We start from the raw sequence: 57,193 nt of genomic DNA, 5'->3' as shown, positions 1-57,193 counted from the left end.
GATCGGCGGCACCGTCGGCGACATCGAGGGCCTGCCGTTCTTCGAGGCGATCCGTCAGCTCGGCAATGAGCTGCCGCGCCATCACGCGATCTACATCCACCTCACCTTGCTGCCGTACATCCCGAGCGCGGGGGAGTTGAAGACCAAGCCGACGCAGCATTCGGTCAAGGAGCTGCGCTCGATCGGCATCCAGCCGGACATCCTGCTGTGCCGCACCGACCGCCCGATCCCGAAAGAGGAACGGCGCAAGCTCGGCCTGTTCTGCAACGTGCGCGAAAGCGCCGTCATCGAGGCGCGCGACGTCGACAACATCTATGCCGTGCCCGAGGCGTATCACGCCGCCGGTCTGGACGACGAGGTGCTGGCCGCGTTCGGCATCGAGCCGCGGGTGCCGCCGGCGCTGTCGAGCTGGCACACGATCAACGAGCGCGTCCGCAACCCGGAAGGCGACGTGACGATCGCGATCGTCGGCAAGTACACGGGCATGAAGGATGCCTACAAGTCGCTGATCGAGGCGCTGTCGCATGGCGGCATCGCCAACAAGGTCCGCGTCAAGCTCGACTGGATCGAGAGCGAGGTGTTCGAGAACGAGGACCCGGCGCCGTTCCTCGAGCACGTCAACGGCATCCTGGTGCCCGGCGGCTTCGGCCAGCGCGGCGCCGAGGGCAAGATCCGGGCGGCGCAGTTCGCGCGGGAGCGCGACGTGCCGTATTTCGGCATCTGCTTCGGCATGCAGATGGCGGTCATCGAGGCCGCGCGCAATCTGGTCGGGATCACCGAGGCCAACTCGACCGAGTTCGGTCCGACGAACGAGCCGCTGGTCGGTCTGATGACCGAGTGGCTGCGCGGCAACGAGCTGGAGAAGCGCTCCAAGAGCGGCGATCTCGGCGGCACGATGCGGCTCGGCGCCTATCCCGCGGCGCTCAAGCGCGGCAGCCGCGTGTCCGAGGTCTATGGCGGCGCGACCGAGATCTCCGAGCGCCATCGCCACCGCTACGAGGTCAACACCGCCTACAAGGACCGGCTCGAGCAGCACGGCCTGAAATTCTCTGGTCTCTCGCCCGACGGCGTGCTGCCAGAGATCGTGGAGTACGAGGACCACCCCTGGTTCATCGGCGTCCAGTTCCATCCCGAGCTGAAGTCGCGCCCGTTCGAGCCGCATCCGCTGTTTGCCTCGTTCATCCAGGCCGCGGTGGTGCAGTCGCGACTGGTGTGAGCGGGAGCTGCTCTCCCCGCGCAAGCCGTCGTTGCGAGCGGAGCGAAGCAATCCAGGGTCCTTGCGCGGCCCTGGATTGCCTCGTCGCTGACGCTCCTCCCAATGACGGTCGGGGCGAGAGCCGCGGCCTTTGACGACTGCGCCGATTGTTGCGACAAGGCTCCCTGATCGTTCGAAGCAACAGAGATCAGGGAGGATCACATGATCTACGAGAGCCGCATCTATCGCTGCATTCCGGGCCGGCTGCCGGCGCTGTTGAAGCGCTTCGAGACGACAACCTTGAAACTGTGGGAGAAGCACGGCATCCGCCCGGTCGGCTTCTTCACCACCCTGATCGGCGAGTCCAACCAGGACCTGACCTATTTCCTCGCCTGGGAGTCGCTCGCCGAGCGCGAGACCAAATGGACCGCGTTCATGACCAATCCGGACTGGATCGCGGCGCGCGCCAAGAGCGAGGAGGACGGCCAGATCGTCGCCAACATCACCAGCCAGTTCCTGGTGCCGACCGCGTTCTCGGCGCTGAAGTAGAGGCCGGAGAGGGGCGGGGATGACCGATCCCCGCAACCCTGCTATTCGCGGGGCCGCACCGGGTTGATCCGGCGGCCTGCGCCGGGTCATGGTCGCGCGCACGAAGAGGATGAAGTTGTGAACGCTCCGATCTCCGCCGCGCCGGTCGTCAGCCTCGGCTCCGTCAAGTTTGGCAATCAGCTGCCGCTCGCGGTCATCGCGGGACCGTGCCAGCTCGAGAGCCGCGCCCACGCGCTCGAGGTCGCCTCGGCGCTGAAGGAGATCGCGACGCGGCTGAACATCGGCCTCGTCTACAAGACCTCGTTCGACAAGGCCAACCGCACCTCTGGCTCCGCCGCGCGCGGGCTTGGCCTGGCGCAATCGCTGCCGATCTTCGCCGAGATCCGCGCCTCGCTCGGCCTTCCCGTGCTGACCGATGTCCACGACGCGAGCCAGTGCGCCGAGGTGGCGCAGGCTGTCGACATCCTGCAGATCCCCGCCTTCCTGTGCCGGCAGACCGATCTGCTGCTCGCGGCCGCCGCGACCGGCAAGGTGATCAACGTCAAGAAAGGCCAATTCCTCGCGCCGTGGGACATGGCCAACGTCGTTGCCAAGATCACTGGTGCTGGTAATCCCAATGTGCTCGCCACCGAGCGCGGCGTCTCGTTCGGCTACAACACGCTGGTCTCGGACATGCGCGCGCTGCCGATCATGGCGCGCACCACCGGAGCCCCGGTGATCTTCGATGCGACGCACTCGGTGCAGCAGCCGGGCGGGCAGGGCACCTCGTCTGGCGGCCAGCGCGAGTTCGTGCCGGTGCTCGCACGCGCGGCGGTCGCGGTCGGCGTCGCCGGCGTATTCATCGAGACCCATCCCGATCCGGATCATGCGCCCTCCGATGGACCGAACATGGTGCCGCTGGCCGAGTTCGAGGGACTGCTGCGCAGGCTGATGGCGTTCGATGCGCTCGCCAAGGCACAGACGGCAGACGCCGCGCGCTGATGCACCAGACCGCTGCCAAGCCCGCGAAGCAGAAGTTTCCACCGGCCGTGAACATCATCGCGCTGGCGGGCTTCTCGGCGGCGCTGTCGACGCGCGCGCTCGATCCGGTGCTGCCGCATGTCGCCGAGGATTTCGCGATCAGCATCACCACCGCGGCCGGCATCGCCGCAGGCTATGCGCTGATCTACGCGCTGATCCAGCCGGCGATCGGCGCTGCCGCTGACCTGTTCGGCAAGGCGCGGCTGATGACGCTGTGCCTCGCCTTGCTCGGCGTCGCGAGCCTGCTCGGCGCGCTCGCCACCTCGTTCCCGCTGCTGTTCGCGACGCGCATTCTCGCCGGCATCGCCTCCGGCGGCGTGTTTCCGGTGGCGCTCGGGCTGACCAGCGATCTCGTTGCACCCGACAAGCGGCAGGTCGCGATCGGCCGCACGCTCGCGGGCTCGATGGCGGGCAACCTGCTCGGCGCGACGGCATCCGGCATCATCGGCGATCTCATCGGCTGGCGTGGCGTGCTCGCGATCCTCGGCGCGCTCGGGCTGATCGCCTCGCTCGCGGTGGCGGCCGGTTTTCGCGGTGCCAAGGTCACGCACGTGCCGACCACGGATCTCGCCGCGCTGAGGAAGGGCTACCGCACCATCTTCACCAACCCCAATTCGCGCTTCTGCTTCTCGGCGGTGTTCGTCGAAGGCTGCTGTGTGTTCGGCCTGTTTCCGTTCATCGCCTCGTTCCTGTTCGATCTCGGCGAGACATCGCTGTCGATCGCCGGCATCGTCATCGCGGGCTTCGCGGTCGGCGGCCTGTTCTATACGTTCACGGTGTCGAACTTTCTGCCGCGGCTCCGCGTCAAGGGCATGATGATCGTGGGCGCCAGCTTGGTTGGTCTGCAGCTCGCCGCGCTGGCCTTCGGTCCCGGCTGGAAGCTGCAGTTTGCCTGCATGCTGATGATGGGCTGGGGCTTCTACATGATCCACGGTTGCCTGCAGGTGTTCGCCAGCGAGCTGTCGATCGGGGCCCGCGCCACCGCGATGTCGCTGCACTCGTTCTTCTTCTTCATGGGCCAGACGGTCGGCCCGATCGCCTATGGCTTCGGCCTGGTCCATGGCGGCAAGCAGCCGACGCTGCTCATCGCCGCCGCGCTCATGGTCGTGCTCGGCTTCGCCTGCGCCGCGCTGCTGCGGCAGCGGCCGCCGGCGGATGCGGCGGCGAGCTGACCGCCCTGTCGGGCACAGGTGCATGCTCATTGCATCTGAAGACACCGAGCCATAGCCGCAGGAACGCCTGCTCATTTGTAGCTCCGTCATGGCCGGGCTTGTCCCGGCCATCCACGTCGTCCGGCACGCCGAGAAGGACGTGGATGCCCAGGCCTTCGCCGCGCCGAAGCGGCTTCGGCCGCGCAGGCGGGACAAGCCCGGGCATGACGACGTGGAGACAGGCGAGCGCATAAAGGCCATCGTTTGCTGCTTTAGCCCTGGGCGCACACCGCCGCCATCTCGCGGCGCATCTGCGTCCGAGCTTTGCCTTTGGACATGCCCTCCTTGTGAGAAGAGGGCACGGGGAATGCCGGGAGCTGGCCGCCCCCATGGCCCGCCTGCGGAAAAAAATGCAGGCGGCGAGAACCACAGGTTCAGCCGAGACATCCCGGCATTCCCCGCGCGATGGTTGGGCGGCTTATACGTACTCTCCCCGGGGACCGGGCTGTCTTGCCCCCGTGACCGGCGGATCATCACCACCAGCGTAGCCTCAGCGTCGGGAGGCCAGGACCATACGACTTCGCCGGTGTATCAGGCCCGTTCGTCCGCATGACTGATCACGCTGCGAACCCGACACACCCACCGCATCCCGCCTCAACGTCCGTGACGACCGCGAAGCGCCCCTCTGATCGAGACGGGACGGGGGCAGTCAATCATTAATTCCGATAAAGCGAAAGTGAAATATTCTTAGCGGGAGGTCTGAGAGCGGTGATCGGCTTGAAAGCGTGGCACAAATTGGCTTTCGAGGGCAACGGTTTGATGGTTGCGTCGACTGAGAAGGTCGATCGGGAGCGTGCCCGTCGGGCGACTCAGTGGCCATAGGCTCGCGGGCGGGAGAAGATTCATTCAGTGGTGCGGTACAGGGCTGAGGCCCAGGAGGGCCTGCTCAACTGAAAAGTACCAAGCTAAATAGATAAGTATCAGCGAGGCCACACAGGCGCAGGCTGCCTGAACATTCCCCGAAACACGTTCTGAACTTGTTCGGAATGCCCACAACGAGCGGGTATAAGTATGCCGGTTTGTATGGTGTTTGAGGACTCACGGATGGTTTCTTTCGACGAAGCGAGAGAGTTGGCCGCCAGTCATATCGCGGGACTGGAGCAAGTGGCTGGATGCGAGTTGGTGGTTCTTGAAGAGGCCACGGAAAATGTGGAGAAAGGATGGGTCTTCTTTTATGACTCGAAGTTGCATCAAGAGACGGACGAGTTTCAGTATACGGTTGCCGGAAACGCTCCCATCTTCATAGATCGGAACGGCAAGCTCCGAAATTTGCCGACCTACCTCTCGTGGCAGGAAGGGCTGAAGCTGGTGCTTGCAGAAAATTGAGACGATGTTTGATCGTCGCTCTAGAAAATAACTGCCGGAAATACGTCTTTGCTCCCGCCAAATCTTCTTGCAGGATGGCGGCATGACAACCGAAGATCGTTCCTCCACGGATATCTCGCCCATCAATGTAGACGCTGCCGCACGCGTTCGTGCAATCCTGGCGGCCGTCCGCCCCCTGGCAGCCGAGTACTATGCCCTTACAGGTAAACCCCTCGGCGTCACCGGTGAGATCGCCGAGTTCGTCGCCGCGGAATGCCTCGATCTTGAGCTCACGGTGGCGCGTACCGCTGGGTATGACGCCGTTCGCCAAAGTCCGGACGGTCCGGTCCGTATCCAGATCAAGGGCCGCGCCTGCACCGGGAATGCAAACCGAGGCCAGCGGATCGGGCGCATCAAGCTCGACTCCGCCTGCGACGTGGTTCTTCTGGTGCTGCTAAACGCCGCGATCCTTGAACCAGTTGAAATGTGGGAAGCGCCCTTCAGCTCGGTCTCCCGGCGCCTTGCCGAACCGGGCTCTCGGGCCCGCAACGAACGCGGCGCCCTCAGCATCAGCGATTTTAGGCGACTGAGTGGCGCCCGCCAAGTCTGGCCGCGCGAAATGTCATCAGTAGAAAAGAGGTGCCATGGCTGAGGACAGCAAGGAGAAAGGGTCGGAGTCGCCGGGCAAGCCTGAGCGCCCGATCGATCATGCAAGCCAGGATGTCCTTGGGCGGTTGAATTTCGTCCGGCGACTGGCGGATTCATTGATTGATAAGCTGACGCAAAAGTCTCGCGGCATTGCCGTTGGCATTACGGGACCTTGGGGAAGCGGTAAGTCTTCAATCCTAAATCTGTTAAGCGAGCATTTAAAGACAACGTATCCCAAATCGGTCGTGGTCCGTTTCGATCCGTGGCTCATCTCTGGTCGCACGGATTTGATCGGTGAATTCATTCGCGAACTCATCCGTACGATCAATGCAGGGTCGAGGGCGAGCGCGCAGCTACGGAAAATTGGGCAAACCCTCGCGACCTATGGCGGCTATATCGCCCCAATCGCTAGTATGGCGAACCCGCTGCTTGGCCTCATCATGAAAGGCGGAGCGGACGCCTACAAAGAGGCGGCCAAAAGCAGCGAGAGTCTCAGCGCCCTGAAATCCCGCCTCATGAGGGAACTCGCTGCGGTCGATGTGCCGATCGTCGTTTTAATCGACGAGCTCGACCGGGTTGAAGATGAAGAAATACGCACCATCGCGCAATTGGTCCGTTCCGTCGCCGATTTCCCCGGAATCTCCTACGTCTTGGCCTACGACGAGAAGCGCGTCGTTCAGGCCCTGGGACTGGGGCATAGCGACGCGACCGCTGAAAAGCGCGGCCGCGCCTATCTTGAAAAGATCGTCCAACTCCAAATTCCCCTTCCAACAATCTTTGCGAATGAGGTCGCCGAGCTTTTGACGAACGAGCTCCAGATGCTCAAAGACCAGCTCGCTTTGCCGGACGGCTTCGACACGCTGGACCGCTATCAAAAGCTGGTCAAGCTTCTCTCCGAACAAGTTCTAGATACGCCTCGCGATGTGTCACGACTGACGGGCACGTTCCACGCGATCGCCGGAATGTTGCGCGACGAAGTGGACTGGATCGATCTGCTCGGCTTCAGCGTCCTCCTTACAAAGGCACCCCAGGCAGTGGAATTGCTGCGGTCACAGCCCGACGAGTTTACGAGCGAGATCTTCTCGGAGGCAGGTATGGTTCGCCGCCTTCAGGATCGGCTCGACCACCAGGAGGAAAAAAAGGGAGAACGGCTCAAAAAGCTGCTGCCAGACTCCGAGTATCCCGAGGGTATCCGATCATTGCTCGGGTTTATGTTCCCGGTGGTCTCCTCGGCGTTGCAAAGTGAGAGCCGAGACGACGATAGCCCGGATGCGATCCACCATCGCCGTCCATTCATAACAACCTTGAGATTGGGCTTGCCACCTGGCGAATACTCGCGGACCAGCATTCTGGCGTTTTTGAAAGCTCCGCCTGAAGAGGCTCCAGAGATACTTCGTACAGCATTCAGCAAAGGCTCCCTGCGCGCATTCATCGATCGATTTGACGACATCTACACCCAGGTGCCCAGCATCGACCATGTTAATCTATGGCGCGGCATCGCGCTCTTTGCCAGAAAGCCTGACTGCGAATGGCTTCATAGCTACAGTCCGATGCACGAAATCGTTCAAAATCTCGCTGAGATCCTAGAGAATTGCGTTCGGCGCAATCCAGATTTCCAAGAGACAGCCACCAAGATCTTCGTCAACCTCAAGAACCAAGAAGAAGACGAACTCGTACCTTTGTGGCTTCGTCGGCAAGTCTTTCGTCATGGTCTCTATGGACATTTGAAGCATCCCGAAAATGCGGCTATTCTAACCGCAGAGCAAACGGACGCAGTCGCCAATGACCTGTCTCATCGCTGGCGAACGGAGCACTTGAGCGGGAAGCTGATCCCATGCCGTTGGGACCTGACGCCGATTTACACCATGCTCGATACGGGGATCTGGGACGATCCATGCCGGAGAGCGCTGGATGCTGAGCTGAACGATCAGCGTGTGGTTGATGGTCTCACGCTCATGCTCTACGGCGGAATTTACTTCACCGATCAGGAGACGATCTCAAAGATCTGCACCTACGATCAATATCGCGCCAAAGTGGATATGCGACTAAAGAGCGACAATATCGAAGCCTCCCTGCGGGTCGCTTTGGTAAAGGCCAGAGACGGGCGGTGGTGAAGCGCCTGACGCTCTCCCAATGCGCACGCCACGGATGGGCGTTATGGACTGCGATGATCGTACGTTACAACGGCCTTCATTCCGAGACCTGAGCCTGCGGCCTTGCCTCGCAATGACGATGGTGGCCAAGCATTCGCCCGTCACCCCCGCCCGCGATACGGCGCGACGCCCTGGTCGGGCACCCACAGGCCCTTCGGCAGCTTGCCGGTCTGCCAGAACACGTCGATCGGGATGCCGCCGCGGGGGTACCAGTAGCCGCCGATGCGCAGCCATTTCGGCTTGAGCTCGTTGGCCAGGCGCTTGCCGATGGCGACCGTGCAGTCCTCGTGGAAGGCGCCATGGTTGCGGAAGCTCGCGAGATAGAGCTTGAGCGACTTGGATTCGACCAGCCACGGGCCGGGCGCATAGTCGATCACGAGATGGGCGAAGTCCGGCTGGCCCGTCACCGGACACAGCGACGTGAACTCCGGCACCGTGAAGCGGGCCAGATAATCCGTATCCTTCTGCGGATTGGGCACGCGGTCGAGCCGGGCCGCCTCGGGGCTCTCGGGCCACGCCACCTCGCGGCCCAGTTGCAGGCCTGCTGATGTCTCGGATTTGCCGGGTCTTTTCGCCATGTCTCGCGTCACGGGTGGGAGGAGGCGCCCTCTTACCCAATCGGGGCGCCGGCGTCATCCGCTTCCTGATCCCTCGGCGACCTCACGTCAGCGCGACCTGATGTCAGCAAGACTCGATTTCAGCAACACTTGGCCTTTTCGCCCTCCTGCCCTTGCGGTAGAAGCGGCGCAGCAAAACTCGTCCACCAGAAAAGCCCGTAAGAGGACCTCATGACCGCCATCGTCGACATCATCGGCCGCGAAATCCTGGACAGCCGCGGTAATCCCACGGTCGAGGTCGACGTCGTGCTGGAGGACGGCTCGGTCGGCCGCGCCGCGGTTCCGTCGGGCGCCTCCACCGGCGCCCATGAGGCGGTCGAACTGCGCGACGGCGACAAGCATCGCTATCTCGGCAAGGGCGTCCAGAAGGCGGTCGAGGCCATCAACGACGAGATCTACGAGGCACTCAGCGACATGTCGGCGCAGGATCAGGTCCAGATCGACCAGATCCTGATCGAGCTCGATGGCACCGAGAACAAGAGCCGGCTCGGCGCCAACGCCATCCTCGGCGTCTCGCTCGCCTGCGCCAAGGCGGCGGCGATCTCCTACGACATGCCGCTGTATCGCTATGTCGGCGGCACCTCGGCGCGCACTTTGCCGGTGCCGATGATGAACATCGTCAATGGCGGCGTCCACGCCGACAATCCGATCGACTTCCAGGAATTCATGATCATGCCGGTGGGCGCGCCGACCTTTGCGGAGGCGCTGCGCTGCGGCTCGGAGATCTTCCATACGCTGAAGGCCGAGCTGAAGAAGGCCGGTCACAACACCAATGTCGGCGACGAGGGTGGCTTCGCGCCGAACCTGCCGTCGGCGGATGCCGCGCTCGACTTCGTCATGGCCGCGATCGGCAAGGCCGGCTACACCGCGGGCGAGGACGTCATGCTGGCGCTCGACTGCGCCGCGACCGAGTTCTTCAAGGACGGCAAGTACGTCTACGAGGGCGAGAACAAGTCGCGCTCGCGCTCGGAGCAGGCCAAATATCTCGCCGACCTCGTCGCGCGCTATCCGATCGCCTCGATCGAGGACGGCATGTCGGAGGACGACATGGACGGCTGGAAGGAGCTGACCGACCTGATCGGCCACAAGTGCCAGCTCGTCGGCGACGACCTGTTCGTGACCAACGTGAACCGTCTGGAGGACGGCATCCGTAACGGCCGCGCCAACTCGATCCTGATCAAGGTCAACCAGATCGGCACGCTGACCGAGACGCTCGCCGCGGTCGAGATGGCCTACAAGGCCGGCTACACCGCCGTGATGTCGCACCGCTCCGGCGAGACTGAGGATTCCACCATCGCCGATCTCGCGGTCGCCACCAATTGCGGGCAGATCAAGACCGGCTCGCTGGCGCGCGCCGACCGCACCGCCAAGTACAACCAGCTGCTGCGGATCGAGCAGGAGCTCGACGCGCAGGCCAAATATGCGGGCAGGGCGGCGCTGAAGGCGCTGGCCTGATCCGGAACGCAACACGGAAGAGGGAGGCGCGCATGGGTGTCGAGGCAGGCCTGCAACTGCGGACGCTGATCAAGCGCAGCGGTGAGCTCGAGCTCTCGCTGGTCGACGTGCCGACCCCCGAGCCGGGCCCGGACGAGGTCGTGGTGCGGATCGAGGCGGCGCCGATCAACCCGTCCGATCTCGGCCTGCTCGTTGGCGCTGCCGACCTCACGACCATGCAGGCGTCCGGCACCAAGGACCGCCCGGTCATCATCGCGAAGGTGCCGGAAACCGGGATGCGGGCGATGGCCGCCCGGGTCGACGAGTCCATGCCTGTTGGCAACGAGGGGGCTGGCGTCGTGGTCAAGACCGGATCCTCCGACGCCGCCAAGGCGCTGATGGGCCGCACGGTCGCGGCGATCGGCGGGGCGATGTACAGCCAGTATCGCTGCCTGAAGCTCTCCGAATGCCTGCCGCTGCCGGCGGGCACCACGCCCGCCGAGGGTGCGTCCTGCTTCGTCAATCCGCTGACCTCGCTCGGCATGACCGAGACGATGCGGCGCGAGGGCCATACCGCGCTGGTGCATACAGCGGCCGCGTCCAATCTCGGGCAGATGCTGAACAAGATCTGCCTCAAGGACGGCATCGCGCTCGTCAACATCGTGCGCAGTGCGGCGCAGGCCGAGATCCTGCGCGGCCTCGGCGCCAAGCACGTCGTGGATTCGACCTCGCCCACCTTCATGGACGAACTGATCGCGGCACTGGTCGAGACCGGCGCGACCATCGCCTTCGATGCGATCGGCGGCGGCAAGCTCGCCGGCCAGATCCTCAACGCGATGGAAGCCGCGATCAACAAGTCCGGCAAGCACCCGTACAGCCGATACGGCTCGAACGTACACAAGCAGATCTACATCTACGGCAGCCTCGACGTCAGGCCGACCGAGATCACGCGCGGCTTCGGCATGACCTGGAGCGTGGGCGGCTGGCTGCTGTTTCCATTCCTGATGAAGATCGGCAAGGCGGATACCGAGCGGCTGCGCCAGCGCGTCGTCGACGAGCTGAAGACGACCTTTGCGAGCCACTACACCAAGGTCGTTTCCTTGTCCGAGGCGCTCGATCCGGCCAACCTCGCCGTGTACGCCAAACGGGCCACCGGCGAAAAATTCCTCATCGACCCCAACAAAGATAAGTGACCTAACGTCGCTCCTCGGACGTTGCTGACGGGCTTGCGTTTGGCCCGCATGCGGAGACAATCCGCCCCGTTTGTCTGGGGGGCGGCGTCAGCCGCATGAAGCACTGAGGAGAGATTTGTCATGACCCGATTGGATCGCCGTCGATTTCTGGCCGGTGCGGCCCTCGCCGGAGCTGCAACCGCCTTGCCGCCGCTGGCCGGACAGGCACGCGCGGCGGTTGCGCCCGCCGGCGCGCAGGCCCCCGGCTTCTATCGCTACAAGGTCGGCGACTACGAATGCACCTCCGTCAATGACGGCGCGCGCACCTTCCCGATGCCCGACACGTTCGTCGTCAACACCTCCAAGGACGAAGCGCTGGCGGCAGCGGATGCGGCCTACATGCCCAAGGGCATGATCACGATCCCCTTCAATCCGCAGCTGATCAACACCGGCTCCAAGCTGGTCCTGATCGACACCGGCAATGGGGCCGGGGCCTTCGAGGCCAGCAAGGGCGCGGTCGGCCGCACGCTGCAGAACCTCGCTGCCGCCGGCGTCGATCCGAAGAGCATCGACGTCGTCGTGCTTTCCCACATGCATGGCGACCACATCAACGGCCTCAAGCTCGCGGACGGCTCGCTGGCATTTCCGAACGCCGAGCTGAAGGTGCCGGCCAAGGAGTGGGCGTTCTGGAATAGCGACGAGAACGCCGCCAAGGCGCAGACCGACTTGATGAAGGGCAACTTCGCCAACTTCAAGAAGGTGTTCGGCGGGCTTGAAAGCAAGGTCACGCAGTACGAGTGGGACAAGGAGGTCGCACCCGGCATCACCGCGCTCGGCACGCCCGGTCACACGCCGGGACACACCTCGTTCGCGGTCGCTTCCGGCAATGCCAGGGTCCTGATCCAGGCCGACGTCACCAACGTCCCCGAACTGTTCCTGCGCAATCCGGATTGGCACGTGATGTTCGACACCGATGCCGCGATGGCGCAGGAGACGCGGCACAAGTTCTACGACATGGCCGCCGCCGAGAAGGCCAAGGTGATCGGCTTCCACTTCTCGTTCCCCTCCGTGGGCTATGTCGAGAAGGACGGCGCCAAGTACCGGCTGATTCCGGCGCCGTGGAATCCGGTGATCTGATCTCCTCCTCGTCATTGCGAGCGAAGCGAAGCAATCCAGGAGCTCGGTCGGGACTCTGGATTGCTTCGTCGCTTCGCTCTTCGCAATGACGGGGATGGAGTGTGCCAGGCCGTCTTTCGATGCGGCCTGCTTGTTTTGCATATGCGAAATGCCGGGCTTCCCGCCGCTCCGGCGAACGCCTATGTCAGGCGTTCCCGGGACTCCGCAGGGCCTTGCATGTCGATCGACCTCTCTCCCACCACCGCCGATCTCTCCAACTGGCGCAACGCGCCGTTCAGCCGCTGGGCCTTTCACAACATCCGCGCGATCCTGCCGGTCGCCGACGTCGAGAGCGCGCCCGGCAGCGCCTGGCCGCTGCCGGCGAGCCCGGTTGCGTTCGAGGATTTCAGCGTGCGGCTGCCCAAGGGCGGCACGCTCGATCTCGACGGTTTCCTGAAGGCGACGGCGACCGACGGGCTCCTGATCCTGCAGGACGGCCGCATCGTCTTCGAGCACTATGACGGCGGCACCGACCGCGACACGCCGCACATCCTGATGTCGGCGACCAAGTCGATCACCGGCCTCATGGTCGGCATCCTGTCCGGTCGCGGCGAGATCGACATCGACGCCGAGGTCACGCGCTATGTGCCGGAAGTGGCCGCCACGGCCTATCGCGGCGCCACGATCCGGCAGCTTCTCGACATGCGCGCCGGCGTCGTGTTCGATGGCGCCGGCTTGCAGGCCTATGCCGATGCCAGCGGCTGGGAGCCGGTCGCGCCGGGCACCACGCCGAACCTGCACGATTTCTTCGCGACGATGCGCGCCCAGTCGGCGCCGCATGGCGGCACCTTCAGCTACGTCTCCTCCAACACCGATCTGCTGGGCTGGGCGATCGAGCGCGCCACCGGCCGCAGTTTCGCAAGCCTCGTCGGCAGCCTGCTGTGGAAGCCGATGGGGGCCAGCGGCGAGGCCTTCATCACCCTCGATCGCAAGGGCGCGCCGCGCTGCACCGGCGGCTTCTGCGCCACCTTGCGCGATTTCGCGCGCCTTGGGCAGCTCGTGCTGTCAGGCGGGCGGCGCGGCTCGCACGCGATCATCCCCGAGGCCTGGCTCGACGACATCAGGCACAATGGCGACATCAAGGCCTGGCGCGACGGTCAGTGGCGCGACAGTTTTGCCGCGATCAGCCGCAACATGCACTATCGCAGCGGCTGGTACGTCATCAACGATCAGCCGCAGCTGATGTTCGCGATGGGCATTCACGGCCAGAACCTGTTCGTCGATGCCGCCAACGGCATCGTGATCGCCAAGCTGTCGAGCTGGGCTCAGCCGGTCGACGGGCAGGCGATCTGGCTGACGCATCAGGCGGTGGCTGAATTTGCCCGCAGCCTCAAAGCCACGGCTTGAGCTCGCCGCGGCGAAGGTCTGGAACATGGGAGCCCCTGTCGCGATGAAACGCTGAGTTTCGCGACACGCTGTTTTCATGCACTAGCATGGTCTTGCCCATGTGTCTTAAGTGCACCTCTCACGTTCCCCTGCAAAGGATGCCCTATGCCTGCTCCGTACGCCATCGTCGCCCTCGTCGGCAGTCTCCGCAAGGAGAGCTTCACCCTGAAGATCGCCAATGCGCTCGCCAAGCTGGCGCCGGCCAGCCTGAAGATCGACGTCACCTCGCTCAACGGCCTGTCGTTCTTCAACCAGGATCTCGAAACCAATCCGCCGGCCGACTGGCTCGTCCTGCGCGACAAGCTGAAGGCCTCGAACGGCGTGCTGATCCTCACGCCCGAATACAACCGCTCGATTCCCGGTGTGCTGAAGAACGCGATCGACATCGCCTCGCGCCCCTATGGGCAGAGCTCGTTCCTGGGCAAGCCGGTCGGCCTCATCTCCAATTCGCCGGGCCCGCTCGGCGGCGTGGCGGCGGCCAAGCACCTGCAGAACATCATGCCGGGCATCTCGGGCCCGATCATGGGCCAGCCGGAAATCTACCTGAATGGCGTCGGCGACGCGTTCGATGCCCAGGGTGAGCTGGTCAAGGATTCGCTCAAGACGGTGTTGCAGCAATATCTGGATGCCTTCGCCGCCTTCGTTGCCAAGCAGAACGGCTGACCTTGGTCGTCGCCGTGCGGCGGTCGCCAACTGCATGACGGCTATGATGCGGGCAGGGCGTTGACGCGCCTTGCCCGATCCGTTTCAAGGCCATGCCGGACCAGCGCAAGGATGCGCATTGCCAAGGAAGCATGATGGCCCATTCGTTCACACCCGCGTCGTCGTCGAGGCCCGGCCCGAACCAGCCGGATCTCGACTCGGAGGCCGTCTGGCAGGCGCGGATCGACCTCGCGGCGTGCTTCCGGATGGCGGCGCGGCACGGGCTCGAAGAGGGCATCTGCAACCACTTCTCGGCGCTGGTGCCTGGCTATGACGACCTCTTCATCGTCAATCCCTACGGCTATGCCTTTCGTGAGCTGACGGCCTCGAAGCTGCTGGTGTGCGATTTCGACGGCAACGTCATTGCCGGCGATGGCCGCCCGGAAGCGACTGCCTTCTACATCCATGCCCGCATCCACAAGGCGTTGCCGCGGGCCAAGGTCGCGTTCCACACCCACATGCCCTACGCCACCGCGCTGTCGATGACCGAAGGCGACCCGCTGATCTTCGCCGGGCAGACGGCGCTGAAATTCTACGGACGAACCGCGGTCGACGCGAACTACAATGGGCTGGCGCTCGACGCGCGGGAGGGCGACCGCATCGCCGGGGCTGTCGGCAACGCCGACATCGTCTTCATGAAGCATCACGGCGTCATGGTGCTGGCGCCGACCATCGCTGAAGCCTGGGACGATCTCTATTATCTCGAGCGCGCCTGCCAGGTGCAGTGCCTGGCGCTGTCGACCGGCCGCAAGGTCACCGCCGTCGCGCCGGCAATCGCGGAAGCCGCCTCTCGCCAGATGCGCGAAGGAGATGCGGAATCGGCTCGGTTGCACCTCGAGGCCGTCAAACGCATGCTCGACCTCGAGGAGCCGGTCTACCGGAGCTGAGGACTGATCGTCTGGAGGCTGGTGCGATGTCCAGATTGGAGCTTTCTGCCGAGCAGCGCGCAGCGCTGGATCGTCCCGTCTGGTCAGCCCTGACCACCGGGCACCGGGCGCTTGCCGAGGGCGCCGCGCATGCCCGTCGCTATCCTGCGGCGATTGCACCATTTGCCGCCATGTCGGACGACAGCGATGCCGCATGGTCGGAGCTCGCCGACTTCGCCAAGAAGGACGTGGTTGCGATCGTGACTCCCGCTCCTCCGGGCGACCTGCACGGCCTTGCCGCCTGGTTCAGCGCCTGCGTCCGCCAGATGGTTGCGGTCGAGGCCGAGGCCCCTGTTGGGGATGCCGTGATCGAAACGCTCGACCAGCGTGACATTCAGGCGATGCTGGAGCTGACGGCGCTGACCAAGCCGGGCCCGTTCCTGGCCAGGACCCACGAGCTGGGCCGCTATATCGGCATTCGCGACGGGGAGCGCCTGGCCGCGATGGCCGGGGAGCGCATGCGCCTCGACGGGTTCACGGAAATCAGCGCGGTCTGTGTCCATCCGGACTATCGCGGCCGTGGCTATGCCCAGAGGCTCGTAACAGCCCTGATGACGGCCATCAGGGGCAGGGGCGAGACGCCGTTTCTCCACGTCATAGAGGACAATCATGCCGCGATCGCGCTGTATGAGCGTCTCGGCTTCGTGTCGCGAGCCACCTTGTGTTTCACGGTGCTTCGGCAATCCGTCAGCCCGTGACCGGTGATGCGACCTTCGTAAAGAAGCCTCGCGGGGCGGATTAGCAGATCCTTAACCAAGGCGCCCCATCTTCCGGCCATGGTCTCCCGCGCGCGGCTCAAATCGTTCCTGACCGGGCTCGCCCTCTACACGATGGCGGCCGCCATCATCGGCTATTTCGGCATCAACGCCTATACCGGCCGCTACGGCCTGACCGCGCGCCAGGAGCTCGACCAGGAGATCATTGCGCTGACCTCCGAGCTCGCCCGGCTGAAGCAGGAGCGGGCGGAGGGTGAGAAGCGCGTGTCGCTGCTGCGCTCCGACCGGGTCGATCCCGACATGCTCGATGAGCGCGCCCGCTTCCAGCTCGGCTACGCCAATCCGCGTGATCTGATCCGGATCAACCGGCCAAACTGAGCGAGCCGGTCTCCGCGAGGCATCCGTTGGGAGACTGGCCTCGCGTCTGCGTAACGAACGCGTGCACGACAAGCCCATGACGAGGAAGACCCGCGCTGCGCGCGGGCCTTCGACGATCGCTGATGCGCTGCTCTTTATGCGGCCCGCACGGTGGCGAGGAACCTGTGGACCTCGGCCTTCAGGCGGTTGCTGTCCTGGGACAGTGACTGCACAGCGTTGAGCACCTGGGACGAAGCCGTTCCTGTCTCGGTTGCTTCGCGCTGGACGTCGGCAACATTCGCGGAAACCTCTTTCGTGCCGCTGGCGGCTTGCTGGATGTTGCGCGAGATTTCCTGGGTTGCGGCGCCCTGTTCTTCGACAGCGGCTGCGATGGTGGCGGCGATTTCCGACATCCGGCCGATCGTGTCGCCGATTTCCTTGATGGCGGTGACCGAATGCTGGGTGGCGGTCTGGATGGCGCCGATCTGCTGGCTGATCTCTCCGGTCGCCTTGGCGGTCTGCTCGGCGAGCGCCTTGACCTCCGAGGCGACAACGGCGAAGCCGCGGCCGGCTTCACCCGCCCGCGCCGCCTCGATGGTGGCGTTCAAGGCCAGCAGGTTGGTCTGGCCGGCGATGGTGTTGATGAGCTCCACCACGTCGCCGATGCGAGCCGCCGCTTGCGACAATTCGCCCACGCGTTCATTGGTCTTGCGGGCCTGCTCGACGGCTTCACTGGCGATCGCCGAAGACTGCTGCACCTGCCGGCTGATCTCGTTCACGGAGGAGGACATTTCCTCGGTGGCGGCGGCGACCGACTGGACGTTGTTGGAGGCGGCGCCTGAGGCGCCGGCTACGACGGTGGCGAGACCCTTCGAGCGTTCGGCAGTCGCGCTGAGCGACTGGGCCGATGACTCCAGATCGGTCGCTGCCGACGACACGGTCTCGATGATCTGGCCGACCGCTGTCTCGAAATCGTTCGCAAGGCGCATCGTATCGATCTTGCGCTGCTCGGCCTGGCGCGCCTCCAGCTCGTTCTGCTCGGCTTCGAGCCGCTGGCGGGCGACGGCATTGACCTTGAACACCTCGACGGCACGGGCCATCTCGCCGACCTCGTCGCGCCGTTCCGAGCTCGGTATCTGCACAGCGAGATTCCCGTTCGCAAGCTCGGTCATCGTCCGGGTGATCGCTTGCAGCGGCCGGACCAGGCCGCGCGCGATCATCAGGGTCGCAACGCACAGCAGGGCGATCAATCCGACGGCCCACATCAGCGTCACCTTGACGGAGGCGTAGAACGCCTCGTCGAGATCGTCGACATACACGCCCGTGCCGACGACCCAGTTCCACGGATCGGCCTTCAAGGTGTAGCCGAGCTTCGCCACCGGGACGCTGCTGCCGGCGCGCGCGAACATATAGCTGACGAAGCCGCCACCAGGCTGGGTCGAAGCCGCGATCAACTCGCGTACGAAAGGCAGACCGTTGGCGTCCTTCTCGTTGAGCAGGCCCTTGCCCTCCCAATCCGGCTTCGGGCCAAGCACGAGGTTCACGCCGTCCGGCTGGTAGACGAAGATGTAGTCGTTCTTGCCGAACCGGATGCCGCGGAGCACGGCCTTGGCGCGGTTCTGCGCCTCGTCCGCGGTCAGGGCGCCCTTCGCCGCCGCATCGGCAAAGCCCTTAACGATCGACACGGCAGATTGCACCTGTCCGACGACCGCGGCCTTACGCTCTTCGACCAGGGCTGTGCGGGTGGCCAGCAGCTGGCTGACGACGGCGACGATACAGACGCCGATGGATAACGCGACCAGAACCGCAAAGCGGCGAGGGATGGTGAGAACCATGTTCGTTCCTGTCAGGGGGCCGAGGCAGCCGGACAGTTCAGGCAGCCAGGGATTTCCGTTGAGTTATTTGATTTCGTTGATGAATTCGGAAAAATTGTGCATTGCGGAAGGTTTAGAATTGATTGATTCGAAGGCCCGTAGAAACACGGAGACTCTCTGCCGCTGCTCGGTCGGAATATCCGTTATGCCGATGTTCGATATGTCGGGTTTTTTGGTCGCCGATGGCGTCGTCGAGATCCACCGATGAGGGTGTCGCGGAGGGCGTCGTCGGCTTGGCCTGACGCGTCCCATCCACTGAGATGACTGCTCTTTTTTGTAGCGGCCTGCGGTCGGATTCCAAAAATGGTGGAATTGTATTTGCAATATTTCGTGTGCATTGCAGTGCGGCACGCCAAAGCCTTCGGACGTGCCACGCGGTCCTTTTACGTCTCCTGGAGTTGAGCTAGAGAGAGCTACTTTTTCTCTCATCCGGAATTGCCATGGCCGCACCGAAGAAGACCGCCGCAAAGGAACAAGGGCAGGACAGAGATAACGGCCCGCCGCCGGAATTCACCAGAGAACAGGAATTGGCTGCGCTGCGCGACATGCTGCTGATCCGCCGCTTTGAGGAAAAGGCGGGTCAGCTCTATGGCATGGGTGCGATCGGCGGCTTCTGCCATCTTTACATCGGCCAGGAAGCGGTCGTCGTCGGCATGCAGATGGCGCTGAAGCCGGGCGACCAGGTCATCACCGGCTATCGCGATCACGGCCACATGCTGGCCACCGGCATGGATGCCAAGGGCGTCATGGCCGAGCTCACGGGACGCCGCGGCGGCTATTCCAAGGGCAAGGGCGGCTCCATGCACATGTTCAGCGTGGAGAAGAACTTCTTCGGCGGCCACGGCATCGTCGGCGCCCAGGTCTCGCTCGGCACCGGCCTTGCGCTCGCCAACCGCTACCGCGGCAACGACTCGGTCAGCGTCGCCTATTTCGGCGACGGCGCGGCCAACCAGGGGCAGGTCTATGAGAGCTTCAACATGGCGGAGCTCTGGAAGCTGCCGGTGATCTACGTCATCGAGAACAACCGCTATGCCATGGGTACGGCGGTGTCGCGCGCCTCGGCGCAGACCGACTTCTCCAAGCGCGGCATCTCCTTCAACATCCCGGGCGAGCAGGTCGACGGCATGGACGTCCGCGCGGTGAAGGCCGCCGGCGAGAAGGCGGTCGCGTGGTGCCGCGAGGGCAAGGGTCCGTATATCCTGGAAATGCAGACCTACCGCTATCGCGGCCACTCGATGTCGGACCCGGCCAAGTACCGTACCCGCGAGGAGGTGGAGAAGGTCCGTCACGACCAGGATCCGATCGAGCAGGTGCGCAACCGCCTGCTGGCGGCCAAGGTCAGCGAGCAGGATCTCAAGACGATCGATGCCGATGTGCGCAAGATCGTCAACGAGGCCGCCGATTTCGCGCAAGCCGATCCCGAGCCCGATGTCGCCGAGCTCTACACCGACGTTTATCGCTGAGCGCGCGCAAGCTGTTTCTCTGGAGCTGATATGCCTATTCAAGTTTTGATGCCTGCGCTGTCGCCCACGATGGAAAAGGGCAATCTCGCCAAATGGCTGAAGAAGGAAGGCGAGGCGATCAAGTCGGGTGACGTGATCGCCGAGATCGAGACCGACAAGGCCACGATGGAGGTCGAGGCGACCGACGAGGGCACGCTCGGCAAGATCCTGATCCCCGAAGGCACTGCCGACGTCGCGGTCAATACGCCGATTGCGACCATCCTCGCCGACGGCGAGACCGCCGCCGATCTCGGCAAGGCGGCAGCGCCTGCAGCCGAGATGAAGGCCGCGCAGTCGGCGCCGCCGGCCGAGCCGGCTGCTTCGGTGTCGGCATCGCCTGCGCCGACCGGCGTGGCTGCGCCGCAGAGCGTGGCCGAGCCCGATCCCGAGGTGCCCGCGGGCACCGAGATGGTGACGCAAACCATCCGCGAGGCGCTGCGCGACGCGATGGCCGAGGAGATGCGCCGCGACGGCGACGTCTTCATCATGGGCGAGGAGGTCGCCGAGTATCAGGGCGCCTACAAGGTCACCCAGGGCCTGCTGCAGGAGTTCGGCGCCCGCCGCGTGATGGACACGCCGATCACCGAGCACGGTTTCGCCGGCATCGGCGTCGGTGCCGCGATGGCCGGCCTGAAGCCGATCGTCGAGTTCATGACCTTCAACTTCGCCATGCAGGCGATGGACCAGATCATCAACTCCGCGGCCAAGACCTTGTACATGTCCGGCGGCCAGATGGGTTGCTCGATCGTATTCCGCGGTCCGAACGGCGCTGCCGCCCGCGTTGCCGCGCAGCACAGCCAGGACTACTCGTCCTGGTACTCGCACATCCCGGGCCTCAAGGTGATCGCGCCGTATTCCGCCGCGGACGCCAAGGGCCTGTTGAAGGCCGCAATCCGCGATCCCAATCCGGTGATCTTTCTCGAGAACGAGGTGCTCTACGGTCACTCCGGCGAGGTGCCCAAGCTCGACGACTACGTGATCCCGATCGGCAAGGCGCGCATCGCCCGTAGCGGCAAGGACGTCACCATCATCTCGTGGTCGAACGGCATGACCTACGCGCTGAAGGCCGCCGATGAGCTCGCCAGGGAGGGCATCGAGGCCGAGGTGATCGACCTGCGCACCTTGCGTCCGATGGACACCGAGACCATCGTCGCCTCGGTCAAGAAGACCGGCCGTGCGGTGACGGTGGAAGAAGGCTGGGCGCAGAGCGGCGTCGGCGCCGAGATCGCCGCGCGCATCATGGAGCACGCCTTCGACTATCTCGATGCGCCGGTGACGCGCGTATCCGGCAAGGACGTGCCGATGCCTTACGCGGCGAACCTCGAGAAGCTCGCGCTGCCCTCGGCGGCGGAGGTCGTGCAGGCCGCCAAGTCCGTCTGCTACCGCTAAGGGACATCCCAACATGGCCGGACCCAAGGAGCAGCCGCTGCCGCCCGACGTCATCGGCCGCGAGGACGCCACCGAAGTGTTGCGCGCCTTCGTGCTCGATGGCGGGCTCTCGATCGCATTCCAGCGCGCCTTCGAGGAGCCCGACGTGTGGGGGCTGCTCCTGGTCGACGTCGCCCGACATGCTGCGCGCGCCTATGCGCGCGAGAGCGACTATTCCGAAGACGAGGCGCTGCAGCGCATCGTCGAGATGTTCGAAGCCGAGCTGGCTCGGCCGACTGACACGGGCACCACCAGCCCCAGGTCGAAACAAGGTCACTGATCATGCCGATCAACATTCTGATGCCCGCGCTGTCGCCGACGATGGAGAAGGGCAACCTCGCTCGTTGGCTCAAGAAGGAAGGCGACCAGGTCAAGTCCGGCGAGGTCATCGCCGAGATCGAGACCGACAAGGCCACGATGGAAGTCGAGGCGGTCGATGAAGGCACGCTCGCCAAGATCCTGGTGCCCGAAGGCACGCAGGATGTGCCCGTGAACGACGTGATCGCGGTGCTCGCCGGCGAGGGCGAGGACGTCAAGGCAGCCGGCAGCGCGCCGGCTGCCGCCGCTTCCAAGCCCGAGGCGAAGCCGACCGCGTCGGCGGCTCCGCCCGCTGCGGCCTCGCCCGCCGCTGCGCCCGCGCCGAAGCCTGCCGCCGCGCCTGCGCCCGCCGCGCCCGCCGCGCCCGCGGCTGCGCCGCAGGTCAACGGCCACGCCCGCGTGTTCTCCTCGCCGCTGGCACGTCGTCTCGCCAAGGATGCCGGCATTGATCTCGGCCGCATCACCGGCACCGGCCCGCACGGCCGCGTCGTCGCGCGCGACGTTGAGGACGCAAAGTCCGGCAAGGGCCTGAAGGCCGCGCCGTCCGCGGCTCCCGCCGCGGCAGGCGCGCCGGCGCTGGCGCCGTCGATGTCGGACAAGCAGATCCTGGCGCTGTTCGAGCCGGGCTCCTACGAGGTCATCCCGCACGACGGCATGCGCCGCACCATCGCGCAGCGCCTGACGGCGTCGGTGCAGAACGTCCCGCACTTCTATCTCACGATCGACTGCGACATCGGCAAGCTCCTGGCCGCGCGCGAGGAGATCAATGCGGCCGCGCCGAAGGACAAGGAGAAGAAGCCGCTCTACAAGCTGTCGGTCAACGACTTCGTCATCAAGGCGATGGCGGTGGCGCTGCAGAAGATTCCGAACTGCAACGTGAGCTGGACCGAAGGCGGCATGGTCAAGCACAAGCATTCGGACGTCGGCGTCGCGGTGGCGATGCCGGGCGGACTGATCACGCCGATCATCCGCAAGGCCGAGACCAAGACGCTGTCGGCGATCTCGGGCGAGATGAAGGACTTCGCCGCGCGCGCCCGCTCGCGCAAGCTGAAGCCGGAGGAATATCAGGGCGGCACCACGGCCGTGTCCAACCTTGGCATGTACGGCATCAACCACTTCACCGCCGTGATCAATCCGCCGCATGCGACCATCCTCGCGGTTGGCACCTCGGAAGAACGCCCCGTGGTGCGCAACGGCAAGATCGAGATCGCCAGCATGATGAGCGTGACCCTGTCGTGCGATCACCGCGCCATCGACGGCGCGCTCGGCGCCGAGCTGATCGGCGCGTTCAAGCAGCTGATCGAGAATCCCGTGATGATGATGGTGTGACGTTGCGTTCCGGAGCGGGATGGCAGACGGGGCCAGCGCATGCGCATCAGAACGCGGTGGCCCTGGATCACGGCACTGGTGAGCGCCGCGTTGTTTGCCAACCCGCTCGGGATCGACGTCATCCATTCTGCTTTCTACTCCGGCGAGGCGCTGTCGCGCGGCATCTGGGCGCCGATCGTGCTTGCCGGATTTGCGATCTGCGCCGTGCTGGTGCTGCTGGAGGCAATAGTTCGAGCCTTGATCTGGCGACGTTCCGTCGGCAGCACCACGACCATCTGATTTCCAACTGCTTCAGTTGAATGGGAGCCGTAATGGCCGACACATCCTTCGACGTCATCATCATCGGCTCCGGCCCGGGCGGCTACGTCACCGCGATCCGTGCCGCGCAGCTCGGCTTCAAGACCGCGATCATCGAGAAATCCTACCTCGGCGGCATCTGCCTGAACTGGGGCTGCATCCCGACCAAGGCGCTGCTGCGCTCGGCTGAGATCTATCACTACATGCAGCACGCCAAGGAATACGGCCTGTCGGCGGAAAAGATCTCCTACGATCCGAAGGCGGTGGTGCAGCGCTCGCGCGGCGTGTCGAAGCGGCTGAACGACGGCGTCGGCTTCCTGATGAAGAAGAACAAGGTCCAGGTGATTTGGGGCAAGGCTGCGATCGATGCGCCCGGCAAGGTCACCGTGACCAAGTCCGATGTCGAGGCGCCGAAGGGTGCGCTCGGCGAGGGGACCTATCAGGCCAAGCACATCATCGTCGCGACCGGCGCGCGGCCACGCGTGCTGCCGGGCCTCGAGCCGGACAAGAAGCTGGTCTGGACCTATTTCGAGGCGATGGTGCCAGAGAAAATGCCGAAGTCGCTGCTGGTGGTCGGCTCCGGCGCGATCGGCATCGAGTTCGCGTCGTTCTTCCGCACCATGGGCTCCGAGGTCACCGTGGTCGAGGTGCTGCCGCAGATCCTGCCGGTGGAGGACGCCGAGATCGCCGGCATCGCGCGCAAGCAGCTGGAGAAGCAGGGCCTCAAGATCATGACCGGGGCCAAGGTCACCAAGCTCGACAAGAAGAGCGACAGCGTGGTGGCGACGATCGACGACGGCAAGGGCAAGACCGAGTCGGTCGAGTTCGACCGCGTCATCTCGGCGGTCGGCGTGGTCGGCAACATCGAGAATCTCGGGCTGGAGAAGCTCGGCGTGAAGACCGACCGCGGCTGCATCGTCATCGACGGCTACGGCAAGACCAACGTGCCCGGCCTCTACGCGATCGGCGACGTCGCGGGGCCCCCGATGCTCGCGCACAAGGCCGAGCATGAAGGCGTGGTCTGTATCGAGGCGATCAAGGGGCTGCATCCGCACCCGATGGACAAGAACCTGATTCCGGGCTGCACCTATTGCCATCCGCAGGTCGCCTCCGTCGGTCTTACCGAGGCCAAGGCCACGGAGCAGGGCCGCGACGTCAGAGTCGGCCGCTTCCCCTTCGTTGGCAACGGCAAGGCGATCGCGCTCGGCGAGGACCAGGGTCTGGTCAAGGTGATCTTCGACAAGAAGACCGGGCAACTGATCGGTGCCCACATGGTCGGCGCCGAGGTCACCGAGCTGATCCAGGGCTATGTGGTCGCGATGAACCTCGAGACCACCGAGGAAGAGCTGATGCACACGGTGTTCCCGCATCCGACCCTGTCGGAGATGATGAAGGAAGCTGTGCTCGACGCCTACGGCCGCGTGCTGAATATGTAATCCGCTCACCGGCCGTCATGCGCGGGCTTGACCCGCGCATCCATCCCCTTCGAAAATCCTTGCGAAGGGGATGGATTGCCGGGGCAAGCCCGGCAATGACGGAGATGACCAGACGGGCACAACAAGAAGGCTCCGCCGTGAAATCCAGCGACAATCTCACCACCGAGCGCCCGACCTTCGTCACCCATCTCGAATGCGCGATGGAAGGCGATCATTATCCGGCGGACCAGGTCCACAACCTCTCCAAGGCCGGCAAGCCGCTCCTGGTGCGCTACGATCTCGCAGGGGTGAAACAGGCGCTGACCAAGGACGCGCTGGCGCAGCGTCCGGCCGACATGTGGCGCTATCGCGAACTGCTGCCGGTGCGCAAATGCGCCGACATCGTGAGCCTCGGCGAGGTGATGACGCCGCTGATCAATCTGCCCAAGCTGTCGAAGAAGCTCGGCGGCGGCGAGATCATCGTCAAGGACGAGGGCCGGCTGCCGACCGGCTCGTTCAAGGCGCGCGGCCTGGTGATGGCGGTGTCGATGGGCAAGGCGCTCGGCATCAGGCACATGGCTATGCCGACCAACGGCAATGCCGGTGCTGCGCTCGCGGCCTATGCAACGTCCTGCGGCATCAAGACCACTATCTTCTGTCCGGCAGACACCCCCGAGGTGAATGTCAGCGAGATCGAGCTGCAAGGCGCGACCGTGTATCGCGTCAACGGCCTGATCGATGATTGCGGCAAGATCGTCGGCGAGGGCAAGGCCAAGGTCGGTTGGTTCGACACCTCGACCTTGAAGGAGCCCTATCGCATCGAGGGCAAGAAGACGATGGGCCTCGAACTCGCCGAGCAGCTCGGCTGGGACGTGCCCGACGTGATCTTCTATCCGACCGGCGGCGGCACCGGCCTGATCGGCATGTGGAAGGCGTTCGACGAGCTGGAGAAAATCGGGTTCATCGGCGCCAAGCGCCCGCGCATGGTCGCGGTGCAGGCCTCCGGCTGCGCGCCGATGGTGCGCGCCTTCGAGCAGGGCGTCGAGCACGCGACCCGCTGGGAGGACGCCCATACGATCGCCTCGGGCATCCGCGTGCCCCAGGCCGTCGGTGATTTTCTCATCCTGCGGGCGGTGCGCGAAAGCAAAGGTTTCGCCATCGCGGTCGATGACGAGAAGATTTCATCTGCGCTCACCGAGGTCGCGCGCGAGGAGGGGCTGCTGTTGTGCCCGGAGGGCGCGGCGACCTATGCCGCCTACAAGCAGAGCCTGGCCGACGGGCGCGTGACGAAAAACGATCGCGTCATGCTGTTCAATTGCGCGACAGGACTTAAGTATCCGCTGCCGCCGGTCACCCGCACGCTCGATCGTCACCAGCCGATCGACTTCGGGCAGTTCTAACTAACAACCAGCACCGCGGCCTCGGGCACATGCTCCGGCGCAGACGCATCAGCGTCTGTGACCGGCGCGTGCGACACAAGGGAGGACGTGATGCGACGAGCTCTTTGCGCCGTGCTGTTTGTATGTCTCGCGCTGGCGTTGCCGGCGCGCGCCGACAATTATCCCTCGCGCGCGATCACCGTGATCGTGCCGTTCGCTGCCGGCGGCCCGTCGGATGCGATGATGCGCATCCTCGCCGAGCACATGAGACAGACGCTCGGGCAGCCCGTTCTGATCGAGAACGTGACCGGGGCGGGCGGTTCGATCGGCGTGGGACGCGCGGTGCGCTCGAAGCCCGACGGCTACACCGTGAGCTTCGGCCATCTCGGCACCCATGTCGCGAACGGCGCCGTCTACCGGCTCGGCTATGACCTCGAGGCCGATCTCGAGCCGGTGGTGCTGCTGCCGAGCAATCCGATGATCATCGTCAGCAGGAACAACATCCCGGCCAAGTCGCTGCCGGAGTTTCTCGCCTGGGTGAAATCGCAGCCGAATCCCATATCGGCGGGCACCGCGGGCAACGGCTCCGGCAGCCACATCGCAGGGCTCTATTTCGAGCAGGTCACCGGCCTCAAGCTGCAATATGTGCCGTATCGCGGCACGGGGCCGGCGATGAACGATCTGGTCGCTGGCCAGATCGACCTGATCGTCGACCAGACCTCCAACGCCATCAACCAGGTTCGTGCCGGGACGATCCGCGCCTACGCCGTCACCGACGCCAAGCGGCTCGAGTCCGCGCCGGAGATTCCGACCACCGACGAGGCCGGCCTGCCGGGTTTCCACATGACCCTGTGGTCGGGCCTCTGGCTGCCGAAGGGCGTCAGCAAGGAGATCGTCGATACGCTGAATGCGGCGGCGGTGGCCGCGCTGGACGAGCCGGATGTGAAAAACCAGTTGAAAAACCTGGGGTTGCAGATGCCGGCGGCCGATCAGCGCGGCCCCGCCGCGCTTGGAACTTTGCAGCGGGCCGAGATCCGCAAATGGTGGCCGATGATCCGCGCCGCCGGGGTGGTGCCGGAGTAGGCGCCCGCAATTCCTGCCAACCAAGGATGGTTGCGCATCGGCCACGAATGTTGCGATGTCGCCACAGTTTGCGAAGTTTTGGTAACAATCTCCGGCGCTCCGCAAACGCGCCGCTTTTTAGCCACACCTGGTCGTGAAATACTTTGATCAGAACATAACCAGTGCGTGTGAGGCTGCCGAAAATCCACTTGCCGGATTTTGAGCGTTCTCCGCAGCACCGGGAGGCCAAAACAGCGATGGACGCGAAGACCGACATCAAGCGCAGGCTGCCCAGCCGTCATGTGACGGAAGGGCCCGAGCGTGCGCCGCATCGGTCCTACCTCTACGCCATGGGCCTCACCACGGCGCAGATCCATCAGCCCTTCGTCGGCGTCGCCTCGTGCTGGAACGAGGCTGCGCCCTGCAACATCGCGCTGATGCGGCAGGCCCAGGCGGTGAAAAAGGGCGTCGCCCACGCCGGCGGCACGCCGCGCGAGTTCTGCACCATCACCGTGACCGACGGCATCGCGATGGGCCATGACGGCATGCGCTCGTCGCTGCCGTCGCGCGAGGCGATCGCCGATTCGGTCGAGCTCACGATTCGCGGCCACTCCTACGATGCGCTCGTCGGCCTCGCCGGCTGCGACAAATCGCTGCCAGGCATGATGATGGCGATGGTCCGGCTCAACGTGCCCTCGATCTTCATCTATGGCGGCTCGATCCTGCCCGGCAATTTCCGCGGCCAGCAGGTCACTGTGCAGGACATGTTCGAGGCTGTCGGCAAGCATTCGGTGGGTGCGATGTCGGACGACGACCTCGACGAGCTCGAACGCGTCGCCTGTCCGTCGGCCGGCGCCTGCGGCGCCCAGTTCACGGCCAACACGATGGCGACGGTGTCCGAGGCGATCGGGCTGGCGCTGCCTTATTCGGCCGGCGCCCCCGCGCCTTACGAGATCCGTGATTCCTTCTGCATGACCGCCGGCGAGAAGGTCATGGAGCTGATCGCCGCCAACATCCGGCCGCGCGACATTGTCACGCGAAAATCCCTGGAAAATGCCGCTGCGGTTGTGGCGGCGTCCGGCGGGTCGACCAATGCTGCGCTGCATCTACCTGCGATTGCACACGAGGCCGGCATCAAGTTCGACTTATTCGACGTCGCCGAAATCTTCAAAAAGACACCTTATATCGCGGATTTGAAGCCGGGTGGCCGCTATGTCGCCAAAGACATGTTCGAGGCTGGTGGCATTCCGCTCTTGATGAAGACGTTGCTCGACCATGGCTATTTGAACGGCGACTGCCTCACAGTCACCGGCCGGACGATCGCCGAAAACCTCAATGGCGTGAAGTGGAATCCGCACCAGGACGTGGTGAGGCCGGCCGACCAGCCGATCACTGCAACCGGAGGTGTGGTCGGTCTGAAAGGCAATCTCGCGCCAGAGGGCGCGATCGTGAAAGTCGCGGGCATGTCGAACTTGAAATTCTCTGGGCCGGCCCGCTGCTTTGATCGGGAAGAGGACGCCTTTGACGCCGTCCAGAAGCGTACCTATCGCGAAGGCGACGTGATCGTCATTCGCTACGAGGGGCCGCGCGGCGGTCCGGGCATGCGGGAAATGCTGCAGACCACGGCGGCGCTGACCGGGCAGGGCATGGGCGGCAAGATCGCGCTGATCACCGACGGCCGGTTCTCGGGCGCGACGCGGGGCTTCTGCATCGGCCATATCGGACCGGAGGCGGCGGTCGGCGGACCGATCGCGCTGGTCGCGGATGGCGACATCATCGAGATCGACGCCGAGGCGGGCATCCTTAACGTGAAGTTGAGCGATGCCGAGCTGGCGACACGCAAGACCAAGTGGACGCCGCGTGAGACGCATCACACGTCAGGTGCACTTTGGAAATATGCCCAGCAGGTGGGGCCGGCCGTGGCGGGCGCCGTGACCCATCCAGGTGGTGCGCAAGAGAAGTATTGCTATGCGGACATCTGATCGGATCCTTTTCGCATTGATGCTGGGGGTTGCCCCGCTCGCGTTGCCGACGCCATCGTTCGCGTTCGATGGCGCTCCGGTCAACCAGGAGCCGGCGATCCCCGTGGCTGGACAGCAGGCTGGCGCCGGCGCGCTGCGCAAGGCGCTGCCCGCGACGACGTCCTCGACCTCGCCCACGCAGTCCCTGACGGCGCTGCAATACGCGGCGGAGGAAGGTCACCCGATTGCGCAGTTCAAGCTCGGCCGCATGTATGCGGCGGGCGATGGCGTTGCGCGCGACGACATGCGCGCCTTCGACTATTTCAGCCGCATCGCCAATGCGCATGCGGAGGACAGTCCGTCGGCGCCTCAGGCGCAGATCGTCGCCAATGCCTTTGTCGCGCTCGGCCGCTATTACCTGAGCGGCATTCCGAACACGAAGGTCAAGGCCGATCCGGATCGCGCGCGGGAGATGTTCTCCTATGCGGCGTCCTATTTCGGCAATGCCGACGCCCAGTACGATCTGGCGCGGATGTACCTGAAGACCGCAGACGCCTCGCGCGACGACTTCCGCTATGGCGCGCGCTGGCTCGGCCTCGCCGCACAGAAGGGCCAGCACCAGGCCCAGGCGCTGCTTGGTCAGATGCTGTTCAACGGCGACCGGTTGCCGCGCCAGCCGGCGCGCGGACTGATGTGGCTCACTCTGGCGCGCGACAGCGCCGGTCCGGACGAAGCCTGGATCAAGGAGAGCTACAACCGCGCCTTCGCCAAGGCCTCGGACGATGACCGCGCCTCGGCGCTGCAGATGCTCGAGAGCTGGGTGCAGGGCAAGCGCGAGTAGCAGGAGCGGAATGCATCGCGTTCCCTCCGTTCGACAGAGGGACTGCGATGATCATCCGCGATGCGACGGCTGACGATGCCGAGGCGGCCTGCGCCGTGCTGCGCGCCTCCATATCCGAATTGTGCCTGGCGGATCACCGCGGCAACCCTGATATCCTGGCGCGCTGGCTCGCCAACAAGACACCGCAGAACGTCGCGGCCTGGGCGGACGGGCGAGGGCGATCGTTGCTCGTCGCGGTCGAGGATGATGTGATTCTCGCCGTCGGCGGGCTCGCCCACCCCGGCGAGATCACGCTCAACTACGTGTCGCCGCGCGGACGCTTTCGCGGCATCAGCTCGGCTCTGCTGGCGGAGCTGGAGCGGCGGGCGGCCGCACTGGGCGCGCGTGACGTGGCCCTGCTGAGCACCGAGACCGCGCACCGATTCTATCTCGCCCGCGGCTACGCGGATGTCGGCGTGCCCGCCGGCAAGTTCGGCACCGCGGCCTCCTATCCGATGAGCAAGACCCTCGCCACTGCGCCGTGAGTCGCGAGCCATGGTGAGACATCGAGACCATGGCCGCGGATGCCTAACGAATAGGCGTCGGCGCGCCGATGTTTTGATCGGCGTCAGGTTCCATAACCAAAATCGGCGATCTTTGGTACACGAACGACCGCGATGACGCCAAAACGCGCTTGGCACGATTCGTGAGTGCAAGTCCCCTGCAACAGCAGAGGCGGCACGTTTGCGCAGCGTTCGGATCGGCCTGATCATTCCTCGGCGCGGCTCGGCAGGGTTGTGGGCACCCTCCGCGGAAGCCTGTGGGCGGCTGGCCGTGACCGAGCTGAACCAGGCCGCGGGCATCCGCCGCCGACAGGTCGAGCTGATCGTCATCGACGCCGGCGCGACCGGCGCCAGCGCGGGCCGGGCTGCGGTGGAGGCGGTCGACGAGCTCGCCGTCGATGGCCTGATCGGCATGCTGCCGAGCTACGCGCGCGATCCCGTCGCGCAAGCCGCGCGCGGCCGCGTGCCGTTCGTCTACACGCCCCAGTTCGAGGGCCTGCCGGCGAACAGCGATGTGATGACCACGGGCGAGACCGCCGGCGAATTACTGGGGCCGGCGGTGCAGTGGCTCTCCGAGATCAAGCGCGCCCGGCGCTTCTTCCTGTGCGGCAACGACTACATCTGGCCGCGCTCGTCGCTCGGCATCGCCAGGCGCTTGATCGCGCGCTTCGGCGGGACCGTGACCGGCGAATGCTACGTGCCGGTCGGCGTCCACGATTTCGACGAGATGCTCGACCGCATCAAGACCACGCGCAGCGACGTGGTGCTGCCGGTCTTTCTCGGCTTCGACTGCATCGCCTTCAGCCGCGCCTTCTGCGCCGCCGGTCTCAGCCGTCACGTGCTGCGATTCTCGTCCGCCTTCGACGAGACCATCGTCTACGGGCTCGACAGCGGCGAGACTGAGAATGTCTATGTCGCCTCCAGCTATTTCGCCTCGCTGCGGTCGCGCAACAACGGCGCGTTTCTCGAGCGCTACTACACGGCCTTCGGCGACAATCCGCCGCCGCCGAACGGCTATGGCGAGTCCTGCTACGAAGGCATTCACGCGCTCGCCGCGCTGATCGAGCGCGCCGAGAGCTTCGACGCCCGCGATCTCAGGCGCGTCTTCGGGCGCACGCTGCAGCGGCGCACGGCGCGCGGCAACGAGGCGCAGCCGGTGGTTGGCGGGCGCCATCCGATCCATCTCGCCGAGCTGGATGGCTACGACTTCGCGGTCGTCGCCTCGCGCTGACGCGCAGGGCGCGCTCCAAAAAACACTTGCCTTTTCAAATATTGTAATTTTAAACTTCTTGCGGATCATGAACCAGCATCATCAACCCATGGGGACCTTTATGACTCTCTCCCGACGTCGTTTCCTGCAACGCTCGGCCATCGCGACCTCGACATTGATCGCGGCACCCGCTGTGCTGCGCTCGGGTGCGCTCGCGGCCGAGAACCCGATCACGGTCGGCAGCCTGCACGACCAGTCCGGTCCCATCGGCACCTCCGGCACGCCGATGGTCTATGCGCTGCAGCTTGCCGTTGAGGAGATCAACGCCGCGGGCGGCCTGCTCGGGCGTCCCTTGAAGGTGATCCACTACGACACTCAGTCCAACATCCAGATGTACTCGCAATACGCCCAGCAGCTGGCGGTCAAGGACAAGGTCGACGTCGTTCACGGCGGAATCACCTCGGCCTCGCGCGAGGCGATCCGTCCGACCTTCGACCGCTTCAAGGTGCTGTACTTCTACAACACGCTGTATGAAGGCGGCGTCTGCGACCGCAACACCTTCTGCACCGGCACCACGCCGGCGCAGACGGTGGAGAAGCTTGTGCCGAGCGCGATGAAGAAGTCCGGCAAGAAGGCCTACATCATCGCGGCCGACTACAATTACGGTCAGATCACCGCGAAGTGGATGACCAAATACTGCAAGGACAATGGCGGCGAGATCCTGGCGACCGACTTCTTCCCGCTCGACGTCACCAATTTCGGCTCCACCATCTCGAAGATCCAGGCGGCCAAGCCCGACCTCATCCTGTCGGCGCTGGTCGGCGGCAACCACACCGCGTTCTACCGGCAGTGGACCGCGGCCGGCATGAAGGGGAAGATCCCGATCGCCTCGACCACCTTTGGTCTCGTCAACGAGCCCTCGACATTGGATGCGGCGGAGAGCGATGGGGTCATCGGGGCCTACGGCTATTTCGAGGAGCTGACCACGCCGGCCTCCAAGAGCTTCGTCGAGAAGATCAAGAAGGCGCATCCGGATTCGCCTTACATCAGCGAGCTCGCCTCGTGCACCTATGAGGGCGTCATGCTCTGGGCTGAAGGCGTCAAGAAGGCCGGCAGCATCGACCGCATGAAGGTGATCGAGGCGCTCGAAAGTGGCCTCGTTTTCGACGGCCCGAGCGGCAAGGTCTCGCTCGACAAGCCGACCCATCACACCGTCCGCAACGCGTTCCTGGCCGAGGTGAAGGACCGCAAATGGTCGGTGCTCGAGACCTACACCGACGCCAAGCCCGCGGACACCGCGAGCGTCTGTGACCTCGTCAAGAACCCGAACGACGTCAAGCAGTACATCATCAATCTCTGACGCGTGCCGGGTCCCGCCATTCGGCGGGACCCCGGTTTCATTGGACTGCCCTGAAAGACCTGACGCATGGCGATCTACGTCATCCTCGCGCTGGATGTCCTCAACGGAATCTCATCGCTGTTCCTGCTCTGCCTGGGACTGGCGATCATCTTCGGCATGATGAAGATCATCAATCTCGCCCATGGCGAGTTCATCATGCTCGGCGCCTACGCCACCGTGATCTCGGCCAATGCCGGGGTGAACATCTGGATCGCGATGCTGATCATCGCGCCCCTGTTCGTCGGCATCGTCGGCCTCGTGATCGAGCGCTGCCTGATCCGGTTTCTCTACGGCCGCCTGGTCGATTCCATGCTCGCCACCTGGGGTCTCAGCCTGCTGATCATCGGCATCATCACCACGGTCTACGGCAACACCCAGCAGGGCGTGCCGACGCCGCTCGGCGGCTTCTCGATCGGCTCGTACCAGTCGAGCTACTATACGCTGTTCCTCGCGTTGATGGCGGCGGTCATGATGGCCATCATCTACGGCGTGATGCGCTACACCCGGTTCGGCCTGGTCGCCCGCGCCACGATGCAGAACTCCGCGATGGCCGCCACGCTCGGCGTCAACCCGGCTCGCGTCTACATGAGCACGTTCGCGCTTGGCGCTGCGGTGACCGGCCTCGCCGGCGGCCTGCTGGCGCCGGTCTCCGGCATCACGCCGGTGATGGGTGGCGCCTATGTCGCCAAGGCGTTCATGACGGTGGTCGGCGGCGGCGCCGCGATCCTCTCCGGCACGCTCTCGGCGGCGAGCCTGTTCGGCTCGGTCAACCAGATCGGCGCCTACTTCACCACGCCCGTCTATGGCGAGGTCATCGTCTTCACCACCGCGATCGTGCTCATTCGCTTGCTGCCACAGGGTATCTCCGGGCGCTTCTTCAAGGGAAACCTGTGATGGACAAGCGCCTTCGCCTCGCTCTCCAGGCCGCGGGGACCGTCGTCGCCATTGGCGTGATCGCGATCATGCCGAGCGTGATCGAGTTGTTCGGCCTGATGCAACTGACGTTGTTCGCCGCGATGTCGGTTCTGGCGCTGAGCCTCGCCTTCATCTGGGGCTATGGCGGCATCCTGTCGTTCGGCCAAACCGCCTTCTTCGGCCTCGGCGGCTATGCCTACGCGATCGCTGCCGTCAACTTCCAGGACTCGACGCCGGCGATCCTGCTGGCGATCGCCGTGCCTGCGCTGTTCGCGGCGATCCTCGGCTACTTCATCTTCTTCGGCCGCATCTCGGACGTCTATCTCGGCGTCATCACGCTCACCGTCACCTTGATCCTGTTCAACTCGGTCAATTCGACCTCGGGCGACGCCTACAAGATCGGCAAGGCGCTGCTCGGCGGCTTCAACGGCATGCCGGCGGTGCCGACCTTCAACATGCCGTTCGATCCGTCGACCGTGCTGTCGCCCGAGCAGTCGTGGTGGACCACCGCCTACGTGCTGCTCGGCGTGTTCCTGCTGCTGCGGCTGCTGCTGGCGCTGCCGGCCGGGCGCATCATCGTCGCGGTGCGCGAGAACGAGGTGCGGGCGTCGCTGCTCGGGTACGATCCGCGGCTGGTGAAGTGCCTGACCTTCATCCTCGGCGGCGCCATCGCCGGTCTTGCCGGCGCGCTCTACGTCAACTGGGGCGCCTTCGTCAGCCCGACCATCTTCAGCCTGTCGCTGTCCGCCGAGATCATCATCTGGATCACGGTCGGCGGGCTCGGCACCTTGCTCGGGCCGATCATCGGCTGCGTCGTGATCGAGTACATCGTCGCCTATATCGGCTCGCAGCAGCTCCTGAACTCCAACCTCGTTCTCGGCGGCGTACTCGTGGTGTTCGTGCTGCTCCTGCCGAAGGGCATCTTCCCGACCGCGCGTGATCTGGTGATGCGGCTGATCCCGGACAAGAAGCCGAAGACCAATGGTCCGCCGGTCCCGTCAGCGGCGGCGCCGCATCCTGCAGGAGCCGAGTGACATGGCCGACCTCGTTCCTCTGCTCAAGGCCGAGCACCTGACGATGCGCTTCGGCGGCGTGGTCGCCAATGACGACATCACGTTCACCCTGCAGGAGATGGAGCTGCGCTGCCTGATCGGCCCAAACGGCGCCGGCAAGAGCACGTTCTTCAAGACGCTGACCGGACAACTGGTGCCGACGTCGGGCAGCATCGCGTTCCGCGGCATGCCGATCGCGGGAAAGCTGTCGCACGAGATCGCGCGCATGGGCATCGGCATCAAGACCCAGGTCCCGAACGTGTTCAACGGCCTCTCGGTGCGTGAGAACATCTGGATGGCGGTACGGCGCAAGGCAACGCCGCGGCAGCAGGGGCCGGCGGTCAATGCCGTGCTGGAGATGATCCGGCTGACCGACTACGCCGACAGTATCGTCGCGACCTTGTCGCACGGCCAGCGCCAATGGGTCGAGATCGGCATGGTGCTCGCCGCCGAGCCGGAGCTGATCCTGCTCGACGAGCCCGCCGCCGGCATGACCGACGAGGAGACCTTCCACACCGCCGCGATCATCCGCGAGATCAACCAGACCCGGGCCATCGTCGTCGTCGAGCACGACATGGAGTTCATCAAGCAGATTGCCAAGCGCGTGACCGTATTCCACCAGGGGCGCGTGCTGGTCGAGGACACCGTCGACAAGGTGCTCGCCGACCAGCGCGTGCGCGACGTCTATCTCGGCAAGAAGGTGGCGGCATGAGCGCGCTTCTCGAGGTCAAGGGGCTCAAGTCCGGCTATGGCCGGATTCCGATCCTGTTCGGCGTCGACCTGACGGTGGCCGACGGCGAATATCTCGGCATCCTCGGCCATAACGGCATGGGCAAGACCACGGCGCTGCGCACCTTGATGGGGCATCTGCCGACCACCGACGGTTCGGTCGTGTTTGCCGGCAAGACCATCACGCATCTCAAGCCGCACGAGCGCTCCCGGCTCGGCATCGGCCTGGTGCCGCAGGGCCGCGAGATCTTCCCGGACCTGTCGGTCATGGAAAATCTGCGCATGGGGCTCGCCGCGGCGCCGAGGGAGGACCGCAGCGTCATCGATGCCGTGCTGCAGGATTTTCCGCGCCTGGTGCGGCTGCTCGACCGCCGCGGCGGCGCGCTGTCGGGCGGCGAGCAGCAATTGCTGGCACTGGCGCGCTGCCTGTGCACAAAGCCCAAGCTGATCCTGCTGGATGAGCCGACCGAAGGCATCCAGCCGTCGATCATCGAGGAGATCATCGAGACGCTGCTGGCGTTGAAGTCGCGCTGGAAGATGTCTTTGATCGTGGTCGAGCAGAACCTCGAATTCATCACGTCGTTATCGGATCGCATCCTGCACATCCAGAAGGGGCGTATCACCGAGGAACTCGACCGTGAGACTCTCCTGGCCCGGGAAGGTCAGATGATCCCGAGCTAGAGCCCGTACCGGCGCGCGCGCGCCGGCCCATTGAACTGACAATTTGCTGTCTCTGCCCAGCTTGTCCTCACAAGAAAGGATGACTCATGTCCATCAAACGCCCGAATGCCGAGGAAGTTGCCGATCTCGCCGCCAGCCTGCACATGAACATGACGGTCGAGGAGGCCGCCGAATATCTGTCGCTGATGGGCGGCATGTTCGACCAGTACGACATCATCGATGAGCTGCCGAACCCGCTGCCGCCGGTGAAATATCCGCGCACGCCGGGCGCCAAGCCGATGCCTAAGGAGAACAAGTACAACGCCTGGGCGGTCAAGACCGAGGTGAAGGGTGCGTCGTCCGGCAAGCTCGCCGGCCGCACGGTGGTGCTGAAGGACAACGTCGCGCTCGCCGGCGTGCCGATGATGAACGGCTCGACCACGCTGGAAGGCTTCATTCCCGCAGCCGACGCCACCATTGTCTCCCGCATCCTCGATGCCGGCGGCACCATCGTCGGCAAGGCCGTCTGCGAGCACTTCTGCCTGTCCGGCGGCAGCCATACCTCCAATCCCGCGCCGGTGCACAATCCCTGGAAGATGGGCTATTCGGCCGGCGGCTCGTCCTCGGGCAGCGCTGCGCTGGTGGCGGCCGGCGAGGTCGACATGTCGATCGGTGGCGACCAGGGCGGCTCGATCCGCATTCCCGCGTCCTATTGCGGCATCTACGGCATGAAGGCGACGCACGGTCTCGTGCCCTACACCGGCGTCATGCCGATCGAGTCGACGATCGACCACACCGGGCCGATGACCAAGTCGGTCGCCGACAACGCGCTGCTGCTCGAAGTGCTGGCCGGTGCCGACGGCCTCGATCCGCGGCAATATGCGCCGAAGGTCTCGGCCTACACCGAGGCGCTCGGCAAGGGCGTCAAGGGCCTCAAGATCGGCGTGCTCAAGGAAGGCTTCAGCGCGCCGAACATGGAAGAGGGCGTGGTCAGCAAGGTCAAGGCCGGCGCGGAGCGCTTCGCCAAGATGGGCGCGTCGGTGTCGGAGGTCTCGATCCCCGAGCACATGCATGCGCTGGCGGCGTGGAATCCGATCACGCTGGAAGGCTTCCTGGTGCAGATGATGCTCGGCAACGGCATGGGCTTCAACTGGAAGGGCCTCTACGACGTCGGCCTGCTCGACGCGCATTCCGGCTGGCGCACGCGCGCTGACGATTTGTCGGTGACGTTGAAGCTGACCATGCTGGTCGGGCAGTGGGGCCTCGAGCACTACCGCGGCCGCTACTACGCCAAGTCGCGCAACATCGCGATCCAGGCGAAGGCGGCCTATGACGCGATGTTCGGCTCCTACGACCTCTTGCTGATGCCGACCCTGCCGTGCGTCGCCACGCCGATCCCGGCCAAGGACGCGCCGCTCGCCGAGGTGGTGCAGCGCGCCTTCGAGATGACCGCGACGACGAGCCCGTTCGACGTCACCGGTCATCCCGCGATGACCGTGCCGTGCGGCCTCTCGGATGGCCTGCCGGTCGGCCTGATGCTGATCGGCAAGGACTACGCCGAGTCCACGATCTACCAGGCGGCGGCGGCGTTCGAGGCCGACGGCGACTGGAAGACCTTCTGATGATCACCATCACCGCGGTCATCAGGGCCAAGGCGGGACAAGAGGCCACGATGCGCGACGCCCTCGTCGCCGTCGCGGCCCATGTCGCGGCCAACGAACCGGAGACGATCGGGTTCTTCATCTCGCAGAGCGAGACCGAGCCCGGTCTGTTCACCACCTATGAGCGCTTCGCCGACAAGGCCGCGATGGACCGCCACAACGGCTCCGCCGCGGTGGCGACCTTCTTCGGCATCGCCAAGCCGATCCTCGACGGCGAGGTCATTCTCGTGACCTCGCAGGAGGTCTCGGCGACGATGCGGTAGGGCGCGGCGAGAGATGACCACACCAACCGTTCTTCGAGATGCCCGCCAAGGGCGGGCTCCTCTCGACGAGGGCTTCGGGTTTGGCCGGATGAAAGTCTTCGGCCAAAGCGAGCCTCATGCAAAATCGTACGGGGCTTGCGGCCACACCGCATGCAAGTCCCGCCCTCTATCTCGATCCTCATGGTGAGAAGCCCGTCCTTTGGCGGGCGTCTCGAACCATGAGGCCCCAAACGACGAGCGCAGAACAACAAGAGGAACATCGCCGATGCTCCGTCTGCACGGCATCCTGGGACGCGCGAGCGACAAGGCTTATGCCGGCCGCATCCACGCGCTGGAGCATCGCGGTGGCATCGAGTTGCTGTTCGTGCCGCCGGAGGATGCCGGCCGCAAGCGCTTCCGCCTGACCACCGATCGCGGCACCGACTGCGCCGTCAGCCTGGATCGCGACGAGGAGCTGGTCGACGGCGCGCTGCTGCATCTCGACTCCGATCGCGCCATCATCGCACGTTTTGGCGAGCAGCATGTGCTGCGCCTCAAGGCGCGTGACGAGGCCAGCGCGCTCAAGCTCGGTTGGCATGCCGGCAATCTGCACTGGCGCGTCCGCTTCGAGGGCGACAGCCTCGTCGTACTGCTCGACGCCCCGATCGAGACCTACCGTGCGCGGATCAAGCCGCTGCTCGACGCCGGCGAAGTCGTGGAGCGCGCGCATGTTTGACCGCGGCGAGACGCTGGCCCTGCTGCAACTCGGCGACAGCGCCTTTCCCGCCGGCGGCTTTGCCTTCTCTTGGGGCATCGAAGGCCTCGCCGCCGATGGCCTGCTGTCCGACCGCAGCGATCTCGACGGCGTCATTGCCGATCACCTTGCGCAGCGCTGGGCCACGATGGATCGCATCCTGCTGCGGCGCGCCTGGCACGCTGGCGATACCGCGGCGATGGTAGCCGTGGATCGCCTCGCCGAGGCCACGACGCCGTCGGCCGAGATGCGCGAGGGCTCGCGGCGTGCGGGCAGGGCGTTGCTCGGCGTCTGGGTCAAGCTTGCAGGCCCCTTGTCCGTGTCCTACCGCGCGCGCGTCTCGGCCGATCCGAGACTTGGACACCTCGCCGTGGTGCAGGCGATCGCCGGCCGTGATGCCGGCCTGAGCCTCGATGCCGCCGAGCTCGTCTCCGGCTGGACCCTCATCACTGGCCTCGTCAGCGCCGCGGTGCGGCTCGGCCTGATCGGCCACATCGACTCGCAGCAGAGCCTGGCGCGCGCCCGCGCACGCCTCGGCGATCTGCTCAACGGCACACCCGACGACGACGCGATGCCGTCGAGCTTCACGCCCTTCATCGATATCGCCGTGTCGCGCGGGCCGTTGCGGCACGTGCGCATGTTCACGACCTGAGGTGCCGCGCCATGATGAACCTGTCGCCGACCGAGCTGGATCGTCTCGTGATCTTCAACGCCGCGCAAATGGCGCGGCGCAATCGCTTGCTGGGCATCAAGCTGAGCCATCCCGAGGCGGTCGCCTACATCACCGATGAGGTGATGACCGCGGCGCGACGCAATCTGCCCTATGCCGAGATCCGCGACATGGCCGGCCGGTTGCTGACCACCGACGACGTCGAGCCCGGCGTCGCGCAGATGATCCCGATGCTCTATGTCGAGCTGATGTTCGCCGAGGGCACCAAGGTGATGGCGCTGTTCGAGCCGATCCAGCCGGCCGAAGGCGCAGCCGCCGAGGAGATCGTACCCGGCGAGATCATCGCCGGCGGCGACGACATCGCGATGTTCACGGAGCTGCCGGCGGTCACCATCGACGTCGTCAACACCGGCGACCGCGACATCCAGGTGCGCAGCCACACCCATTTCTTCGAGGTCAACCGCGCGCTGCGCTTCGACCGCGCCGCGGCCTGGGGCATGAAGATCGACCGTCCCGCCGGACTCGGCATCCGCTTCGAACCGGGGATCTTCAAATCGGTGCGGTTGGTGCCGATCGCGGGCGACCGGATCGTGCGCGGCCAGGCCGGGCTGGTCAACGGTCCGCTCGATGCGCCCGGCGCGCGCGACGCCGCGCTGAAGCTCGCGCGGTCGCGCGGCTATCTCGGAGCCTAGGTCATGGCAACACTGACACGGCAAGCCTATGCCGAGCTTTACGGTCCCACGAAAGGCGATCTCGTCCGGCTCGCCGACACCAGCCTGCTCGCCGAGATCGAGCACGACTACACGACCTACGGCCATGAGCTGCTGGTCGGCGCCGGCAAGAACATTCGCGACGGCGAGGCCGTCGCGGCGCACCGGACGTCCACTCACAAGGCCCTCGACGTCGTCGTCAAGAACGCGACCATCGTTGATGCCGTGATCGGCATCGTGAAGGCCGACATCGGCATCCGCGACGGCCGCATCGTCGGCATCGGCAAGGCCGGCAATCCTGACGTGATGCCGGACGTGCATCCGGACATGGTGGTCGGCCACACCACCGCGCCGATCGCTGGAGGCCCGTTCATCGTCACCGCGGGCGCGATCGAGAGCCACGCGCATCTGATCTCGCCCGAGCAGTCGGATCACGCGCTGGCCGGCGGCACCACCACGATGGTCGGCAACGGCTCGGGGCCGGTGTTCGACGTCGGCTCAGGCTCGGGCCCGAATTTCGGGCACTTCCTGAGATCGATCGAATTCTCGCCACTGAACTACGCGCTGTTCGGCCGCGGCGGCTCCAATCCCGCAGCGGTCGAGGAGGCGGTCGCGGCCGGCGGCATGTCGGTCAAGATCCACGAGGACTTTGGCGCGTCGCCCGATGTCATCGACAAGACCCTGATCGCGGCGGATCGTCACGACTTCGCGGTGCATCTGCACACCGACTCGATCAACGAATACGGCTTCTGCGAGGACACGATGGCGGCGGTCGATGGCCGCACCATCCACATGTACCACGTCGAGGGCGCCGGCGGCGGCCATGCGCCCGACCTGCTCAAGGTGGTGTCCTGGCCCAACGTGATCCCGTCCTCCACCAATCCGACCAATCCCTACACGTCGTATGGCATGGAGGAGGGCGTGCCGATGACGATGATCTGTCATCAGCTCAACTACAATTCGCCCGAGGACGTCATGTTCGGCGAGGCGCGGGTGCGCGCGCAGTCGATGGCGGCGGAGGATTTCCTGCACGACATGGGCGCGATCTCGATCTTCGGCACGGATACGCAGGGCATGGGCCGGCTCGCCGAGAACGTCGCCAAATGCTGGCAGCTTGCGAGCGTGATGAAGGACCGCATCGGCCGGCTGCCGGAGGAGACAACTGTTCGGGCCGACAATGAGCGCATCAAGCGCTACGTCGCCAAGCTCACGATCAATCCGGCCATTGCCGTTGGCATCGATCATGTCGTCGGCTCCATCGAGGTCGGCAAGATGGCCGATCTCGTGCTGTGGCCGCGCGCCTCGTTCGGGCTCAAGCCGTACATGGTGATCAAGAACGGCTTCCCAGTCTGGGCCGCGATGGGCGACGGCAACGGCAGCCTCGGCCTGTCGGAGCCGATGATCCAGAAGCGGATGTGGGGCGCGCTCGGCGCGGCGCCACAGCGGCTCGGCGTCAACTTCATGTCGAAGCTCGCGGTCGACGCCGGCATCCGCGCCAGGCTCGGGCTCGGCCGCGAGACGGTGCAGATCAAGAACGTGCGCCGCCTGCGCAAGACCGACATGGTCCGCAACGCCGCGATGCCGCATGTCGAGGTCGATCCGCAAACTTTTGAGGTGCGCGCCGACGGCAAGCTGTTGATGTGTCCGCCAGCCACCACCGTGCCGCTTGCCAGGAGGTTCATGCTGCGATGAGCCGTCTCGCTCTCACCCGCACCGATGCGCCGATGACCGCCGCGCGCGTCGGCATCGGCGGCCCCGTCGGCTCCGGCAAGACCGCTTTGGTCGAGCGGCTGATCCCGGCGCTGCAGGCGCGCGGCATCGACATCGCCGTCATCACCAACGATCTCGTCACCGCCGAAGATGCCGAGCGCGTGCGGCGCTCCGGCCTGATCGACCCCGAGCGGGTCTCGGCGGTCGAGGCCGGCGCCTGTCCGCACACCGTGATCCGCGAGGATCCGACGCTCAACATCGAGGCCGCCGACGAACTGGAGCGGCGCTTTCCCGGCGTCGAGCTGATCCTGCTGGAGAGCGGCGGCGACAATCTCGCCTCGACCTTCTCGCGCGACCTCACCGATTTCTGGATGTTCGTGATCGACGTCGCCGGCGGCGACGACATCCCGCGCAAGCGCGGCCCCGGCGTGATCCGCGCCGATCTCCTGGTGATCAACAAGGTCGATCTCGCCCCTCATGTCGGCGTCGATCTCGCGCGCATGCAGCGCGAGGCCGCCGCTGTGCGCGACGGCCGGCCGGTGCTCTTGACCAACTGCCGGCGCGGTGAGGGCGTTGAAGCGATCGTCGATCTGCTGGAGCGCGAGGTTTTGTTCCGCTCGTGAGCGCTTCCGCCCCAGAGCCGCCGCGCCTCGACCTCTCCTTCGTCCGCCGGGGCGGACGTACCGTGATCGACCGGCGCCTGTTCGCCTGGCCGTTTGTGCTGACGCGCGGCTTCCACGCCGATGCTGCGCGGCCGGATTGCCTCAGGGTGATCTTGCAGACCGGAAGTGGCGCGGTGCATGGCGAGGACCGGTTGACGCAGCGCTTCAAGCTTGGGCCGGGCGCTGCCGTCTGCGTGATGACGCAGGGCGCAACGTCGGTGCATCGCGCCGAGCCCGGCGCGCGCGCCGTGGAGCTGGTGCTGCTGCATGTCGCGACCGGAGCCTGGCTCGACTATCGGCCGGAGCCGCGTATTCTGTTTCCCGGGGCGGCCTTGTGCCAGGTGCTCGACCTGGACTGCGCCGCCGATGCATCGGCGCTTGTCACCGACGCCTTCACGATGCATGACCCGGACGGGCAGGGGCGCCTGTTCCGCGAGCTCGACTCCACGCTCATCGTGCGCCGCCAAGACGAGGAGCCGCTCCTCATCGACCGCATGCATCTGCGCGATCCTGATGTCGCGGTCTTCAACGGTCATCGCGCGTTCGGCTCGGCCGTTCTGATGCTGCCGCCGACGAACGATCTCGCCGCGCTCCGCCAGCGTCTCGCCGATGCGCTGTCCTGCATCGACGGCCTCTACGCCGCGGCGAGCCTGCTGCCGGAGCGCGCCGGTCTCGGCGTGCGCCTCGCCGCCCGCGAGATGCGCCAGCTGCGCACCGGAGTCGACGCGATCGCCGCGATCTATCGCGAGGCGGCGGCTCAGGCCCCGAGCGCGGCGGCGACGGCGCGGCCGACCGCTGCGTGAACCGCGTTGCGCTTCTCGTCGCTGGCCTTGGTCTCGGTGAGATAGCTGCTCACGAGGACCGGCGCGCGCCCTGTCGGCCAGATCACGGCGACATCGTTGCTGCTGCCGTTGTCGCCCGCGCCGGTCTTGTCGCCGATGCGCCATTCGCCAGGCAGGCCGGCGCGCAGCTTGGCGCCACCGGTCTTGCAGGCGATCAGCCAGCCATTCAGGACATCGCGCGACGCCGTTGACAGGGCGGTGCCGGTGGTCAGCTTCGCCAAGGTCTGCGCCATCGCCGCGGGCGTCGTCGTGTCCCTCGGATCGCCGGGCGCGCTTTCATTGAGTGCGGGCTCGATGCGGTCGAGCCGGGTGATGGCGTCGCCGAAGCCGCGGATGGCGCGGGTCAAGCCGGCGGGGCCGCCGAGCGTCGCCAGCAGCAGATTCGCCGCGGTGTTGTCGCTGAGCGTCACGGTCGCCTCGCACAGTTCGCCGACCGACAGGCCCGACGTCCCCACATAGGCCTTGGTGACCGGCGCATAGGACAGGATGTCTCCTTGCGCGATCGGAATGCGGCGCGCCAGTTGCTCGGTGCCGGCATCGACCTTGCCGAGAATCGCGCCCGCCAGCAGCGCCTTGAAGGTGCTGCACATCGGGAACCGCTCGTCGAGCCGGTGGCCGCTGAGCGCGCCGCTCGCGGTGTCCAGCAGGGCCACGCCGAGCCGCCCGCCGCTGTCGGCTTCGATGCCGGCGATTGTCGCCTGCAGGTCGGCGGCGAGCGCCGGCTTCGCCACCAGCAGCGGCACGAGTGCGAGCGGAAACAATTGCCGCCGTGTGTAGATCGTCATCGACTGTCCTCGAGTTACGCCGTCTCGAGATCGAAATCGGCCCACACCGGCACGTGATCCGACGGCTTCTCCCAGGCCCTGACATAGCTGTCGACGCCGACCTCGACCAGCCGGTCGCTGGCCTGCGGCGACAGCAGCAGGTGATCGATCCGGATCCCCATGTTCTTCTGCCAGGCGCCGGCCTGATAGTCCCAGAACGTGTACTGCCCCGGCGCGTCGGTGACGGCGCGCAGCGCGTCGGTGAGCCCGAGGCCGAGCAGCGACTGGAAGCTCTCCCGTGTTTCGGGACGGAACAGCGCATCCTCGACCCAGGCTTCGGGGTTGGAGACGTCGGCGGCGGCCGGAATGACGTTGAAGTCGCCTGCGAGGATCAGCGGCTCCTCGGTCTTCAGCCGTTCACGCGCGTAGTCACGAAGCCGCGACATCCATTTGAGCTTGTAGGGATATTTTTCCGTGTTCGGCGGGTTGCCGTTGGGCAGATAGAGGCAGGCGATGCGCACCACCCCGCTCTTGAGGCTGACCACGCCCTCCAGGAAGCGCGCATGCACGTCCTCGGCGTCGCCATCCAGACCCGATTTGGTTTCATCGAACGGCAGCTTCGACAGCAGCGCGACGCCGTTGAAGGTCTTCTGACCGTGGGTCACGACGTTGTAGCCGAGCGCCTCGATCTCCAGCCGCGGGAATGCGTCGTCCGTGCACTTGATTTCCTGCAGGCAGACGATGTCCGGGGAGCATTCCTTGAGCCAGGTCAGGAGGTGATCGATCCGCTGCCGGACCGAATTGACGTTCCAGGTGGCGATACGCATGGCCTGAGGTTCCCGGGGGGAAAGAGAAACGGCCCCGGTTAGATCAAGCCGCGACCACTCCGGTCAAGGCGAATGGCGTCGGAATCACAGGCGGTGCAACAATGCCATGCACGGTGCGGCATGGTCGGGGGCGCGCGCTGCGCGTATTCATGCGGCCAATACCCAGGGAGATCATGATGGACCATCGACGTCTCGGCCATTCCGGCCTCCGCGTGCCCGCGCTCAGCTTCGGCACCGCGACCTTTGGCGGCAGCAACGACTTCTTCAAGGCCTGGGGCGGGACCGACGCTGACGGCGCCTCCCGGCTGATCGACGTCTGCCTCGATCATGGCCTCTCGATGTTCGACAGCGCCGACGTCTATTCGGACGGCCTGGCCGAGAGCATTCTCGGCCAGGCCATCAAAGGCAAGCGCAACCGCCTGCTGATCTCGACCAAGGCGACGTTCCCGAAAGGCAGTGGCCCGAACGACTATGGCTCCTCGCGCCAGCATCTGATCGAGGCGATCGACGGCTCGCTCGCGCGGCTCGGCGTCGACCACATCGACCTGTTCCAGCTGCACGGCCAGGACTACAACACGCCGGTGGAGGAGACGCTGTCCACGCTCGACCAGCTCGTGCGCGCCGGCAAGATCCGCTACATCGGCTGCTCCAACTTCTCCGGCTGGCACCTGATGAAGTCGCTGGCCGCCTCCGACCGCTACGGCTATCCGCGCTATGTCGCGCATCAGGCCTACTACTCGCTGCTCAACCGCGACTATGAGTGGGAGCTGATGCCGCTCGGCGTCGACCAGGGCGTCGGCGCCGTGATCTGGAGCCCGCTCGGATGGGGCAAGCTGACCGGCAAGATCCGCCGCGGACAGCCGGCCAAGCCCGGCACCCGCGCCCACGACATCGCCGGCACGGGACCGCATTACGAGGAGGAGCGGCTGTATCGCGTCGTCGATGCGCTCGACGGCGTCGCCAAGGAGACCGGCAAGACGATTCCGCAGGTGGCGCTGAACTGGCTGCTGCAGCGCCCGACCGTGTCGACCATCATCGTCGGCGCCCGCAACGAGAGCCAGCTCATGGAGAACATCGGCGCGCTCGGCTGGAGCCTGACGGCGGAGCAGGTGGCGACCCTCGATGCCGCCAGCGACATTCCCGCGGCCTATCCGGTCTGGCATCAGCGCGGCTTCCCGATGCTGAACGAGCGGCGCTAGCCGACGAGCGAAACTGCTGTGGACCATCGGCCGCAGGCCTCGTGCCTGCGGCGCCGATGCATTTGACGACGTCCCCCGGCCGGCACTAAAATCACGCTTCGATCGTCACGTGGCCGCGCTCCGGTCATTCTGGAGCCGCCACAACGGGGGGCATCGACCCCGGACCGATCGGCGGTTGAGCCTCACGACTGTGCCGGACCCGCAGTCTTCAATGTGACGATGTTTGGCTCACTAAGTCGTCCCGGCGAACCGCATCCGATTTGTGTTGAAGAGCGAAACTCTTGCTCCTCACCCTGAGGAGCCCGCCGCAGGCGGGCGTCTCGAAGGGCGAGGCCCACACTGTGGCCTCATGGTTCGAGACGGCGCTCCGCGCCTCCTCACCTTGAGGGGCCGCTCCGAGAGCGGCGCTGCACCTTGATCATGCGAAGCTGCTTACGGCGAACGATGGTGGCGTATTCGGCTCGCCGGCTGTGCGATCAAATGCTCCATCCCTCTGCCGGATAGGCCAGCGCTTCGCTTGGCCTGATCTCCGCGCCCAGCCCGTTGCAAAACCGGCTGGCGTAGAACGCCAGCGGCAGGCCGTCCTGGTGCCGGCACGAGCGCACTTCGCCGATGAACAGCGTGTGATCTGCGATCTCGATCGCGTTGACGACCTCGCAGTCGAACTGCGCGATCGCCTGCGGCAGCAGGAAGAATCCATCGCGTTCGTCGAAGCTTGGTGCGCCCTGCGGCAGCGGTGCGCCGGCGAAATGCCGGCCGATCGCGACGTCATCCGCCGCGAGCACGTTGACCGCATAGCGGCCGGAGGTACTCACCGCCTGCCAGGTGCGGCCGCGCTTCAGCGAGACCAGCACCGTGGGCGGCTGCATCGAGACCGTGGTGAAGCTGTTCGCGGTCATCCCGACCGGTGCGCCCTGGGCATCGCGGCTCGTCACGACGGTCACGCCTGTCGAGAACCGCGAGGCGGCAGCGCGAAAGCTGGCCGGGTCCGGATGATGGCTCATCGGCTTCTCTCCGCCATCACGCTGCGAGCCTTGCCCGGTCATCGATCCAGGCATGAATACGCCGGTCGCTCGCCAGCCGGTCCCACTGCCGCTCCGGATAGTTGAAATTGTCGGTGAACTCGTCACAGAGCGCGCGATCCTGCGCCATGGTGAAGATCAGCCGGCCCATCGCCTCCGACGGCGGCTGCAGCATCAGATTGGTCCAGCGCGCCGCGGCGAGCACGCGGTTCTCGCGCGCGCGATCGACCGTCTCGACGAAGCGGTCGTCGAACGCCACGGCCTCGGTGATCGCCTTGCCGAGTTCGAACGCGGCGTAGGAAGCCATGTTGGCGCCCTGGCCCATCATCGGATCGACCACGGAGTGCACGTCGCCGAGCGCGATCGCGATCTTGCCGTCGTCGAAGCTCACCGAGGAGCGCCGTACGGTCGGCACCACGGCGCCCTGCAAGAGGTCCAGCGGCTGCAGATCGAAGCGGTGCGTGTCGATCCGGTTGTAGGTGTGCGGATGGTGCTTTTCGAGCTTGTCGAGCAGCGTCTGCCGAAAGGCCGAGGGATCGGCGTCGTAGTTGAGCGACACCAGCTCGGCCATGTCGCCGCCGGGAATGTTCTCCATCAGCAGCGCCGTCTTCATGCCGCCGAAGGTCAGCGTCGGGATCACGATCATCTCGCCATGGCCCGGCGACACCGACAGCGTGACGCCGCGCGGATCGTCACCCTCGGGGCTGCCGTGATCGACGCCGTCATAGAGGCCGACGCAGAGCAGGCGCTGCGGCTGGTTGTAGGGCGACAGCTCCGGCCGATGGCTGAACATCCGCCCGAGCGCGCCCTTGCCGGTCGACACCACCAGCAGGTCGAAGCGCGCCACCAGCGCCGGAATGTCGTCGTCCTGGATGCTGGCGTATTCGATCGTGCCGCCGCGATCTTCGAAATCCTTCATCAGCGCCGGCAGGTAGATCCGGTAGTCGACCGCGCGGCTCGGCTGCTTGAAGGCGCCGCGGAAGAGCAGGGGGCTGCCCGGAAAATTGAAGAAGTGATCATGGTGGTGATAGACGACATCGGGATCGTCCCAGTGGTTCACGCCGAGCTCGTTCTCGCGCGCCACCGTGATGCCGTGATGCGCCACCGTGTTCATCAGCCGCGTTGCAGCATACTGCTCGGGCGCGCGATCCGTCAGGACGGTCGCCTGGATCCCGTGCTGCTGCAGATAGAGCGCCAGATGCAGCCCGCCGATGCCGGCGCCGACGATGCCAATCGACTTCTCCATGGGTCTCCCCTCCCTGTGATCTTTTTTGAGAGGCTAGACTAGGCCGCCTCCTGACGTATACGGAATAGCCAGAATAAAACTCATTCCGGGGAGGAATGGATGGACCGGATCGACGCGCTGCAGACCTTCATCCGGGTCATGGAGGCCGGCAGCTTCACCCAGGCTGCGGCTGATCTCGGCCTGGGACAGCCGGCGATCACCAAGCGCATCGCGCTCTTGGAGGAACAGTTCGGCTGTCGGCTATTCGTACGCACCACGCGCAAGCTGCGGCCGACCGCCGAGGCCGACCGCGTGCTCAAGCTCGCCAAGGACATCGTCACCTTGTTCGAGAGCGCGGGCATTCCATCGCCGAAGCGCGTCGGCGCGCCCTCGGGCACCTTGCGGATGACGGTGCCGACCTCGTTCGGCCGCACTTTCTTCCGCGACATTTTCGCCGAATATGGCCGTCGCTATCCAGAGGTGCGGCTCGATATCCGCTTCACCGAGCAGTTCGTCGACCTCGTGGAGACTGGCACGGAGCTCGCCATCCGCATCGGCGTGCTCAGCTCGAGCTCGCTGGTCGCGCGCCGCGTCGGCACGGTCAAGCGGCTGCTGGTCGCGGCGCCATCGCTGCTCGCGCGGCATCGCCCACCGCGGCTGCCGAACGATCTGCGCCAGCTGCCCTGCGTGACCTATTCGCGGCTGTCGCCGAAGAACGAATGGAGCTTCGAGTCCGAGACCGGGCGCCACGTCGTCGGCATCACGCCGTCGCTGACCTGCGACGATGCCGACATCATGGCCCTAGCAGCGCTGGAAGGCCTCGGCGCCGCCGTCCTGCCGGACTGGTGCGCGGTGTGCCACATCGCCTCCGGCAAGCTCGTCCACCTGCTGCCGGACTACGATGTGCCGTCGCTGCCGCTCCACGTTGTCTATCCCGACCCGCAATGGATGTCGCACCGCGCCCGCCTGTTCCGCGACCTGATCATCGAGCGCGCGGACGTGTTCGCGATTGGTGCGGCAATGGCCACAAGAGTATAGCGATGTTAGAACTCATTGTAGGTGAGGTCAGAATGAGCGCGGTGCCCGTGAATGCGCCCTCTCCCCTTGCGGGAGAGGGCTTGTAGGACAGCGCGGCAAGCTCGGTTGGGTGAGGGGATGTCTCCACAAGCCGCGATCGCGGAGAGATACCCCTCACCCGAATGAGTGCGTCGAGAAGCCGGTGCAGCCCTCTCCCGCAAGGGGAGAGGGCGCTGTATCAGGCAGCGCACGCTGCTGCGCCATCGATTTCCTCTGCAGATCCGATCAGCGCAAACGCTTGTTAACGCTGAGTATGAACATCACCGGCGCTCTGATTGACGCGCCGTCTCATCTGCCCGCAATCTCCGCGCGATTGCGCAAACAGTCATATTGCAGGGGCAGGGGATCGATGAACGAGGCCGTGAAGCCGGGCATTCCGCTGTGGTTCAAGCTTGCCTACAGCGCGTTCTGCGCGGTGCTGGTGCCGACCTATCTGATGGCCTACGGCCCGACCAACTTCCTGTATTTCTGCGACGTCGCGCTGTTGACCACGCTGGCCGCGGTCTGGCTGGAGAGCCCGCTGCTCGCCTCGGCGCCGGCGGTGGGAATCCTGCTGCCGCAGGCGTTGTGGGTCGTCGACTTCCTCGGCACCGCTGCCGGCGTGCCATTGACGGGCATGACGGCCTATATGTTCGACGCCAAGCTGCCGCTGTTCACCCGCAGCCTGTCGTTCTTCCATTTCTGGCTCCCGTTCGTGCTGGCCTGGCTGGTCTGGCGGCTCGGCTATGATCGCCGCGCCTTCGCGGTCTGGACCGTCGCCGCCTGGGCGCTGCTGTCGGTGTGCTACTTCCTGATGCCGCCGCCACCCGCGACCAGCGACCTGCCGGTCAACATCAACTACGTGTTCGGCCTCAGCGATGCCCTGGCGCAGAGCTTCATGCCGGGTCCGGCATGGTTCGCGATGCTGCTGATCGGCCTGCCGCTCGTGATCTTCTATCCGACCCACCGACTGCTGCTGCGCTATGCAGGCCGCGCGCCGGTGTTGACGGTTGTTCCTGCAAGGTTGTGATCCGCGCGCCTCGTTGAGGATCGTCGGCACGCGCCGCCCGCTGGCGTCGCTTCGGACACCGGCCTCTCCGCCGTCATTGCGAGCGAAGCAATCCAGAGTCCCACGCGCGGCCTGGATTGCTTCGCTTCGCTCGCAATGGCGAAGATGCTAAGGCTTTGCCTTGAACGGACCGATCGAACCGCGTGACGAAGGAGACGACGATGCGGCTGGCAGTGATTTCCGATGTGCATGGCAATCTGCCGGCGCTGGAGGCGGTGCTCGCGGACATCGAGACACGCGGCGTCGATGCCACCGTCAATCTCGGCGATTGCGTCACCAGCCCGCTGTGGCCGCGCGAGACATTCGACCTGCTGCGGTCGCTGGAGTTGCCGACCGTGCGTGGCAATCACGACCGCTGGATCGAGGAGTTGCCGGAAGAGAGGCTCTCTCCCGCCGGTCGCTTCGCTCGCGCGGCGCTGACCGCCGAGCAGCGCCGGGTGTTGCACGCGCTTCCGCCACGGATCGCGCTGGACCATGGCATCCTCGCCGTCCACGGCACCCCAGACGATGACTGCGCGCTTCTGCTCGAGGAGATGCTCGATGACGGCCGCTACGTGCCGGCGCGCCGCGACGTGCTGGCCTCGCGCCTCGTCAATCTCGGCGGTGCCACGCTCGTGCTGTGCGGCCACAGTCATCGGCAGGCGATGGTGCAGGTGCCGCGCGGACCCCTGGTGGTCAATCCCGGCAGCGTCGGCTGTCCGGTGTTCGGCGACATTCCTATTGCGGCACAGCTCGAATATCGCTCGCCGCACGCCCGCTACGCCGTGCTGACGGAGCGCCGCGGACATTGGCAGGCCGAGCTGCTGGCGCTGACCTATGACTGGGATCGCGCGGCGGCGCGCGCCGCCGAAAACGGCTTTCCGCATTGGGCCGGCGCCTACGCCTCGGGCGCGGTGATCTGACAGGGTACGACGACGCGGTGCTTGGCGAGGTACTTGGCGAGGCGCTATGCGATCGGCCATGCCCGTCGGGCAAATCAAGGCCGCTTCATCGCTGTTGTGCGCGATGCAACGGGCGGCATCGGCTTTAAATCTGCCTGCGCGCAGAAATTCATTTCTCCAACGCCTTCAAGCTGATTTGCCCTGTCCAGTCCTGCTGCGAAAAATATCGCTGTTTCGTTTTTCCGGAATTCATGCTTCGATGGGCCCGTCCCGCCCCGGCACGAGGGGCGTATCGCGATCGTCATGACACGCGGGGTGGGATGCGATGGGCGCTTGGGGCTGCAGCATGGCTGATGCCGTGCGGACGAACAGCCCTGGCGCACGCCGAAATCGCATGGTCCTGGCCTCCCGATGCTGAGGCCAAGCCGGTGGGGACGATGATCCGCCGGCGACGGGGGCAAGACAGCCGGTCCCCGGGGAGAGTGCGTATAAGGCGTAGAGCCGTCGTGCAGGGAATGCCGGTTGACCGGCTGGACCTGTGGTGACTGCCGCCTGCTTTCTTTCTGCAGGCGGGCCATGGGTTGCGGCCAGCACCCGGCATTCCCTGCGCCCTCGACCTGAACGAGGGGGACATGGACGATCATGACTCGGGCACATCGTGCCGCGGGAACGACGAGTTGCATCCAGCCCTGTCAGCGCGCGCATTCGGAGGTTCCGTAATTCTACGGGCGGAACAATTAACGCGGCTGAAGCAGCCGATCAGGCATGGCAAGGGATCACAAGGAAGGTTCTGCGCCCACATGAATTGGCCTGGGGACTCCTCGATCGCGAAGCGTACCGTGGGCGGCAGTCTGCTGGGCGCCTTCTTCCTTTGGATCAGCGGTTTCAACGCCATCGAAGGCCTCGACGACGAAGCGCTGACCGAGCGCGATCGCCGGCGTATCCGGGCACGGCAGGTCGATGCCGTCGCGCGCCTTGTCCCCGTGACCATCGGCATCAATTTCGCGAACGCGGCCATCATTCTCGGCGTGTTCTGGAACACGGTCTCCAATCTCTTCCTGATCGCGTGGGGCACTGCGATCGGCGTGGCTGGCGGCATGGCGCTGCGCGGCTGGTGGCGCGCGCGCAAGTCGCGGCCGCAGGAGGCGTCCGAACGCGCCACCTCCCGGATGACGCTGCAGGCGTTTTTCTTGGCGACCATCTGGGGATCGCTGCCGCTGATCGTGATGCCGCAGGTCGATCCGCATCTGCAGATCATCGTGGGCTCGCTGATGACCGGGATGATCTCCGGTGGCGCGTTCGCGATGTCGAGCGTGCCGCGGGCTGGTCTCGCCTACACCTGGACCCTGATGCTCGCCTCGGTCGGCTCGCTTTTTCTTTGCGGCGGCGCGACCTATCTCGTGCTCGTCGTGTTCCTGCTGCTCTACACCTCGTTCATGGTGCGGCACCTGGTGTCGCACGGCAACGTGTTCCTGGAAAACCTGAAGGCGCAGATCCGGCACGAGCGCCAGAACGAGACGATCTCGCTGCTTCTGAAGGAATTCCAGGAGAACGCCGCGAGCTGGCTGTGGCAGACCGATGCCGAGGGCCGTCTGATCGACGCGCCGCAGCGCTTCGCCGACGTGGCCCAGCTTCCGCTCGATCAGCTCAAGGGCGAGCGGCTGATCGATACGCTGAAATATCTCTGCCCGACGGATACGGCGACGCTCAAGACGTTCGCCGATCGGATGGCGCAGCGGCTGTCGATCCCGGAGATCCTGATCCACGTCGTGGTCGCCGGCGGCGAGCGCCGCCGTTGGGCGCTGACGGCGCGGCCGGCGCGGGATCACGAGGGCAAGTTCGCAGGCTATCGCGGCTTCGGCCGCGACGTCACCGAGCGCTGGCGCGCCGAGCAGGCGGAAGCTGAAAGCCGCGCCAAGTCCGACTTCCTGGCGATGATGAGCCACGAGATCCGCACGCCGATGAACGGCGTGCTCGGGCTCGCCTCGACCTTGCTGGAGACCAAGCTCGACGACGAGCAGCGTCATGCGGTCATGACGATCCGCGAGTCCGGCGACAACCTGCAGCGCATCCTCAACGACATCCTCGATCTGTCCAAGCTCAACGCCGGCAAGCTCGAATTCGAGACGGTGGAGTTTTCGCCGGCGGCGCTGGTCGAGGCGGTCACCGCCATCATGGGCGTCAACGCGAAATCGAAGAGCCTGCTGGTCAACGCGGATATCGATCCGAAGCTGCCGCCGGCGCTCAAGGGCGACGTGGCGCGCATTCGTCAGGTGCTGATCAATCTCGCCTCCAATGCGGTGAAGTTTACCGAGCAGGGAGGCATCACCATCGCCGTGGCCTGCCGCGCGCGCGACGATCAGAAGGCGACCATCGAGTGGCGCGTCTCCGACACCGGCATCGGCATTCCCGCCGATCGGGTCGGCAAGCTGTTCACGGATTTCGCCCAGGCCGATGCCTCGATCAACCGCCGCTTCGGCGGCACCGGGCTCGGGCTCGCGATCTCCCGGCGGATCATCGAGCAGATGGGCGGGGTCATCGCGGTGTCGTCGGTGCAGGGCGAAGGCTCGACCTTCCGCTTCAGCCTGACCTTGCCGTGGAGCGACAAGCAGGTGTCCGATCAGCGCGGCGACCGCGTCGGCGCCGGCGACCTCAAGGCGCGGATCGAGGCGCTCGGTCGTCCCTTGCGCGTGCTGATCGCCGAGGACGACGCCACCAACCGCATGGTGGTGTCGAAGATGCTGCAGGAGTTCCCGGTCGACAAATGCATCGTCCCGGACGGCTTGCAGGCAGTGAAGGCGGCCGACGAACGGGAGTTCGACCTGGTGCTGATGGATGTCCGCATGCCGGAGATGGACGGCATCACCGCGACCCGGGCCATCCGGGCGAAGGGCGGACGGCTTGTCGCGCTGCCGATCATCGCGCTGACCGCGAATGCCTTCCCCGACGATATCAAGCAGTGCCGCGAGGCCGGCATGACCGACTTTCTGGCCAAGCCGTTGCGCAAGCCGGCGATGGTGGCGGCGATGCTGAAGGCGATCGGAACGCCCGCGCCGAACGTCGAGGCGCCGGCGCTTGCGCCGTCCGATGTCCCGGCCGCGACGGCGGAGGCCTGAGCCGATAATGAGGGGGCGCTAGACCGAGAAACTGGTGCCGCAGCCGCAGGAGGCGGTGGCGTTGGGATTATTGACCCGGAACGAGGCGCCCATCAGGTCGTCGACGAAATCGACCTCCGAGCCGGCGAGAAACGGCACCGAGGCGGGATCGACCAGCACCACGGCGCGATCGCGCTCGATGACGAGGTCGTCGTCGGCCTTGGCACGGTCGATGTCGAACTTGTACTGGAAGCCGGAGCAGCCGCCGCCTTCGACCGAGATGCGCAGCATCGCGCCGGCGCTCTCCTTGCCGAGGATCTCGCCGATGCGGCGGGCTGCGCGTTCGCTGATGGTGACGGGGCCGGTCGAGGCATCAGTCATGGCAGGAGGTCTCCGAGAGCAGTGCGTCATGCCCTATTCATTTGGTCGCGGGCACTCCCCATAGTTAAGTGGGCTCCGCCGAGGAATCAAATCGCAAAAGGAACAATCGCCCGTGTCGGTCGGAATGGCTGCCCCCCGCGCTCCCTATTCCTGCGATCCCGATCGCAGCCGGGGCCGCCTGTTCGTCGAGCCGCCGTCGCGCACCCGCAGCCCGTTCCGCAGGGATTGCGACCGGGTGATCCATTCGACCGCCTTCCGCCGGCTGAAGCACAAGACCCAGGTGTTCGTCTTCCACGAAGGCGACCATTACCGCACCCGCCTGACCCATTCTTTGGAAGTCGCCCAGATCGCCCGCGCCCTGGCCCGCCAGTTCGGCCTCGACGAGGACCTGACGGAGACGCTGGCCTTGGCGCATGATCTCGGACATCCGCCGTTCGGCCATGCCGGCGAGCGCGCGCTGAACCGCTGCATGGCGGAGCATGGCGGCTTCGACCACAATGCCCAGACATTGCGCATCGTCACCTCGTTCGAGCAGCGCTACCCCGATTTCGATGGCCTCAACCTGACCTGGGAATCGCTCGAAGGCATCGTCAAGCACAACGGGCCGTTGCAGGCGCCGATCCCGCCGGGAATCGCCGAGTTCAATGCCCGGTTTGACCTGGAGCTGTGGAGCTACGCCTCGCTCGAGGCCCAGGTCGCCGCGCTCGCGGACGACATCGCCTATGACGCCCACGACATCGACGACGGGCTGCGGGCCGGCCTGTTCACGGTCGATGACCTCCAGGAGATTCCGCTGCTCGCGGCGATGATCGCCGAGATCGACCGGCAATATCCGGCGCTCGACCCGATCCGGCGCGGCGCCGAGCTGGTGCGCGAGCTGATCTCCTACCTGATCGCCGCCGTAGCGGCCGAAGCCGAGCGCCGGATCACGCGGGCGCAGCCGATGTCGCCGCACGACATCAGGCGGCACAGCGGGCCGCTGGTGGCATTTCCGGCCGATGTCGCCGAGCACGAGGCGACGATCAAGGGGTTTCTCTGGCAGCGGATGTACCGCCATGAGCGGGTGATGCGGGTGATGCGCGACGCCGAGCGCATCGTCGCCGACCTGTATGGCCGCTACCATGAGGACGGTTCGACGCTGCCCGCAGGCTGGCTGGACGGTTGCGACGGCGAGGGCGATCGGGCTCGCCGCATCGGCCATTTTATCGCCGGAATGACGGACCGTTTCGCCTTAACCGAGCACCACCGGCTTTTTGACTCGACTCCGGATTTGCGTTAGGCGGCGGCATGGTCGAACAAGCTTCCACCCCTTACCTTTTTGCCGACATGCTCGCGCGTGTCCACGCCGTCTGCGCTGCGCTCGCCAAGCAGGGCGGCTGGCCCGAGGGCATCGATTTCTCGCGCGTGGTGGTCGAGCCGCCGCGCGATCCGAGCCATGGCGACATGGCCACCAATGCCGCGATGGTGCTCGCCAAGGAGGCGAGGGCCAAGCCGCGCGAGCTCGCCGAACAGATTGCCGAGCGCCTGCGCGCCGACGAGCTGGTCGCCAAGGCCGACGTCGCCGGACCGGGCTTCATCAACCTGACCCTGCAGCCGACCGTCTGGGCGCAAGCGCTCGGCACGATCCTGCGCGAAGGCGCTGCCTACGGCCGCGTCGCGCCGGTGTCCGGCGCGCCGAAAGTCAATGTCGAATACGTGTCGGCCAATCCGACCGGGCCGATGCATGTCGGGCACTGCCGCGGCGCCGTGTTCGGCGATGCGCTATGCAGCCTGCTGCAGTTCGCCGGGCGCGACGTCACGCGCGAGTACTACATCAACGACGCCGGCGCCCAGGTCGACGTGCTCGCGCGCTCCGCCTTCCTCCGCTATCGCGAGGCGCTCGGCGAGGACATCGGCGCGATTCCGGATGGGCTCTATCCCGGCGACTATCTCAAGCCGGTCGG

54 protein-coding genes (2 of these 54 cut by a window edge) are annotated in these 57,193 nt (G+C 65.5%); 47 read left to right on the top strand and 7 right to left on the bottom strand.

Going from position 1 to position 57,193, the window contains the following annotated elements; translation table 11 throughout:
- The 7 genes from ACQR1H_RS13940 to ACQR1H_RS13910 form a co-directional block, all read left to right on the top strand.
- Positions 1–1,216 carry the 3' portion of a CTP synthase gene (locus ACQR1H_RS13940; RefSeq protein ID WP_434840510.1) on the top strand. Its footprint begins 416 nt before the window's first position, so only the last 1,216 of its 1,632 coding nucleotides appear in the window; the start codon falls outside the window, past its left edge; it ends in the stop codon at positions 1,214–1,216.
- A 201-nt stretch (positions 1,217–1,417) separates the two neighbouring features.
- Positions 1,418–1,744, top strand: a complete 327-nt coding sequence (locus tag ACQR1H_RS13935; protein WP_315756696.1) for an NIPSNAP family protein — start codon at positions 1,418–1,420, stop codon at positions 1,742–1,744.
- A 117-nt stretch (positions 1,745–1,861) separates the two neighbouring features.
- Complete coding sequence (kdsA, locus tag ACQR1H_RS13930; RefSeq protein WP_434840511.1) at positions 1,862–2,725, top strand: 3-deoxy-8-phosphooctulonate synthase; 864 nt, start codon at positions 1,862–1,864, stop codon at positions 2,723–2,725.
- Positions 2,725–3,936, top strand: a complete 1,212-nt coding sequence (locus ACQR1H_RS13925; protein ID WP_434907688.1) for an MFS transporter — start codon at positions 2,725–2,727, stop codon at positions 3,934–3,936. Before kdsA ends, ACQR1H_RS13925 begins: the two co-directional genes overlap by 1 nt.
- A gap of 1,083 nt (positions 3,937–5,019) precedes the next feature.
- Positions 5,020–5,301 carry a YrhB domain-containing protein gene (locus ACQR1H_RS13920; protein ID WP_434840513.1) on the top strand — a complete coding sequence of 94 codons (282 nt, stop codon included), beginning with the start codon at positions 5,020–5,022 and terminating at the stop codon, positions 5,299–5,301.
- 82 nt (positions 5,302–5,383) lie between these two features.
- Positions 5,384–5,932, top strand: coding sequence for a DUF6998 domain-containing protein (locus ACQR1H_RS13915; protein ID WP_434840514.1), 549 nt, complete (start codon positions 5,384–5,386; stop codon positions 5,930–5,932).
- Entirely contained in the window at positions 5,925–8,042 is a 2,118-nt protein-coding gene (locus tag ACQR1H_RS13910; protein WP_434840515.1) for a KAP family NTPase, read from the top strand. Before ACQR1H_RS13915 ends, ACQR1H_RS13910 begins: the two co-directional genes overlap by 8 nt.
- A 140-nt stretch (positions 8,043–8,182) precedes the next feature.
- On the opposite strand, the gene queF is transcribed toward ACQR1H_RS13910, so the two are convergent.
- Positions 8,183–8,659 carry a preQ(1) synthase gene (gene queF / locus ACQR1H_RS13905; RefSeq protein ID WP_434907687.1) on the bottom strand — a complete coding sequence of 159 codons (477 nt, stop codon included), beginning with the start codon at positions 8,657–8,659 and terminating at the stop codon, positions 8,183–8,185.
- 210 nt (positions 8,660–8,869) lie between these two features.
- Here queF and eno point away from each other — a divergent pair, with 210 nt between their 5' ends.
- The 8 genes from eno to ACQR1H_RS13865 all read left to right on the top strand — a co-directional run bounded on the left by eno (position 8,870) and on the right by ACQR1H_RS13865 (position 16,588).
- Positions 8,870–10,153, top strand: coding sequence for a phosphopyruvate hydratase (eno, locus tag ACQR1H_RS13900; RefSeq protein ID WP_434907686.1), 1,284 nt, complete (start codon positions 8,870–8,872; stop codon positions 10,151–10,153).
- 32 nt (positions 10,154–10,185) lie between these two features.
- Positions 10,186–11,325 carry a zinc-binding dehydrogenase gene (locus tag ACQR1H_RS13895; RefSeq protein WP_434907685.1) on the top strand — a complete coding sequence of 380 codons (1,140 nt, stop codon included), beginning with the start codon at positions 10,186–10,188 and terminating at the stop codon, positions 11,323–11,325.
- 120 nt (positions 11,326–11,445) lie between these two features.
- On the top strand, positions 11,446–12,441 hold the full coding sequence (locus ACQR1H_RS13890; protein WP_434907684.1) for an MBL fold metallo-hydrolase: 996 nt from the start codon (positions 11,446–11,448) through the stop codon (positions 12,439–12,441).
- A gap of 216 nt (positions 12,442–12,657) precedes the next feature.
- Complete coding sequence (locus ACQR1H_RS13885) at positions 12,658–13,827, top strand: serine hydrolase domain-containing protein (protein ID WP_434907683.1); 1,170 nt, start codon at positions 12,658–12,660, stop codon at positions 13,825–13,827.
- A 144-nt stretch (positions 13,828–13,971) separates the two neighbouring features.
- A complete protein-coding gene (locus ACQR1H_RS13880) occupies positions 13,972–14,529 on the top strand; it encodes an NADPH-dependent FMN reductase (protein WP_434907682.1) in 558 nt (185 codons plus the stop codon).
- A 134-nt stretch (positions 14,530–14,663) separates the two neighbouring features.
- Positions 14,664–15,455 (top strand): aldolase, encoded by a 792-nt coding sequence (locus tag ACQR1H_RS13875; protein WP_315799778.1) that lies wholly within the window; start codon positions 14,664–14,666, stop codon positions 15,453–15,455.
- A 26-nt stretch (positions 15,456–15,481) separates the two neighbouring features.
- Positions 15,482–16,192 carry a GNAT family N-acetyltransferase gene (locus tag ACQR1H_RS13870; RefSeq protein ID WP_434907681.1) on the top strand — a complete coding sequence of 237 codons (711 nt, stop codon included), beginning with the start codon at positions 15,482–15,484 and terminating at the stop codon, positions 16,190–16,192.
- A 78-nt stretch (positions 16,193–16,270) separates the two neighbouring features.
- Positions 16,271–16,588 carry an FtsB family cell division protein gene (locus tag ACQR1H_RS13865; protein ID WP_315711657.1) on the top strand — a complete coding sequence of 106 codons (318 nt, stop codon included), beginning with the start codon at positions 16,271–16,273 and terminating at the stop codon, positions 16,586–16,588.
- Between the two features lie 134 nt (positions 16,589–16,722).
- Here the strand turns inward: ACQR1H_RS13865 and ACQR1H_RS13860 are convergent, their stop codons facing one another.
- The gene (locus ACQR1H_RS13860) at positions 16,723–18,402 is read right to left on the bottom strand and encodes a methyl-accepting chemotaxis protein (RefSeq protein WP_316178498.1); all 1,680 of its coding nucleotides are present in this window, start codon (positions 18,400–18,402) and stop codon (positions 16,723–16,725) included.
- A 479-nt stretch (positions 18,403–18,881) separates the two neighbouring features.
- Here ACQR1H_RS13860 and pdhA point away from each other — a divergent pair, with 479 nt between their 5' ends.
- The 25 genes from pdhA (at position 18,882) to ACQR1H_RS13735 (ending at position 43,692) form a co-directional block, all read left to right on the top strand.
- Positions 18,882–19,904, top strand: coding sequence for a pyruvate dehydrogenase (acetyl-transferring) E1 component subunit alpha (gene pdhA / locus ACQR1H_RS13855; RefSeq protein WP_316178501.1), 1,023 nt, complete (start codon positions 18,882–18,884; stop codon positions 19,902–19,904).
- A gap of 30 nt (positions 19,905–19,934) precedes the next feature.
- Positions 19,935–21,332, top strand: coding sequence for a pyruvate dehydrogenase complex E1 component subunit beta (locus ACQR1H_RS13850; protein WP_434907680.1), 1,398 nt, complete (start codon positions 19,935–19,937; stop codon positions 21,330–21,332).
- Between the two features lie 13 nt (positions 21,333–21,345).
- Complete coding sequence (locus tag ACQR1H_RS13845; RefSeq protein WP_015666657.1) at positions 21,346–21,651, top strand: DUF5076 domain-containing protein; 306 nt, start codon at positions 21,346–21,348, stop codon at positions 21,649–21,651.
- Between the two features lie 2 nt (positions 21,652–21,653).
- On the top strand, positions 21,654–23,018 hold the full coding sequence (locus ACQR1H_RS13840; RefSeq protein WP_434907679.1) for a pyruvate dehydrogenase complex dihydrolipoamide acetyltransferase: 1,365 nt from the start codon (positions 21,654–21,656) through the stop codon (positions 23,016–23,018).
- 39 nt (positions 23,019–23,057) lie between these two features.
- Positions 23,058–23,297, top strand: a complete 240-nt coding sequence (locus ACQR1H_RS13835) for a hypothetical protein (protein ID WP_315799785.1) — start codon at positions 23,058–23,060, stop codon at positions 23,295–23,297.
- Between the two features lie 32 nt (positions 23,298–23,329).
- A complete protein-coding gene (gene lpdA / locus ACQR1H_RS13830; RefSeq protein WP_434907678.1) occupies positions 23,330–24,751 on the top strand; it encodes a dihydrolipoyl dehydrogenase in 1,422 nt (473 codons plus the stop codon).
- Between the two features lie 137 nt (positions 24,752–24,888).
- A complete protein-coding gene (locus ACQR1H_RS13825) occupies positions 24,889–26,130 on the top strand; it encodes a threonine synthase (RefSeq protein WP_316178511.1) in 1,242 nt (413 codons plus the stop codon).
- Positions 26,131–26,220: 90 nt separating this feature from the next.
- On the top strand, positions 26,221–27,192 hold the full coding sequence (locus ACQR1H_RS13820; RefSeq protein ID WP_434872876.1) for a tripartite tricarboxylate transporter substrate binding protein BugD: 972 nt from the start codon (positions 26,221–26,223) through the stop codon (positions 27,190–27,192).
- A 236-nt stretch (positions 27,193–27,428) separates the two neighbouring features.
- Entirely contained in the window at positions 27,429–29,153 is a 1,725-nt protein-coding gene (gene ilvD / locus ACQR1H_RS13815; protein ID WP_315799789.1) for a dihydroxy-acid dehydratase, read from the top strand.
- Positions 29,154–29,256: 103 nt separating this feature from the next.
- Positions 29,257–29,973: a tetratricopeptide repeat protein gene (locus ACQR1H_RS13810; protein ID WP_409977886.1), complete on the top strand. Its 717-nt coding sequence runs from the start codon at positions 29,257–29,259 to the stop codon at positions 29,971–29,973.
- Between the two features lie 47 nt (positions 29,974–30,020).
- Positions 30,021–30,497, top strand: a complete 477-nt coding sequence (locus ACQR1H_RS13805; RefSeq protein WP_434872874.1) for a GNAT family N-acetyltransferase — start codon at positions 30,021–30,023, stop codon at positions 30,495–30,497.
- A gap of 199 nt (positions 30,498–30,696) precedes the next feature.
- The gene (locus tag ACQR1H_RS13800) at positions 30,697–31,746 is read left to right on the top strand and encodes a substrate-binding domain-containing protein (RefSeq protein ID WP_315799791.1); all 1,050 of its coding nucleotides are present in this window, start codon (positions 30,697–30,699) and stop codon (positions 31,744–31,746) included.
- A gap of 100 nt (positions 31,747–31,846) precedes the next feature.
- Entirely contained in the window at positions 31,847–33,085 is a 1,239-nt protein-coding gene (locus ACQR1H_RS13795) for an ABC transporter substrate-binding protein (RefSeq protein ID WP_434907677.1), read from the top strand.
- Between the two features lie 66 nt (positions 33,086–33,151).
- Complete coding sequence (locus tag ACQR1H_RS13790) at positions 33,152–34,018, top strand: branched-chain amino acid ABC transporter permease (RefSeq protein WP_434907676.1); 867 nt, start codon at positions 33,152–33,154, stop codon at positions 34,016–34,018.
- Entirely contained in the window at positions 34,018–35,073 is a 1,056-nt protein-coding gene (locus tag ACQR1H_RS13785; protein WP_315799793.1) for a branched-chain amino acid ABC transporter permease, read from the top strand. The genes ACQR1H_RS13790 and ACQR1H_RS13785 overlap by 1 nt, the downstream gene beginning before the upstream one ends.
- Before the next feature lies 1 nt (position 35,074).
- The gene (locus ACQR1H_RS13780; protein ID WP_315711676.1) at positions 35,075–35,803 is read left to right on the top strand and encodes an ATP-binding cassette domain-containing protein; all 729 of its coding nucleotides are present in this window, start codon (positions 35,075–35,077) and stop codon (positions 35,801–35,803) included.
- Entirely contained in the window at positions 35,800–36,501 is a 702-nt protein-coding gene (locus tag ACQR1H_RS13775) for an ABC transporter ATP-binding protein (RefSeq protein WP_434847731.1), read from the top strand. The genes ACQR1H_RS13780 and ACQR1H_RS13775 overlap by 4 nt, the downstream gene beginning before the upstream one ends.
- A gap of 86 nt (positions 36,502–36,587) precedes the next feature.
- Entirely contained in the window at positions 36,588–38,102 is a 1,515-nt protein-coding gene (locus ACQR1H_RS13770; protein WP_434907675.1) for an amidase, read from the top strand.
- Positions 38,102–38,404: a putative quinol monooxygenase gene (locus ACQR1H_RS13765; RefSeq protein ID WP_315799796.1), complete on the top strand. Its 303-nt coding sequence runs from the start codon at positions 38,102–38,104 to the stop codon at positions 38,402–38,404. Before ACQR1H_RS13770 ends, ACQR1H_RS13765 begins: the two co-directional genes overlap by 1 nt.
- Before the next feature lie 265 nt (positions 38,405–38,669).
- Positions 38,670–39,119: an urease accessory protein UreE gene (gene ureE / locus ACQR1H_RS13760; protein ID WP_316178523.1), complete on the top strand. Its 450-nt coding sequence runs from the start codon at positions 38,670–38,672 to the stop codon at positions 39,117–39,119.
- Entirely contained in the window at positions 39,112–39,789 is a 678-nt protein-coding gene (locus tag ACQR1H_RS13755; protein ID WP_316178525.1) for an urease accessory protein UreF, read from the top strand. The genes ureE and ACQR1H_RS13755 overlap by 8 nt, the downstream gene beginning before the upstream one ends.
- Before the next feature lie 11 nt (positions 39,790–39,800).
- Positions 39,801–40,499, top strand: a complete 699-nt coding sequence (gene ureB / locus ACQR1H_RS13750; protein ID WP_434907674.1) for an urease subunit beta — start codon at positions 39,801–39,803, stop codon at positions 40,497–40,499.
- 3 nt (positions 40,500–40,502) lie between these two features.
- Entirely contained in the window at positions 40,503–42,209 is a 1,707-nt protein-coding gene (gene ureC, locus ACQR1H_RS13745) for an urease subunit alpha (RefSeq protein ID WP_434907673.1), read from the top strand.
- Positions 42,206–42,850: an urease accessory protein UreG gene (ureG, locus tag ACQR1H_RS13740; protein ID WP_434907672.1), complete on the top strand. Its 645-nt coding sequence runs from the start codon at positions 42,206–42,208 to the stop codon at positions 42,848–42,850. Before ureC ends, ureG begins: the two co-directional genes overlap by 4 nt.
- The gene (locus ACQR1H_RS13735) at positions 42,847–43,692 is read left to right on the top strand and encodes an urease accessory protein UreD (protein WP_434847735.1); all 846 of its coding nucleotides are present in this window, start codon (positions 42,847–42,849) and stop codon (positions 43,690–43,692) included. Before ureG ends, ACQR1H_RS13735 begins: the two co-directional genes overlap by 4 nt.
- Here ACQR1H_RS13735 and bla read toward each other — a convergent pair.
- Together bla and xth are read right to left on the bottom strand one after the other, a co-directional pair.
- On the bottom strand, positions 43,647–44,516 hold the full coding sequence (gene bla, locus ACQR1H_RS13730) for a class A beta-lactamase (RefSeq protein ID WP_434907671.1): 870 nt from the start codon (positions 44,514–44,516) through the stop codon (positions 43,647–43,649). The two genes, ACQR1H_RS13735 and bla, sit on opposite strands and share 46 nt — an antisense overlap.
- Positions 44,517–44,530: 14 nt before the next feature.
- The gene (gene xth, locus ACQR1H_RS13725; RefSeq protein WP_434872865.1) at positions 44,531–45,322 is read right to left on the bottom strand and encodes an exodeoxyribonuclease III; all 792 of its coding nucleotides are present in this window, start codon (positions 45,320–45,322) and stop codon (positions 44,531–44,533) included.
- 176 nt (positions 45,323–45,498) lie between these two features.
- On the opposite strand from xth, the gene ACQR1H_RS13720 reads away from it, so the two are divergent.
- The gene (locus ACQR1H_RS13720) at positions 45,499–46,521 is read left to right on the top strand and encodes an aldo/keto reductase (RefSeq protein WP_434907670.1); all 1,023 of its coding nucleotides are present in this window, start codon (positions 45,499–45,501) and stop codon (positions 46,519–46,521) included.
- A 476-nt stretch (positions 46,522–46,997) separates the two neighbouring features.
- Here ACQR1H_RS13720 and ACQR1H_RS13715 read toward each other — a convergent pair whose 3' ends face one another.
- Both ACQR1H_RS13715 and styA read right to left on the bottom strand, forming a co-directional pair.
- Positions 46,998–47,525: a flavin reductase family protein gene (locus tag ACQR1H_RS13715; RefSeq protein ID WP_434907669.1), complete on the bottom strand. Its 528-nt coding sequence runs from the start codon at positions 47,523–47,525 to the stop codon at positions 46,998–47,000.
- 16 nt (positions 47,526–47,541) lie between these two features.
- Entirely contained in the window at positions 47,542–48,789 is a 1,248-nt protein-coding gene (gene styA / locus ACQR1H_RS13710) for a styrene monooxygenase subunit StyA (RefSeq protein WP_434839834.1), read from the bottom strand.
- 99 nt (positions 48,790–48,888) lie between these two features.
- Between styA and ACQR1H_RS13705 the strand changes: the two genes are divergently transcribed.
- The 4 genes from ACQR1H_RS13705 (at position 48,889) to ACQR1H_RS13690 (ending at position 54,890) form a co-directional block, all read left to right on the top strand.
- Positions 48,889–49,806, top strand: coding sequence for a LysR family transcriptional regulator (locus tag ACQR1H_RS13705; protein ID WP_434907668.1), 918 nt, complete (start codon positions 48,889–48,891; stop codon positions 49,804–49,806).
- Between the two features lie 388 nt (positions 49,807–50,194).
- Positions 50,195–50,854 carry a hypothetical protein gene (locus ACQR1H_RS13700; protein WP_434907667.1) on the top strand — a complete coding sequence of 220 codons (660 nt, stop codon included), beginning with the start codon at positions 50,195–50,197 and terminating at the stop codon, positions 50,852–50,854.
- A gap of 200 nt (positions 50,855–51,054) precedes the next feature.
- Complete coding sequence (locus ACQR1H_RS13695; protein WP_434907666.1) at positions 51,055–51,795, top strand: metallophosphoesterase family protein; 741 nt, start codon at positions 51,055–51,057, stop codon at positions 51,793–51,795.
- Between the two features lie 779 nt (positions 51,796–52,574).
- Positions 52,575–54,890 carry an ATP-binding protein gene (locus ACQR1H_RS13690; protein ID WP_434907665.1) on the top strand — a complete coding sequence of 772 codons (2,316 nt, stop codon included), beginning with the start codon at positions 52,575–52,577 and terminating at the stop codon, positions 54,888–54,890.
- A gap of 18 nt (positions 54,891–54,908) precedes the next feature.
- Here ACQR1H_RS13690 and erpA read toward each other — a convergent pair whose 3' ends face one another.
- Positions 54,909–55,250, bottom strand: a complete 342-nt coding sequence (gene erpA, locus ACQR1H_RS13685) for an iron-sulfur cluster insertion protein ErpA (protein ID WP_315711699.1) — start codon at positions 55,248–55,250, stop codon at positions 54,909–54,911.
- 112 nt (positions 55,251–55,362) lie between these two features.
- Between erpA and ACQR1H_RS13680 the strand changes: the two genes are divergently transcribed.
- Positions 55,363–56,529, top strand: coding sequence for a deoxyguanosinetriphosphate triphosphohydrolase (locus ACQR1H_RS13680; RefSeq protein ID WP_434907664.1), 1,167 nt, complete (start codon positions 55,363–55,365; stop codon positions 56,527–56,529).
- An 8-nt stretch (positions 56,530–56,537) separates the two neighbouring features.
- Positions 56,538–57,193: the 5' end (the start) of an arginine--tRNA ligase gene (argS, locus tag ACQR1H_RS13675; RefSeq protein WP_434907663.1), read on the top strand. Its footprint extends 1,141 nt past the window's final position; the window shows 656 of its 1,797 coding nt (coding positions 1–656); it begins with the start codon at positions 56,538–56,540; the stop codon falls past the right edge of the window.

This window comes from Bradyrhizobium sp. HKCCYLRH2015, from assembly GCF_051168215.1.
Taxonomy (GTDB): Bacteria; Pseudomonadota; Alphaproteobacteria; order Rhizobiales; family Xanthobacteraceae; genus Bradyrhizobium.
This window is presented reverse-complemented; position numbering and strand designations above follow the sequence as displayed.

Coding starts and splice junctions, on each gene's coding strand:
- ACQR1H_RS13935 (WP_315756696.1), top strand. CDS start 1,418: ATGATCTACGAGAGCCGCATCTATCGCTGCATTCCGGGCCGGCTGCCG.
- ACQR1H_RS13925 (WP_434907688.1), top strand. CDS start 2,725: ATGCACCAGACCGCTGCCAAGCCCGCGAAGCAGAAGTTTCCACCGGCC.
- ACQR1H_RS13920 (WP_434840513.1), top strand. CDS start 5,020: ATGGTTTCTTTCGACGAAGCGAGAGAGTTGGCCGCCAGTCATATCGCG.
- ACQR1H_RS13915 (WP_434840514.1), top strand. CDS start 5,384: ATGACAACCGAAGATCGTTCCTCCACGGATATCTCGCCCATCAATGTA.
- ACQR1H_RS13910 (WP_434840515.1), top strand. CDS start 5,925: ATGGCTGAGGACAGCAAGGAGAAAGGGTCGGAGTCGCCGGGCAAGCCT.
- queF (WP_434907687.1), bottom strand. CDS start 8,659: ATGGCGAAAAGACCCGGCAAATCCGAGACATCAGCAGGCCTGCAACTG.
- eno (WP_434907686.1), top strand. CDS start 8,870: ATGACCGCCATCGTCGACATCATCGGCCGCGAAATCCTGGACAGCCGC.
- ACQR1H_RS13895 (WP_434907685.1), top strand. CDS start 10,186: ATGGGTGTCGAGGCAGGCCTGCAACTGCGGACGCTGATCAAGCGCAGC.
- ACQR1H_RS13890 (WP_434907684.1), top strand. CDS start 11,446: ATGACCCGATTGGATCGCCGTCGATTTCTGGCCGGTGCGGCCCTCGCC.
- ACQR1H_RS13885 (WP_434907683.1), top strand. CDS start 12,658: ATGTCGATCGACCTCTCTCCCACCACCGCCGATCTCTCCAACTGGCGC.
- ACQR1H_RS13880 (WP_434907682.1), top strand. CDS start 13,972: ATGCCTGCTCCGTACGCCATCGTCGCCCTCGTCGGCAGTCTCCGCAAG.
- ACQR1H_RS13875 (WP_315799778.1), top strand. CDS start 14,664: ATGGCCCATTCGTTCACACCCGCGTCGTCGTCGAGGCCCGGCCCGAAC.
- ACQR1H_RS13870 (WP_434907681.1), top strand. CDS start 15,482: ATGTCCAGATTGGAGCTTTCTGCCGAGCAGCGCGCAGCGCTGGATCGT.
- ACQR1H_RS13865 (WP_315711657.1), top strand. CDS start 16,271: ATGGTCTCCCGCGCGCGGCTCAAATCGTTCCTGACCGGGCTCGCCCTC.
- ACQR1H_RS13860 (WP_316178498.1), bottom strand. CDS start 18,402: ATGGTTCTCACCATCCCTCGCCGCTTTGCGGTTCTGGTCGCGTTATCC.
- pdhA (WP_316178501.1), top strand. CDS start 18,882: ATGGCCGCACCGAAGAAGACCGCCGCAAAGGAACAAGGGCAGGACAGA.
- ACQR1H_RS13850 (WP_434907680.1), top strand. CDS start 19,935: ATGCCTATTCAAGTTTTGATGCCTGCGCTGTCGCCCACGATGGAAAAG.
- ACQR1H_RS13845 (WP_015666657.1), top strand. CDS start 21,346: ATGGCCGGACCCAAGGAGCAGCCGCTGCCGCCCGACGTCATCGGCCGC.
- ACQR1H_RS13840 (WP_434907679.1), top strand. CDS start 21,654: ATGCCGATCAACATTCTGATGCCCGCGCTGTCGCCGACGATGGAGAAG.
- ACQR1H_RS13835 (WP_315799785.1), top strand. CDS start 23,058: ATGCGCATCAGAACGCGGTGGCCCTGGATCACGGCACTGGTGAGCGCC.
- lpdA (WP_434907678.1), top strand. CDS start 23,330: ATGGCCGACACATCCTTCGACGTCATCATCATCGGCTCCGGCCCGGGC.
- ACQR1H_RS13820 (WP_434872876.1), top strand. CDS start 26,221: ATGCGACGAGCTCTTTGCGCCGTGCTGTTTGTATGTCTCGCGCTGGCG.
- ilvD (WP_315799789.1), top strand. CDS start 27,429: ATGGACGCGAAGACCGACATCAAGCGCAGGCTGCCCAGCCGTCATGTG.
- ACQR1H_RS13805 (WP_434872874.1), top strand. CDS start 30,021: ATGATCATCCGCGATGCGACGGCTGACGATGCCGAGGCGGCCTGCGCC.
- ACQR1H_RS13795 (WP_434907677.1), top strand. CDS start 31,847: ATGACTCTCTCCCGACGTCGTTTCCTGCAACGCTCGGCCATCGCGACC.
- ACQR1H_RS13790 (WP_434907676.1), top strand. CDS start 33,152: ATGGCGATCTACGTCATCCTCGCGCTGGATGTCCTCAACGGAATCTCA.
- ACQR1H_RS13785 (WP_315799793.1), top strand. CDS start 34,018: ATGGACAAGCGCCTTCGCCTCGCTCTCCAGGCCGCGGGGACCGTCGTC.
- ACQR1H_RS13780 (WP_315711676.1), top strand. CDS start 35,075: ATGGCCGACCTCGTTCCTCTGCTCAAGGCCGAGCACCTGACGATGCGC.
- ACQR1H_RS13775 (WP_434847731.1), top strand. CDS start 35,800: ATGAGCGCGCTTCTCGAGGTCAAGGGGCTCAAGTCCGGCTATGGCCGG.
- ACQR1H_RS13770 (WP_434907675.1), top strand. CDS start 36,588: ATGTCCATCAAACGCCCGAATGCCGAGGAAGTTGCCGATCTCGCCGCC.
- ACQR1H_RS13765 (WP_315799796.1), top strand. CDS start 38,102: ATGATCACCATCACCGCGGTCATCAGGGCCAAGGCGGGACAAGAGGCC.
- ureE (WP_316178523.1), top strand. CDS start 38,670: ATGCTCCGTCTGCACGGCATCCTGGGACGCGCGAGCGACAAGGCTTAT.
- ACQR1H_RS13755 (WP_316178525.1), top strand. CDS start 39,112: ATGTTTGACCGCGGCGAGACGCTGGCCCTGCTGCAACTCGGCGACAGC.
- ureB (WP_434907674.1), top strand. CDS start 39,801: ATGATGAACCTGTCGCCGACCGAGCTGGATCGTCTCGTGATCTTCAAC.
- ureC (WP_434907673.1), top strand. CDS start 40,503: ATGGCAACACTGACACGGCAAGCCTATGCCGAGCTTTACGGTCCCACG.
- ureG (WP_434907672.1), top strand. CDS start 42,206: ATGAGCCGTCTCGCTCTCACCCGCACCGATGCGCCGATGACCGCCGCG.
- bla (WP_434907671.1), bottom strand. CDS start 44,516: ATGACGATCTACACACGGCGGCAATTGTTTCCGCTCGCACTCGTGCCG.
- xth (WP_434872865.1), bottom strand. CDS start 45,322: ATGCGTATCGCCACCTGGAACGTCAATTCGGTCCGGCAGCGGATCGAT.
- ACQR1H_RS13720 (WP_434907670.1), top strand. CDS start 45,499: ATGGACCATCGACGTCTCGGCCATTCCGGCCTCCGCGTGCCCGCGCTC.
- ACQR1H_RS13715 (WP_434907669.1), bottom strand. CDS start 47,525: ATGAGCCATCATCCGGACCCGGCCAGCTTTCGCGCTGCCGCCTCGCGG.
- styA (WP_434839834.1), bottom strand. CDS start 48,789: ATGGAGAAGTCGATTGGCATCGTCGGCGCCGGCATCGGCGGGCTGCAT.
- ACQR1H_RS13705 (WP_434907668.1), top strand. CDS start 48,889: ATGGACCGGATCGACGCGCTGCAGACCTTCATCCGGGTCATGGAGGCC.
- ACQR1H_RS13700 (WP_434907667.1), top strand. CDS start 50,195: ATGAACGAGGCCGTGAAGCCGGGCATTCCGCTGTGGTTCAAGCTTGCC.
- ACQR1H_RS13695 (WP_434907666.1), top strand. CDS start 51,055: ATGCGGCTGGCAGTGATTTCCGATGTGCATGGCAATCTGCCGGCGCTG.
- ACQR1H_RS13690 (WP_434907665.1), top strand. CDS start 52,575: ATGAATTGGCCTGGGGACTCCTCGATCGCGAAGCGTACCGTGGGCGGC.
- erpA (WP_315711699.1), bottom strand. CDS start 55,250: ATGACTGATGCCTCGACCGGCCCCGTCACCATCAGCGAACGCGCAGCC.